At 40.7% G+C, this 57,671-nt stretch carries 54 protein-coding genes (1 of these 54 only partly in view); 21 read left to right on the top strand and 33 right to left on the bottom strand.

All coding sequences use genetic code 11. From position 1 onward, the window contains the following. The 3 genes in view from nirD to WA352_RS13975 are tightly spaced (at most 28 nt apart) and all read right to left on the bottom strand, a layout consistent with a single transcriptional unit that may run on beyond the window. Positions 1-905, bottom strand: the 5' portion of a protein-coding gene (gene nirD / locus WA352_RS13965; protein WP_033133030.1) for a nitrite reductase small subunit NirD. It extends 715 nt beyond the left edge of the window; the window shows 905 of its 1,620 coding nt (coding positions 1-905); it begins with the start codon at positions 903-905; its stop codon lies beyond the left edge, outside the window. A gap of 11 nt (positions 906-916) precedes the next feature. Then, positions 917-3,463, bottom strand: coding sequence for a nitrite reductase large subunit NirB (nirB, locus tag WA352_RS13970; protein ID WP_033133029.1), 2,547 nt, complete (start codon positions 3,461-3,463; stop codon positions 917-919). 28 nt (positions 3,464-3,491) lie between these two features. Further along, entirely contained in the window at positions 3,492-4,844 is a 1,353-nt protein-coding gene (locus WA352_RS13975; RefSeq protein WP_033133109.1) for an MFS transporter, read from the bottom strand. 532 nt (positions 4,845-5,376) lie between these two features. Here WA352_RS13975 and WA352_RS13980 point away from each other — a divergent pair. The 5 genes from WA352_RS13980 to accC all read left to right on the top strand — a co-directional run bounded on the left by WA352_RS13980 (position 5,377) and on the right by accC (position 10,008). Further along, on the top strand, positions 5,377-5,967 hold the full coding sequence (locus WA352_RS13980; protein ID WP_005189070.1) for an ANTAR domain-containing response regulator: 591 nt from the start codon (positions 5,377-5,379) through the stop codon (positions 5,965-5,967). After that, positions 5,968-7,002, top strand: coding sequence for an ABC transporter substrate-binding protein (locus WA352_RS13985; RefSeq protein ID WP_033133028.1), 1,035 nt, complete (start codon positions 5,968-5,970; stop codon positions 7,000-7,002). Between the two features lie 728 nt (positions 7,003-7,730). Next, positions 7,731-8,180, top strand: coding sequence for a type II 3-dehydroquinate dehydratase (gene aroQ, locus WA352_RS13990; RefSeq protein WP_005315896.1), 450 nt, complete (start codon positions 7,731-7,733; stop codon positions 8,178-8,180). Between the two features lie 26 nt (positions 8,181-8,206). Further along, positions 8,207-8,626, top strand: coding sequence for an acetyl-CoA carboxylase biotin carboxyl carrier protein (gene accB, locus WA352_RS13995; RefSeq protein ID WP_004807532.1), 420 nt, complete (start codon positions 8,207-8,209; stop codon positions 8,624-8,626). 17 nt (positions 8,627-8,643) lie between these two features. Continuing rightward, entirely contained in the window at positions 8,644-10,008 is a 1,365-nt protein-coding gene (gene accC / locus WA352_RS14000) for an acetyl-CoA carboxylase biotin carboxylase subunit (RefSeq protein WP_004807534.1), read from the top strand. Positions 10,009-10,062: 54 nt separating this feature from the next. Here accC and WA352_RS14005 read toward each other — a convergent pair whose 3' ends face one another. Continuing rightward, positions 10,063-10,542: a hypothetical protein gene (locus tag WA352_RS14005; RefSeq protein ID WP_336142956.1), complete on the bottom strand. Its 480-nt coding sequence runs from the start codon at positions 10,540-10,542 to the stop codon at positions 10,063-10,065. Positions 10,543-10,746: 204 nt separating this feature from the next. Here WA352_RS14005 and WA352_RS14010 point away from each other — a divergent pair, with 204 nt between their 5' ends. Then, on the top strand, positions 10,747-12,237 hold the full coding sequence (locus WA352_RS14010) for an amidase (protein ID WP_033133027.1): 1,491 nt from the start codon (positions 10,747-10,749) through the stop codon (positions 12,235-12,237). A gap of 1 nt (position 12,238) precedes the next feature. Here WA352_RS14010 and WA352_RS14015 read toward each other — a convergent pair whose 3' ends face one another. After that, positions 12,239-13,411, bottom strand: coding sequence for an MFS transporter (locus WA352_RS14015; RefSeq protein ID WP_081406939.1), 1,173 nt, complete (start codon positions 13,409-13,411; stop codon positions 12,239-12,241). A 180-nt stretch (positions 13,412-13,591) separates the two neighbouring features. Further along, positions 13,592-14,980, bottom strand: a complete 1,389-nt coding sequence (locus tag WA352_RS14020; RefSeq protein WP_033133025.1) for an amino acid permease — start codon at positions 14,978-14,980, stop codon at positions 13,592-13,594. A 356-nt stretch (positions 14,981-15,336) separates the two neighbouring features. Between WA352_RS14020 and fahA the strand changes: the two genes are divergently transcribed. The 4 genes from fahA (at position 15,337) to WA352_RS14040 (ending at position 18,891) form a co-directional block, all read left to right on the top strand. Then, on the top strand, positions 15,337-16,641 hold the full coding sequence (gene fahA, locus WA352_RS14025; protein WP_033133024.1) for a fumarylacetoacetase: 1,305 nt from the start codon (positions 15,337-15,339) through the stop codon (positions 16,639-16,641). After that, positions 16,628-17,260 (top strand): maleylacetoacetate isomerase, encoded by a 633-nt coding sequence (gene maiA, locus WA352_RS14030; protein WP_033133023.1) that lies wholly within the window; start codon positions 16,628-16,630, stop codon positions 17,258-17,260. Before fahA ends, maiA begins: the two co-directional genes overlap by 14 nt. Before the next feature lie 19 nt (positions 17,261-17,279). Beyond that, a complete protein-coding gene (locus WA352_RS14035) occupies positions 17,280-17,828 on the top strand; it encodes a VOC family protein (RefSeq protein WP_033133022.1) in 549 nt (182 codons plus the stop codon). Positions 17,829-18,111: 283 nt separating this feature from the next. Beyond that, positions 18,112-18,891: an IclR family transcriptional regulator gene (locus WA352_RS14040; protein WP_033133021.1), complete on the top strand. Its 780-nt coding sequence runs from the start codon at positions 18,112-18,114 to the stop codon at positions 18,889-18,891. Between the two features lie 68 nt (positions 18,892-18,959). On the opposite strand, the gene hppD is transcribed toward WA352_RS14040, so the two are convergent. Then, positions 18,960-20,015 (bottom strand): 4-hydroxyphenylpyruvate dioxygenase, encoded by a 1,056-nt coding sequence (gene hppD / locus WA352_RS14045; protein WP_336142962.1) that lies wholly within the window; start codon positions 20,013-20,015, stop codon positions 18,960-18,962. A 469-nt stretch (positions 20,016-20,484) separates the two neighbouring features. On the opposite strand from hppD, the gene WA352_RS14050 reads away from it, so the two are divergent. Continuing rightward, positions 20,485-20,718: a hypothetical protein gene (locus WA352_RS14050; RefSeq protein ID WP_004653215.1), complete on the top strand. Its 234-nt coding sequence runs from the start codon at positions 20,485-20,487 to the stop codon at positions 20,716-20,718. Positions 20,719-20,825: 107 nt separating this feature from the next. Beyond that, a complete protein-coding gene (locus WA352_RS14055; RefSeq protein ID WP_033133020.1) occupies positions 20,826-22,496 on the top strand; it encodes an FMN-binding glutamate synthase family protein in 1,671 nt (556 codons plus the stop codon). A gap of 30 nt (positions 22,497-22,526) precedes the next feature. Here WA352_RS14055 and WA352_RS14060 read toward each other — a convergent pair whose 3' ends face one another. The 4 genes from WA352_RS14060 to WA352_RS14075 are packed head-to-tail and all read right to left on the bottom strand — an operon-like array spanning position 22,527 to position 26,257. Continuing rightward, positions 22,527-23,555, bottom strand: a complete 1,029-nt coding sequence (locus tag WA352_RS14060; RefSeq protein WP_033133019.1) for an alpha/beta hydrolase — start codon at positions 23,553-23,555, stop codon at positions 22,527-22,529. After that, complete coding sequence (locus WA352_RS14065) at positions 23,555-24,691, bottom strand: YdcF family protein (RefSeq protein WP_033133018.1); 1,137 nt, start codon at positions 24,689-24,691, stop codon at positions 23,555-23,557. The genes WA352_RS14060 and WA352_RS14065 overlap by 1 nt, the downstream gene beginning before the upstream one ends. 8 nt (positions 24,692-24,699) lie before the next feature. Further along, positions 24,700-25,734: a UDP-N-acetylmuramate dehydrogenase gene (gene murB, locus WA352_RS14070; protein ID WP_005203267.1), complete on the bottom strand. Its 1,035-nt coding sequence runs from the start codon at positions 25,732-25,734 to the stop codon at positions 24,700-24,702. Positions 25,735-25,747: 13 nt separating this feature from the next. Continuing rightward, entirely contained in the window at positions 25,748-26,257 is a 510-nt protein-coding gene (locus WA352_RS14075) for a low molecular weight protein-tyrosine-phosphatase (RefSeq protein ID WP_033133017.1), read from the bottom strand. Between the two features lie 598 nt (positions 26,258-26,855). Here WA352_RS14075 and WA352_RS14080 point away from each other — a divergent pair. Both WA352_RS14080 and WA352_RS14085 read left to right on the top strand, forming a co-directional pair. Beyond that, a complete protein-coding gene (locus WA352_RS14080; RefSeq protein WP_033133108.1) occupies positions 26,856-27,488 on the top strand; it encodes a glutathione S-transferase family protein in 633 nt (210 codons plus the stop codon). A gap of 287 nt (positions 27,489-27,775) precedes the next feature. Beyond that, positions 27,776-27,877, top strand: coding sequence for a hypothetical protein (locus tag WA352_RS14085; RefSeq protein ID WP_241345107.1), 102 nt, complete (start codon positions 27,776-27,778; stop codon positions 27,875-27,877). 490 nt (positions 27,878-28,367) lie between these two features. On the opposite strand, the gene WA352_RS14095 is transcribed toward WA352_RS14085, so the two are convergent. Continuing rightward, a complete protein-coding gene (locus tag WA352_RS14095) occupies positions 28,368-28,835 on the bottom strand; it encodes a BLUF domain-containing protein (protein ID WP_005189133.1) in 468 nt (155 codons plus the stop codon). Between the two features lie 39 nt (positions 28,836-28,874). After that, positions 28,875-29,324 (bottom strand): BLUF domain-containing protein, encoded by a 450-nt coding sequence (locus tag WA352_RS14100; RefSeq protein ID WP_005189145.1) that lies wholly within the window; start codon positions 29,322-29,324, stop codon positions 28,875-28,877. A 545-nt stretch (positions 29,325-29,869) separates the two neighbouring features. On the opposite strand from WA352_RS14100, the gene WA352_RS14105 reads away from it, so the two are divergent. Further along, entirely contained in the window at positions 29,870-30,205 is a 336-nt protein-coding gene (locus tag WA352_RS14105; RefSeq protein ID WP_005203261.1) for a hypothetical protein, read from the top strand. 130 nt (positions 30,206-30,335) lie between these two features. On the opposite strand, the gene WA352_RS14110 is transcribed toward WA352_RS14105, so the two are convergent. Continuing rightward, positions 30,336-31,427, bottom strand: a complete 1,092-nt coding sequence (locus WA352_RS14110) for a DUF6670 family protein (RefSeq protein WP_033133107.1) — start codon at positions 31,425-31,427, stop codon at positions 30,336-30,338. 224 nt (positions 31,428-31,651) lie between these two features. Between WA352_RS14110 and WA352_RS14115 the strand changes: the two genes are divergently transcribed. Together WA352_RS14115 and WA352_RS14120 are read left to right on the top strand one after the other, a co-directional pair. Next, entirely contained in the window at positions 31,652-32,812 is a 1,161-nt protein-coding gene (locus WA352_RS14115) for an iron-containing alcohol dehydrogenase (RefSeq protein WP_033133015.1), read from the top strand. Then, complete coding sequence (locus tag WA352_RS14120; RefSeq protein WP_004807599.1) at positions 32,809-33,243, top strand: acyl-CoA thioesterase; 435 nt, start codon at positions 32,809-32,811, stop codon at positions 33,241-33,243. Before WA352_RS14115 ends, WA352_RS14120 begins: the two co-directional genes overlap by 4 nt. 76 nt (positions 33,244-33,319) lie before the next feature. Here the strand turns inward: WA352_RS14120 and WA352_RS14125 are convergent, their stop codons facing one another. The 19 genes from WA352_RS14125 to dnaX form a co-directional block, all read right to left on the bottom strand. Beyond that, positions 33,320-33,901, bottom strand: coding sequence for a TerD family protein (locus WA352_RS14125; protein WP_004807602.1), 582 nt, complete (start codon positions 33,899-33,901; stop codon positions 33,320-33,322). Between the two features lie 32 nt (positions 33,902-33,933). Next, positions 33,934-34,653, bottom strand: coding sequence for a TIGR00266 family protein (locus tag WA352_RS14130; protein ID WP_033133014.1), 720 nt, complete (start codon positions 34,651-34,653; stop codon positions 33,934-33,936). A 12-nt stretch (positions 34,654-34,665) separates the two neighbouring features. Next, positions 34,666-35,964, bottom strand: coding sequence for a VWA domain-containing protein (locus WA352_RS14135; RefSeq protein ID WP_033133013.1), 1,299 nt, complete (start codon positions 35,962-35,964; stop codon positions 34,666-34,668). 79 nt (positions 35,965-36,043) lie between these two features. Then, positions 36,044-36,619 carry a TerD family protein gene (locus tag WA352_RS14140; protein ID WP_004653185.1) on the bottom strand — a complete coding sequence of 192 codons (576 nt, stop codon included), beginning with the start codon at positions 36,617-36,619 and terminating at the stop codon, positions 36,044-36,046. A gap of 87 nt (positions 36,620-36,706) precedes the next feature. Further along, the gene (locus tag WA352_RS14145; protein ID WP_005203250.1) at positions 36,707-37,777 is read right to left on the bottom strand and encodes a DUF475 domain-containing protein; all 1,071 of its coding nucleotides are present in this window, start codon (positions 37,775-37,777) and stop codon (positions 36,707-36,709) included. Positions 37,778-37,836: 59 nt separating this feature from the next. Then, positions 37,837-38,415 carry a TerD family protein gene (locus WA352_RS14150; RefSeq protein ID WP_033133012.1) on the bottom strand — a complete coding sequence of 193 codons (579 nt, stop codon included), beginning with the start codon at positions 38,413-38,415 and terminating at the stop codon, positions 37,837-37,839. 102 nt (positions 38,416-38,517) lie between these two features. After that, a complete protein-coding gene (locus tag WA352_RS14155; protein WP_033133011.1) occupies positions 38,518-39,717 on the bottom strand; it encodes a TerD family protein in 1,200 nt (399 codons plus the stop codon). Between the two features lie 25 nt (positions 39,718-39,742). Next, on the bottom strand, positions 39,743-40,624 hold the full coding sequence (locus WA352_RS14160) for an HpcH/HpaI aldolase/citrate lyase family protein (RefSeq protein WP_033133010.1): 882 nt from the start codon (positions 40,622-40,624) through the stop codon (positions 39,743-39,745). A 4-nt stretch (positions 40,625-40,628) separates the two neighbouring features. Next, a complete protein-coding gene (gene stiP, locus WA352_RS14165) occupies positions 40,629-41,780 on the bottom strand; it encodes a cysteine protease StiP (protein ID WP_033133009.1) in 1,152 nt (383 codons plus the stop codon). Then, complete coding sequence (locus WA352_RS14170) at positions 41,764-42,585, bottom strand: HAD hydrolase family protein (protein ID WP_005203240.1); 822 nt, start codon at positions 42,583-42,585, stop codon at positions 41,764-41,766. Before WA352_RS14170 ends, stiP begins: the two co-directional genes overlap by 17 nt. Further along, positions 42,578-43,717, bottom strand: a complete 1,140-nt coding sequence (locus tag WA352_RS14175) for a phosphoribosyltransferase domain-containing protein (protein WP_033133008.1) — start codon at positions 43,715-43,717, stop codon at positions 42,578-42,580. Before WA352_RS14175 ends, WA352_RS14170 begins: the two co-directional genes overlap by 8 nt. A gap of 42 nt (positions 43,718-43,759) precedes the next feature. After that, positions 43,760-44,812 (bottom strand): ATP-grasp domain-containing protein, encoded by a 1,053-nt coding sequence (locus WA352_RS14180; RefSeq protein ID WP_033133007.1) that lies wholly within the window; start codon positions 44,810-44,812, stop codon positions 43,760-43,762. Beyond that, positions 44,809-46,338: a helix-hairpin-helix domain-containing protein gene (locus tag WA352_RS14185; RefSeq protein WP_033133006.1), complete on the bottom strand. Its 1,530-nt coding sequence runs from the start codon at positions 46,336-46,338 to the stop codon at positions 44,809-44,811. The genes WA352_RS14180 and WA352_RS14185 overlap by 4 nt, the downstream gene beginning before the upstream one ends. Then, positions 46,331-48,142: a PP2C family serine/threonine-protein phosphatase gene (locus tag WA352_RS14190; protein WP_033133005.1), complete on the bottom strand. Its 1,812-nt coding sequence runs from the start codon at positions 48,140-48,142 to the stop codon at positions 46,331-46,333. Before WA352_RS14190 ends, WA352_RS14185 begins: the two co-directional genes overlap by 8 nt. A gap of 21 nt (positions 48,143-48,163) precedes the next feature. Then, positions 48,164-49,222, bottom strand: coding sequence for a TerY-C metal binding domain-containing protein (locus WA352_RS14195; protein WP_033133004.1), 1,059 nt, complete (start codon positions 49,220-49,222; stop codon positions 48,164-48,166). Positions 49,223-49,256: 34 nt separating this feature from the next. Next, positions 49,257-49,892: a vWA domain-containing protein gene (locus WA352_RS14200; RefSeq protein WP_005203233.1), complete on the bottom strand. Its 636-nt coding sequence runs from the start codon at positions 49,890-49,892 to the stop codon at positions 49,257-49,259. A 37-nt stretch (positions 49,893-49,929) separates the two neighbouring features. Next, positions 49,930-50,571: a TerD family protein gene (locus WA352_RS14205; protein WP_005203232.1), complete on the bottom strand. Its 642-nt coding sequence runs from the start codon at positions 50,569-50,571 to the stop codon at positions 49,930-49,932. Positions 50,572-50,608: 37 nt separating this feature from the next. Further along, complete coding sequence (locus WA352_RS14210) at positions 50,609-51,247, bottom strand: vWA domain-containing protein (protein WP_005203231.1); 639 nt, start codon at positions 51,245-51,247, stop codon at positions 50,609-50,611. 113 nt (positions 51,248-51,360) lie between these two features. Further along, on the bottom strand, positions 51,361-53,361 hold the full coding sequence (dnaX, locus tag WA352_RS14215; protein WP_336142971.1) for a DNA polymerase III subunit gamma/tau: 2,001 nt from the start codon (positions 53,359-53,361) through the stop codon (positions 51,361-51,363). A gap of 202 nt (positions 53,362-53,563) precedes the next feature. Here dnaX and WA352_RS14220 point away from each other — a divergent pair, with 202 nt between their 5' ends. The 4 genes from WA352_RS14220 to WA352_RS14235 all read left to right on the top strand — a co-directional run bounded on the left by WA352_RS14220 (position 53,564) and on the right by WA352_RS14235 (position 57,578). Beyond that, a complete protein-coding gene (locus WA352_RS14220) occupies positions 53,564-54,730 on the top strand; it encodes a JmjC domain-containing protein (RefSeq protein ID WP_033133003.1) in 1,167 nt (388 codons plus the stop codon). A 199-nt stretch (positions 54,731-54,929) separates the two neighbouring features. Continuing rightward, positions 54,930-55,985 (top strand): linear amide C-N hydrolase, encoded by a 1,056-nt coding sequence (locus WA352_RS14225; protein WP_004807638.1) that lies wholly within the window; start codon positions 54,930-54,932, stop codon positions 55,983-55,985. A 37-nt stretch (positions 55,986-56,022) separates the two neighbouring features. Continuing rightward, positions 56,023-56,535 (top strand): hypothetical protein, encoded by a 513-nt coding sequence (locus tag WA352_RS14230; RefSeq protein WP_336142974.1) that lies wholly within the window; start codon positions 56,023-56,025, stop codon positions 56,533-56,535. A 476-nt stretch (positions 56,536-57,011) separates the two neighbouring features. Further along, entirely contained in the window at positions 57,012-57,578 is a 567-nt protein-coding gene (locus WA352_RS14235) for a TetR/AcrR family transcriptional regulator (RefSeq protein WP_004807643.1), read from the top strand. Positions 57,579-57,671 lie beyond the last annotated feature (93 nt).

The raw sequence follows: 57,671 nt of genomic DNA on the forward strand, positions 1-57,671 counted from the left end.
TTCATGCCACGTTGTTTCAGTCCATAGGCCGCTTCCAGACCCAGTAAACCACCACCAATCACCACCGCATTCTTTTTGGTTTCGCAATATTTGATCATGGTATTGACATCATAAATATCACGGAAGCTAATCACGCCTTTTAGATCTACACCTTGCACAGGTGGAACAAATGGTAATGAACCAGTGGCAATAATCAAACGATCATAATCAACACTTTCGCCTTTCTCGGTATGAACAACTTTGCGAGTACGATCAATCTTGATTGCAGGATCATCCGCAATAAATTGAATCCCTTTGTCGCTGTACCACGCATGTGGATGCAACATGATGTCATCAATGGTTTTTTCACCTGAAAGTACTGGCGACAACATAATACGGTTGTAATTGCCCCAAGGCTCCTCACCAATCACGGTTACATCATAACGATCCGGTGCCATATCCAATAAATCTTCTAGGCAACGCATCCCCGCCAAACCATTGCCAATTAACACCAGTTTCAGCTTTTCTTGAGCAGCCCCATTGTTGGTAATATAGGTTTTTTGCGGAACAGACCCGACCCACACCCGACCATTTTCAATTTTGGTTGGAAAAACCAAGAGCTTTTGATCTTTATCTTCCAGACAACGCCCCGTCGCTAAACTAAAATGTTGTTTATAAATCGGCGATGCAATCACGCGTTCACCTTGTAAATCGCCAATGATGCCGCGACACATCACATTGGCTTGGCTAAATGGATCTTTATTGCTAAGCGCATAAATCCGCTTTTCGTGACCAACACGAAACAGTGCAACGGATTGACCTTCGATCAGTGCGCCCACACCCGTATTTGGTGTGATGTCATCCAACGCACACACCTCGACCCATTGATTTTCTGGCAGCATATCGATGTTCTTTAAACTGGTCATTTGAGTTCTCCTTATGCTTCAACCATTGGGATACGATCGACTGAGCGTTCAGCGTCATTCAAAGGGCGAATCTGATCGCGCACTTGGGTAAATTGAATATGTGGGTCAGCTTGCTGTTCTGCACTGGCATTGATATAGGTTTGGAAACGTTTACGAATCTCAGGATCTTCAACCGCAGTACGCCATTCATCTTGATAAGTCCCAATCACATGACTCATACGACTTTCGAGTTCTTCGGCAAGTCCTAGCGAATCATCGACAATCACTGATTTGAGATAATCCAAACCGCCTTCCATATTGTCACGCCATACGCTGGTACGTTGTAAACGATCTGCAGTTTGGATATAGAACATAAAGAAACGGTCGATATAACGAATCAAGGTTTCGGTATCAAGGTCAGAAGCCAATAACTCTGCATGACGTGGTTTCATGCCACCATTACCACAGACATACATGTTCCAACCTTTCTCTGTTGCAATCACCCCGACATCTTTACCTTGCGCTTCGGCGCATTCACGGGTACAACCTGAAACCGCCATTTTCAATTTATGTGGCGAACGTAGGCCCTTATAGCGGTTCTCAAGTTCAATCGCCAAGCCCACAGAATCATCCACCCCGTAACGGCACCATGTACTACCGACACAGGATTTCACGGTACGTAATGATTTACCGTAAGCATGACCTGATTCAAAACCCGCTGCATTGAGTTCTTCCCAGATAAACGGGAGTTGATGAATTTGCGCACCAAATAAGTCGACACGTTGTCCACCGGTAATTTTGGTATACAGATTATATTTTTTGGCAATTTGACCTACGGCGATTAAGCCATCTGGAGTGACTTCACCACCTGCCATACGCGGAACAACCGAGTAAGAACCATCTTTTTGAATATTACCCAAGTAGTAGTCGTTACTGTCTTGTAGGCCCGCATGGCTGGGTTCAAGTACAAAATCATTCCAGCACGATGCCAAAATATTGGCCGCCATTGGCTTACAAATATCACAGCCTAGACCATGACCATGTTGATGAATCAAATCATCAAAGGTCTTGATTTCATTGACACGAACCAAGTGATAAATTTCTTGGCGTGAGTACGGGAAGTGCTCACACACATGGTTATTGACTGTTACGCCTTGCCGTTGTAGCTCAGACTTCAACACTTGCGTGACTAAAGGTGCACAACCACCACAGGCTGTCGCCGCTTTGGTACATTTTTTCAAAGCACCAAGTGAGGTTGAACCGTCACAAATTGCTTGGCAAATATCGGCTTTGGACACGTTATTACAAGAACAAATGGTTGCGCTATCTGGCAATAAATCGACACCACTACCGCCTGCTTTGGCACCTGAATCGGCAAAACCTGGCATGATCAAACTTTCAGGTGTTTCTGGTAGTGCCAGACCATTTAGCATCATTTGTAGTAGGTCATTATATTCTTTGGCATCACCGACCAAGACCGCACCAAGCAACTTGGTTTTATCTGCATCGACCACGATCTTTTTATAAACCAAGCTATCTTCATCAGCATAAAAATAGCTGAGTGAGTTTGGCGTCATGCCATGCGCATCACCGACGGATGCCACATCAACCCCCATCAACTTCAACTTGGTGCTCATATCTGCACCTGCGAAACAATGGGTTTCTTCGGCTAAGATATGTTTTGCGGCAATACGTGCCATGTCATAGCCGGGTGCGACTAAGCCATAAATTTTATTATCCCACAGCGCACATTCACCAATCGCATAGATATGCTCATCTGAGGTTTGACAATAATCATTGATTTTAATCCCGCCACGCTCACCCAACGCTAAACCACTCAAGCGCGCTAATTCATCACGTGGGCGAATTCCCGCTGAGAATAAAATGATATCTGTTTCCAGCTCACTGCCATCCGCAAACTTCATGATGTGCGTTGTGCTATCACCGGCTTCAATACATTGCGTGGCTTTTTGGGTATGGACTTTTACCCCAAGATTTTCAATTTTACGGCGTAATACCTTGCCACCTAGATCATCAATTTGTACCGCCATTAAACGCGGTGCAAACTCCACCACATGCGTTTCCAGATTTAAATCTCGCAATGCTTTGGCAGCTTCCAGACCTAATAAACCACCACCAATCACCACACCTGTTTTGGCATTTAAGCTCGCAGCACGAATGGCATCTAAGTCTTCAATGGTACGATAGACAAAACAGTTTTCACGATCATTGCCTGAAATTGGTGGAACAAAGGCATATGAACCTGTTGCTAAGACCAATTTGTCATAATGAATGACATCGCCTAAATTGGTAGTCACCGTTTGCTCAGCTGCATTAATTTCTACCGCTTTGGTATTGAGTCTTAAATCAATACCGTGCGCGTCTGCAAAATCAAAGCGAGCCAGTGATAAATCTTTGGCTGTTTTACCAGAGAAGTATTCAGTCAAATGTACGCGGTCATAGGCAATACGTGGTTCTTCTGCAAGGATGGTAATTTCTAATTCATCATCAGCTTTCTCCAAGATGGCTTCGATGAATTTATGCCCCACCATACCGTGACCAATCATCACTAATTTCATTGTGTTTCTCCTCAAATCGAATCTTTGATTAAGCTGCGCTGCTTTGTTCTGAGCTACGTTCCAACATGGCTTGTTCAAACAGCTGTTGTTCTTTTTGTTTATGCTCTACCGAGAATCGGATCAGCATCACCGAGCTTGCAGCAATCACTACCAAGCCACCTAAAACCATTAAACAAGTTTGAAAATCGACCATTCCTTTCAGCAAGAATCCTGCTGCGACTGCCCCGACATTGCCACCTGCACCAATAATGCCTGCCACACCACCGAGTGCTTCACGATCAATAAATGGAACCAATGCATAAGTCGCACCACATGCCATATGGGTAAACAGTGCGAAGATGGTCATACTGAGGATTGCAAGAACTGCACTATTCATATGCGCGAATAGCATCAGGAACAGTCCTTCACCCAAGATCAACAGAAACAAGATTTTGGTACGACCATCTAGACCTTTTTTCAGCGCGACTTTGTCTGAAACAATCCCACCAAGGGCACGGGCAAACAGTGCCAGCAAACCAAAAACCCCAGCAGCCAGTCCTGCTTCTTTTAAGCCAAAGTTGAAGTGTTCGACGTAATACATCGCAATGATGTTGTGCATGAAGATTTCAATACCAAAACATGCCGCATAAGAGCAGAATAGAATCCAGACCCGATAGTTGCGTGCTGCATGCATTAGGATTGCCAAGCCCCCTTTTTTATCGCTTCCCACCACAACACCTTGCGCACGAAGTTCTTTAAAATCGCCTTGTGGGCAATCTTGAGTCAGCTTCCAATAAAGCACACCCACGATCAGCATCATCACACCCGGTACAAGCAATGCAATTCTCCAACCCATGGCTTGTTCTACACCGAACATCACCAAGGCAGACAACAGTAAAGGCATCAAGGCTTGTGTCGCACCACCACCTGCATTCCCCCAGCCCGCTGATGCGGCATTTGCAGTGCCTACAACATTTGGTGCAAACATAATGCTGGTATGGTATTGAGTAATGACAAAGCTGGCGCCAATTGCACCAATCAATAAACGGAAGAATAGGAAGGATTCATAACTATTTGCTGCAGCAACACCAAATACAGGAATGCTGCCCAACAATAACAATGCAGTATACGTTTTACGCGGACCATACTTATCACACAGTGGACCAACGATTAATCGAACCACAATCGTGATTGCAACAGCAGCAATATTAATATTGGCGATCTGATCTTTGGTGAGATGGAACTCGCCTGCAATCACTGGCATTAATGGTGCACAAGCAAACCAAGCAAAGAAACAAACGAAGAAAGCAAGCCAACTCATGTGGAATGCCCGCATCGCTGGTGCGGAAAAGTTGAATAACTTAATTGACGTGGCTTTTTTCGCCGATAAATCTAAAGACATTGCCATCTCCCATACTGAACGTATCATGTGTTGCTCATACAGCACGCTGTATCAACAAACCGATCAGATCGGACATCGTTGGCCGTCTTACAATTTTGCAAGTCATCTTTGACTCAAGGAATAGTTAGCAAATGCTGTGCCAAGTTCTAACCACAATCACACCAACATAACATTAGTTATTGTTTTATATTAATTTTATTCATTTACTCTTTATTTTTAATGAATACCAATTCGGTTGAAGAGAACAAGTTCAGTACAACGACCTGTTTTAAAGCACAATTCGCACTGCTTCAAAACAATTCTTTTTACGCACTTAAAAAGTGCAGTTTTATTCTGGAGGATATAAGTCAAATTTTTCATTTCTTCTACTTGGTCACAGCGATACAATAAAGCGCATAAACAATACGCCCCATGGAGCGATTGCACCGAATAAGAAATCAAAATAGCTTCACTGGCACTATTTTTGCTTCAAAAACAATACGCACAGTACTTTAATCTCTGTGCATAACCCCACCGTTTGACCTATATACTTATGCCGAAACTCAAGATCGCACTTATTGATGACGACCAGGCTCGGGCTGAATACATAAAAACCTGTTTGATTGAACATGACTTTGATGTAGTGGCTTGTTTTACCCTCGATCATCTCAATATTTTTAAACTCGAACATCTTCAAGCCGATGTCATTCTGCTTGATATGGATCACCCACATCGCGATGTGATCGAAAGTTGTGTCAGCAACTTTGATCTGCCTACCGTCTTATTTACCAAGAACACCGATAAAGACACTATCAAACAAGCCATTGATGCAGGGATTACCGCCTATATCGTCGATGGTATAGACCCAAGCCGCTTACACACCATTTTAGATATTTCGATTGAGCAGTATAAAAAGCATAAAAAACTGGAATGTGACCTGAAAGATGCCAAGACCAAACTTGCAGATCGTAAAGATGTCGAAAAGGCCAAAGTGTTGCTCATGCAACTGCATGGCTTAACTGAAGACACCGCGTTTCAATTACTCAGAAAAAATGCCATGAGCCACCGCATGACTATTGGAGAAATGGCACGCCGTTTACTCGATGCCCAACAACTTTTAAATAATCAACTAAAGGATGAATAGATGAGCCATTTAGTCGAATTAGCAAAAGTAGAAAAAACCGAATTACAACTGGGCTATATTCCCTTACTTGATTGTGTCGCATTACTCTGGGCAAAGCAGCGTGGTTTTTTTGAAGAAGTCGGTTTAAATGTCAATTTAGTCAAGGAAGCTTCTTGGGCCAGTTTACGTGATCGTTTAGCTTTTGGCTTACTCGATGCTGCACATTGCCTGTCTGCCATGTTGCCAGCAGCAGCGGTCGGAACTGATCAAATTGGGATTCCACTACAAACCTCTCTCGTGCTGAGTGAAAACCGAGCCTTTATCAGCTTAAGCCAGAAGCTCTGTTATGCACTGAATATTCAGAAGCAAGACAACGCAGAGAGCTCCGCACAGAAACTGACGGATTATATCCGCCAAGATCAAAACGTCTCTTTGGCACATGTATTCCAACACTCGATTCATCACTACTGCTTAAGAGAATGGCTCGCTTTGGCTGACCCTCAACTAGCGCAAACCATTCAAATGAAAACCTTACCGCCACCTTATATGGTTGAAGCGATCAGTAATCATTTAATAGATGGGTTTTGTGTCGGTGAACCTTGGAATACTCAAGCTGAGTTACAAGGTCTAAGCCAAATTGTCTGTTCAAGTCAGCACATTATCCCGAATGTTGCCGACAAAGTCTTAGCAGTCACGCAAGAATGGGCGCAACAACATCCACACACTTTGATTGCCTTAACCAGTGCCATTCTCAAAGCGCAACAAGAGTTGCGACAACTAGATGATTTCAGCCCTGTATGGCAACTTCTGATTGAATTTGATGTGATTCAATTCCATTGCTCGCCAGACGTTCATGTTGAAAAGTACTTTACCATCCAGAATATCATTCGTAACTTTGTACAAAACAGTGCTGAGCCAAAAGCCCAAGACTTTGAATGGCTATTTCAACAAATGCATAAGTGGAATGCTGTAGAACTTGAACGAGACACTTATATGACTCAAGCTCAGAATTGCCTACTGCTTGAAACCTATAAAGCTGCTGCGAATCCCACATAAAACCAAGGACAAAAAAAAGCTGTCTTGATATTTAAAGACAGCTTTTGAAAGACCCAAAAGGGATTACACCAATCACAAGTAATCCCTTAAGTAGTCACTATCATATTGAAAGCAGAGATATCTTTTTCGGACATTTTTATGTCATTAACTGCCATCTAGAATGCGAATTTTTATCATTTCTGCCAACTGATTAAGCGACAACAGTGTTCAATCTCTAATCATCTTGCATTGCAGTCATCAAGCGCTTCACAATGTCACGCAATCAACAAGTAGCATCAGAAAAGGTTCAATATTCATATTTTAGCAACTACAGGTTTACTATCCTCATAAATAATAATTTAAACACATAAAAACAATATGTTAGTATAAAACCTTCATCCTATTGGATCACATAAAAATACACTTTACCCAATTCTTTTCTAAGGATTTAAGTCGCACTAAGATACCAAAATATAAATAGCTTGACTGCTGAGTTACACAAATCCCATGAACGAAATGAGGTAATTCAGTTTAGAATGTTTAAAAATAAAATTACGCTAAATTTTGTCATATTTTAACATTGCCAATTCCTTGCAAAGTTTTCATTATATGCACCATGCTTGGCATGCAAATTTCTTCATCGATTAAAACAAATTATAAAAAAATTGCAGAATTTTGTGCCATAATAAGCAAACTTTGCAGACATCTTGCAAAAAACTTTTGCAGATTTAGAAATTGGAGCAGGCTGAATGAGCTCAACCATTTTGGTAATTCATGGACCGAATTTGAACTTGCTAGGAAAACGCGAACCAGAGGTATATGGTTATCTCACGCTAGATGATGTTAACCAGCAACTCATCGCTCAAGCCCAACATGCATCACTCACACTAGATACTTTTCAAAGCAACTGGGAAGGTGCGATTGTCGATCGTATCCATCAAGCACAAAACGAGGGTGTGAAATTTATCATTATCAACCCTGCAGCCTTGACCCATACCTCAGTTGCTTTACGCGATGCCTTACTTGGTGTTGCCATCCCATTTATTGAGGTTCATTTGTCAAATGTTCACGCCCGTGAATCATTCCGTCATCACTCATATTTATCAGATAAAGCCATTGGCGTAATTTGTGGCTTAGGTGCAAAGGGTTATTCCTTTGCTCTCGATTACGCTATCGAAAAAATTCAATCTTCTAACTAATTTAGACTTTTTAGGAATGCTCACTCATGGATATCCGTAAAATCAAGAAGCTCATCGACTTGATGATTGAATCTGACTTACAAGCGATTGAAGTTAAGGAAGGCGACCAATCCATCTCATTAACTCGCCCTACTCCTGTTTATGCCGCGGCTGCTGTAGCTGCAGCTCCAACGGTTGCTGCTCCAGCACCAGCAGCAAAAACACCACGTGGTGCAGTTGAATCATCACCTATGGTTGGTGTGTTCTATGCAGCACCAAGTCCAGGTGAAGCACCATTTGTAAATGTAGGTCAAACAGTATCTGCGGGTGAAACATTAGGGATCATTGAAGCAATGAAAATCATGAACCCAATTGAAGCAACAAAAAGCGGCGTAATTGAAGAAATTCTAGTGAAAAATGGTGAAGTGATCCAATTCGGTCAACCACTTTTCCGCTACCGTGCTTAATCAGTTTGGGGATTCCTATGTTGCAAAAAGTATTAATTGCAAACCGTGGCGAAATCGCTTTACGAATTACTCGGGCTTGTAAAACTCTTGGCATTAAAACAGTTGGTATCTATTCAGATGCCGATAAAGATTTAATGCACTTACGCTTCGTTGATGAAGCAGTGTGTATCGGACCGGGTGCAAGTAGTGAAAGCTATTTAAATATTCCTGCAATTATTACTGCTGCAGAAATCACAGGCGCGGATGCAATCCATCCTGGTTATGGTTTTTTATCCGAGAATGCGGAATTTGCTGAAATCGTTGAAAGTTCTGGCTTTATTTTCATTGGCCCTCGCCCTGAACATATTCGTCTTATGGGGAATAAAGTATCAGCGATTATTGCCATGAAAAAGTCAGGTGTACCAACGGTACCTGGCTGTGATCATGCCGTAACCATTAACAATGCACTCGCGGAAGCAAAAGAAATCGGCTTCCCATTGATCGTGAAAGCGGCTTCTGGTGGCGGCGGTCGTGGTATGCGTATCGTAGAACGTGTCGACACGCTACTTGAATCGGTTCAAGCGGCGCAACGCGATGCAGAGATGTGGTTCGGTGACGATACGGTTTATATGGAACGTTTCTTACAGAAACCTCGCCATGTCGAAGTACAGGTTCTTGGTGATGGTAATGGTCATGCGATTCACCTCTATGATCGCGACTGTTCTTTACAACGTCGTCATCAAAAAGTATTAGAAGAAGCACCGGCACCAAACCTACCTGAACAAGCACGTGCTGATATTTTAGAAGCCTGTGTGAATGCATGTAAGTTGATGCAGTATCGTGGTGCAGGTACATTTGAATTTTTATTTGAAGATGGCGAATTCTTCTTCATCGAAATGAATACTCGCGTGCAAGTTGAACATCCTGTCACTGAAATGGTGACTGGGGTTGATATCATTGAACAGCAACTTCGTATTGCAGCTGGTTTAGGTCTTGAACTTGAACAAGAGCAAATCGAAGTTAAAGGTCATGCGATTGAATGCCGTATCAATGCTGAAGATCCAACTACTTTCTTGCCTTCTCCAGGTAAAATTGAAAGTTTCTATGCGCCAGGTGGTGCTGGTATCCGTTTGGATTCACACATCTATCAGGGCTACAACATCCCGCCTTACTATGACTCAATGATTGCAAAATTGATTTCTCATGGTAAAGACCGTGAAACATCATTAGCTCGCATGCGCCAAGCATTAGATGAAATGATTTTGACAGGAATTAAAACCAATATTCCTTTGCATAAAGATTTGATCTTACAAGACAAAAATTTCTGTGAACAGGCAATGGATATTCATTATCTTGAAAAACATTTGCTAAAACAGCTTGAACCAAAAGCTGAAAAAGCCTAAATAAAAAAGCCTCTTACTCAAGAGGCTTTTTTATTTCTAACTCAATCTTAATTCTTAGGGTAAAACACGACGCAAGGTCGCAAAACACTTATCGCCTTTTTCACTGGCACAAAAATCGATAGTTGAATCATTGGCCCATTTTACAAAGTACTGCGAAACTTCACCCGTTTGATCTTGCTTTTGACCTGAACAGTCCATTTCATTATTGTCATATTTGATTTGCAGAACTAATGCGGGCAAGCGCTCTTTATGATCTTCTGATGGCTGATAATCATATAAGCCATACGACCATTCTTGACCACTTTTAATCACCACATCACTTACACCACGGAAGTTATAGTATTCGACACACTTCTTATTGTTTGGAATTTCCATTCCCCACAGCCCCATAATCTCAGGGCGAGTTGTGACCCGAATCGCATTGGCTTTAGCTATTTGTTGAGGGGTTACTGCTGCTTTGTCATTTACGACCGTCTCTGCCATAGTCCATGTTGAGCAAGCCCATAATAATCCAATAATATAAATATTTTTCATAGATTTAATTAAGTCGTCATCTTAACGGTGCATAGGCTTAAATTAGCATATTTTTTGATAAAAGCATGCATTCATAACCATATAAACACAATATTTTTACCATGTAATTTAATTGCTTGTTTTGACACTTTTTCAGGTATGCTATTTTTCAAATTGTATTTAACTTTTTACTTTATAAAGATTTTCGCTTTAGGGATAAAAGCCATGAAATTTTCAGAATACGTACAGTACGATGGTTTAGGGTTAGCCGAGTTAGTCAAAAACAAAGAAGTTCAGCCGTCAGAGCTGCTCGAAATCGCATTAGAACGAAGCAATCAAGTCAATCCGAAACTGAATGCCATCATTATCCCAATGTATGAACAAGCCAAACAACGCGCTCAACACGCTTTATCAGGTCCATTCTCAGGTGTTCCATTTTTAGTCAAAGATCTATTTCAAGAATACCAAAGTGTGCCAACGTCTTATGGCAGTCAAGCATTAAAAAAAATCAATTACACACCAGACTTTAATGCAGAAATTGTCAATCGCTGGGAACAAACTGGTATTGTCACTTTTGGACGAACGAATACGCCTGAATTTGGTATTAAAGGGATTACTGAGCCTGATGCTTGGGGAGCATGCCATAATCCTTGGAATTTAAAGCATAACAGCGGTGGCTCTTCAGGCGGTTCTGCTTCAGCAGTTGCAGGCGGCTTAGTCCCTATTGCGGGTGCGGGTGATGGCGGTGGATCAATTCGTATCCCTGCTTCGTATTGCGGTCTATTTGGACTTAAACCCAGTCGTGGACGTACGCCATGGGGACCACAATTTAGCGAAGCCATGCACGGCGCTGCCATGCAGCATGTGCTCAGCAAAACCGTTCGAGATAGTGCAGCCATGCTTGATGCAGTGCAAGGTCCTGAACAAACCTCACTATTTCGTATTGAAGCACCGAAACAAAACTACTTAGATATCATTCAACAAAGTCCAAAAAAACTTCGTATCGCATTTAATACCCAATCACCGATTGGTACCAAAATCTCTAAAGATGCAATCCAAGCTGTGCAAAAAACTGCGAAGCTATTGGAATCATTGGGTCATATTGTGGTTGAAGACCGACCTAAAATAGATGGTCTCGAACTGGCAAAAGATTTTGTCACCACATGGTTCAGTCAGTTCTCCTATATGCAGGCACAAATCAAACAAATGGCGGGTGCAAAAAATCGTGATTTCGAACTCGATTCAATTACTTTGGCTGCCTTTGGAGCGAAGACCACGGCGACAGAATATATTCATACGCTTAATAATTGGGGACTGTACAGCACCCAGATGAATATTTTCTTTGAAAAATATGACTTATACCTCACGCCAACCACGGCCTCAGTCGCGCCTAAAAATGGTGAGGTTGCCACACCTGCTTGGCAGAAGCCAATCCTAAAAGGCTTGCTAAAACTAGGAAAAGCCCACTACTTGGCACAAGGTAAGTTGGTAGAGAAAATGGTACAGGACAATTTGAGTTGGGTACCTTTTACCCAGCTCGCCAATGTAACCGGTTTACCTGCCATGTCAGTCCCTTTGTATTGGAATAAACACGGTATGCCACTCGGTAGCCAGTTTATCGCACCTTTTGGATGTGAAGACCGCTTGTTGCAACTTGCCGCTCAACTGGAACAAGCACAACCATGGTTGCCGCAATATAAACACATCCAAATCTAGTCTAAGTTTTGGCTGCTGTTTCCACTTGATTCGGCAGCCATAGCACCAGTAATAAACCAAACAAGACCACCACACTGGCACAGAAGAAAATGGTCGCACCTGAAAATATTTGCCAATAGTGCCCAGCCAATAAACTTCCAGATGCTACCCCTAAGCCCCACATGGTGCTATACAATGCCTGTCCTCGGCCTTGCTGCTCTGGTGTAAAGTTTTGGAAAATCACTTTCATGGCAATCAGATGGAACAGGCCAAAACTAAAGGCATGTAAACACTGAGTAAGTAACTGTCCAATATAATTGTTTTCTAAAACACCGACCAAGAACCAGCGTAAACTGGTTAAAAGCAGGCAAATCACTACCAATGTTCGCCATGAAAAGCGAGTGAAGAAGAGCTTTTGTGCAATAGCAAACATAATGATTTCAGCAATCACCCCCATCGCCCATAAGCTGCCAATTTGTGTGGTGCTAAAGCCAATTTCTTTTAGATAGTTACTATAAAAGCTATAAAACGGCGCCAATGAAAACAGCAAAATAAATTCAATACTAAAAAATGCAGCAACGATGGGCCGTTTTAAAATCGGGAGTAGCGGTTCAAGCGTTTTCTGAGAGCTTGGTGCATGTTCAGGCTCTTTAATACTAAATGACCAAAGAAAAGCCAGAAATGAAACAGAGAGCAATAAAATAGGCAGCATTGAGATTGGAATAACCTCCAATAAAGCCCCAATTACAAATACACCGACAATAAAACCGACTGAACCCCATTTACGCACTTTGCCATAGAGTTCCGCACGTTTTTCACCTAACCAGAATAAAGTCACGCCCTCAAACTGCGCCAAGATGGCATTTTGGAAGAAACTGAAAATCAACATCAGTAACGCCACTGATTGGAAACTATTCGGGATTACGAAGATGGCAAACCAGATACAGGTTTCCATCCAGGTCGCAATACGTACCAAAAGCATTCGCTTTCCTGATTTATCAGCAATCCAGCCCCAAATTAATGGTGCAAAAAAACGGGTAATAATCGCAATTGAAGAAAGAATGCCGATCTCTTGGTAATTGAACCCCTGATCTTGTAGATACAGGTTCCAATACGGCATGAACGTTCCGACTATGGCATAGTAGAACAGGTAGAAACCACCCAATCGTGTTTGGATACTTAATGATTGAAGCAATTCAAATGCCTTTTTTAAAGTGTCAAATAAGAATAAATAGAGAAAATAAACTCGATTGATATAAGCGAATTTTAGCTCATTTCACCAAACAATTCGCCAAATATCCGCATGAATATCAAAGCGGATATGTAAAAAAAGGGCTGAAAATTCAGCCCTTTTTTTACATATCCGCTTTGAAAGTTAAACATCCGTATTTAAAGCCACACTCGGCTGAGCATTTCTTAATTTTCGCTGTTTCAAATAATAGGCTAGCATTAAACACAGAATCCATGCGGGAATCATCATGACTGCGATCCGCATATCCGCAGTCATTGACATCACCACGAGAATACCCAACATAAAGATCATGCACAGATAATTACTAAATGGATAAGCAATACTTGGGAACTTGGTAGTGACACCCTGTGCTTGCATGGCCTTACGGAACTTTAAATGCGTCCATGAAATCACCACCCAGTTAATCACAATCGCTGCAACCACCAGCATCATTAACAAACCAAATGCTTTCGCAGGGAATGCATAGTTCAACAACACACACAGTACCGTAACGAATGCAGATACATAAACCGCATTGGTTGGAATACCACGTTTGTTGATTTTCTGAAGGAACTTAGGTGCATTACCTTGTTGAGCCAAGCCCAATAACATACGGCTACTGCAATAGCTGGTTCCGTTATAAACAGATACAGCCGCAGTTAAGATCACAAAGTTCAACATTGTTGCAACGCCTTGGCTATCCAATGATGCGAAGACCATCACGAATGGGCTACCACCTTGCGCCATTTGGTTCCAAGGGAACAGTGCGAATAAGATGAAAAGCGTTGCAATATAGAAAATCAAAATACGATAGATAATTTGATTCACTGCTTTCGGCAAGGTTTTATCAGGATCACGTGCTTCTGCCGCAGTGATACCAAATAACTCAATTCCACCAAAGGCGAAAATGATCACTGCCATGGCCATGACCAGACCTTCTACACCAAATGGAAAGAATCCACCCAATGCCCAAAGATTACTGATACCAGCTTGTGGCCCTGCTGTTCCTGTTGCAAGTAAATACGAACCAAAACCAATCATGGCCAAGATTGCTAAAATTTTGATGATAGAGAACCAAAACTCCATTTCACCAAAAAACTTGACATGCAAAAGGTTGATACCGTTAATTAAGATAAAAAAGGCCAATGCCGAAACCCATGTCGGGATTTCAGGCCACCAATATTGAATATATAACCCAATCGCCGTGAGCTCAGCCATACAGACCAGCACATTGAGTACCCAATAGTTCCAACCTGACATGAAACCTGCAAATGAGCCCCAGTATTTATAAGCAAAATGGCTAAATGAACCACTGACTGGCTCTTGTACCACCATTTCACCTAACTGTCGCATCATTAAAAATGCAATGAGCCCTGCAATCGCATAACCCAGAATGACCGATGGGCCAGCCAGCTTAATCGATTGTGAGATACCTAGAAACAAACCTGTGCCAATCGCACCACCTAGCGCAATAAGCTGGATATGCCGATTGCTTAAACCTGGGTTCAGGTTTCCTTGCTCCTGTTTTGACATATGATTATTCTCATCCGTGTCGCGTAATTTTTCTGTCTAAAATTACGTATATCATAAGTTAATCACAAATGCCTATATCTAACCCGAAAAATAATTAATTCACTTTTCGAATAACCGCGCATATAAACAGAAAATTCAACAAATAACAAATATTATGAATAATGTAATTAAATTATGTATTGCGTAATTAATTATTTTCAGTATGATAGAAATTAAGACACAGGGATTTTTGCTCTAAGCAAACTAGAATTGACCGATAAAAACCTATACATCATTTTATCTTTCAATCGCTTAATCAAAACACTCCCTAAATAACCAGATTAGACCGACAGAATTAAAGACAAGGAAAGCGAATCATGGCACATCATTTAACTTCTTTTCTTGAGATTGATGCCCAATCAGATTTCACAATACATAATTTGCCATACGGCATTTTCAGCGAGACAGCACAAGGTGAAAAACGCGTTGGCGTTGCAATTGGTGAATGGGTGCTTGACCTTGCCGCATTAGAGCAAAAAGGCTTATTACAGCTCACAACAGTAAACTGCTTTAATCAGCCAACATTGAATAAATTTATTGAAACAGGCAAACACAATTGGCATACGGTTCGCAGCACTGTGCAAAGCTTATTGTCTGCGGAAAATCCGACCTTACGTGATGATGCAGATTTACGTCAGCAAGTCTTGTTTAAACAAGAAGATGTGGTTTTACATTTACCGATTCATGTACCTGGCTATACCGACTTCTATTCATCGAAAGAACATGCCACCAATGTCGGTACCATGTTTAGAGACCCTAAAAATGCGCTATTGCCGAACTGGAGCGAATTGCCTGTCGGCTATAACGGTCGTGCCAGTTCTGTGATTGTCAGCGGTAAAGACATTGTGCGCCCTTCAGGACAAATCAAATTACCGAATGAAGAACGTCCTATGTTCTCGGCAACCCGTAAACTCGACTTTGAATTAGAAACTGCTTTTGTCGTGGGTAAAGCAACTGAATTGGGCGAGCCGATTGCCATTGAAAATGCATGGGAACATATCTTCGGTATGGTGTTGCTGAATGATTGGTCAGCACGTGATATTCAACAATGGGAATATGTCCCTTTAGGTCCTTTCAATGCCAAAACCTTTGCCAGTGCCATCTCACCGTGGGTGGTGACCATGGAAGCGCTTGAACCATTTAAAGTCAAAGGTCCGGAGCAACAACCAAAACCATTAGGCTATCTACAAGAAAACACCGCAAACAGCTATGATATTCAGCTTAGTGTTGAAGTTCAAACCCCTCAATCTTCACAGTCTAATGTGATTTGCCAAACCAACTTCAAATATATGTATTGGTCAATGGCACAGCAACTGACCCATCACACTATTGCAGGCTGTAATGTCCAAGTCGGCGATTTAATGGGTTCAGGCACAATTTCAGGCCCAACTGAAGATTCTTATGGCAGCTTACTGGAACTGACGTGGAATACCACCAAACCGCTCAACCTTTGCAACGGCGAAAAGCGTGGCTTCTTGGAAGATGGTGACCGTGTTGTGATGAAAGGCTACTGTGAAAAAGATGGAATCCGCGTGGGCTTTGGCGAAGTTGCCAATACCATTTTACCAGCACGTCACTTTCGTTTTAATCAACAAAAGGACGAGCGTTATGAAACTGTATAGTTACTTTCGTAGCTCTGCGGCTTATCGGGTACGTATCGCGCTTAACCTAAAAGCATTGCCCTATGAAACTGAAGCAGTGCATCTCGTTAAAAATGAGCAGCAACTGGCAAGTTATCGTGCCCTCAATCCAAGTCAGTTGGTGCCGACACTACTTGACCAAGATCAGGTCTTTACCCAGTCGCTCAGCATTTTGGAATATCTGGAAGAACGTTATCCAGCCAAAGCGCTGTTACCCAAAGATCTGATTGAACGTGCCAAAGTTCGTGCCTTTGCACAAAGCATTGCCTGTGATATTCATCCGATCAATAACCTGAGAGTGTTGAAGTATCTACAAAACGATCTTGCGATCAGTAATGAGCAAAAAACGCTGTGGTACAGACATTGGATTTTAGAAGGCTTTCACAGCTTAGAAATGCAATTACAGCATTCCAATGGGCAATTCTGCTTTGGCTCACAGCCAACTTTTGCAGACTGCTGCTTGATTCCTCAAGTCTACAACGCCAAGCGCTTTAAAATTGATTTAAGTGCTTTTCCCAAGATTGAGTCGATCTACCAACATTGTTTAACCCTTCCCGCATTCTTGAATGCGACCCCAGAACAACAACCAGATTGGGAATAGAGATAAAAGGAGTTTTATCATGAGCTTTGCAATTAAAAAAATTCATCATGTGGCTTATCGCTGTAAAGATGCGAAAGAAACCGTCGAATGGTACAAAAAAATGCTGCATATGGATTTCATTCTGGCCTTTGCAGAAGACCATGTGCCATCCACCAAAGCCTTTGATCCGTACATGCATTTGTTTTTAGATGCGGGCCAAGGCAATGTATTGGCCTTCTTTGAACTGCCGACGCAACCAGATATGGGCCGTGATGAAAACACACCACAATGGGTACAGCATATTGCTTTTGAAGTGGAAGATTTAGATGCGCTGATGGCAGCAAAAGCACATCTCGAAGCCAATGACGTGAAGGTATTAGGGGTGACCAACCATGGTATCTTCCACTCGATTTACTTCTTCGATCCAAATGGTCATCGTCTGGAACTGACCTATAATGATGTCAATGCCGATGCCAAGATTGCACGAATTACCGAAGAAATGAAATTAGAAATGCTGGATGAGTGGAGTCGCACCAAACGTGCACCACACCATACTCATTTCTTACACGAAGATGAACTCGGTGCATAAATTCAGTTCCATGAATTTGGCATTAGCATTGTAAAATGTTAATGCCTTTTTTTATGGTCTAAATTTAAAGCATTTTGTATATTTTTAAGGCATAGTAGGCTCAGCAAAATAGCGTGCAATCTCTCTAAAAACAATTGTATGCTTATGCAATTCACCAATTTGATTCATTTAAAAAGATGATTTCTATTTTGCCAACTGCTCAGGCATTATGTGCTGGATGTAAATTGTCCATGATTGACAGCAACAAACACGGCGTGAAAGCACGCAGCTTAAGGGTTATTGAATGATTGAAGAAAAGTTATCTGGTGGGGTTCAATCACTTGAGGTCGGTTTAGCGGTACTCAATGCCCTTTTAGAGCATAACAAGCCCATTATATTAAAAGACCTATCCAGCAAACTGGATATGCACCCTGCCAAGGTACACCGTTATCTGGTCAGTCTGATTCGCATGAATTACGCCAAGCAGCTCACCGATGGTCAGTACGCCTTAGGCGATCAAGCATGGCGTTTAGGCTTGAACTGTATCCAGCATACCGATGTATTACAGCTGGTTCAGCACCTGATTTATGAATTACAAAACAAGATTGGCTGTGGTATTCAAATCAGTAAATGGTCGCCCAAAGGGCCTTTAGTGGTTCAATCGATTGAATCCAACCATCCAATTTCAATCGTGACCAAGGTTGGTTCGATCATGCCATTGGTCAATTCCGCAGCGGGTCGTGTGTTTGCCTCTTATATGCCTGAAGCCGTGATTAAGCCGTTGATGCAAGCGGAATGGGAAAAAGCGGCTCATAACCATTACCCGATTAGACCGACTGATTGGGATGAGTTTCTATTACTCAAAGAGAATGTCCTGCAACATGGCATGTCGATTGCTCAGGGTGATCTTTTGGTCGGGATTAATGCAGTGGGTCTACCGATCTTTAATGCGCATCATTCAATGGAGTTTTGTATTGTCGCGTTGGACAGTGAAATGTTTTTCTCAGTTCATGAGGGCAGCGAGAACTTAGAACTGTTTAAACGTGAAGTTGCAGCAATCAATCAATATATTCAAACCCGTTAATAATTCATCCATATAAAAAAGCCAAGAAGCAAACTTCTTGGCTTTTTTGTTTCAAGCTTTGAGCTGAATTATTTTGCTTCTAGTACACCACGGCGGATCTGGTCACGTTCGATGGATTCAAACAATGCCTTGAAGTTGCCTTCACCAAAGCCATCATCATCTTTACGTTGAATAAATTCAAAGAACACAGGCCCAAGCATGTTTTGCGAGAAAATCTGCAACAACAGTTTTTTCTGACCATCTTTGGTATTGCCATCCAACAAGATACCGCGTTTTTGCAGTTCTTCCGTTGGCTCACCATGATTAGGTAAACGCTCTTTCAACATTTCATAGTAGGTTTCAGGTGGTGCAGTCATAAACTGCATACCAATCCCTTTTAACTTGTCCCATGTTGAAAGCAGGTCATCGGTAATAAACGCGATATGCTGAATGCCTTCACCATTAAAATCTGCCAAGAACTCTGTAATTTGACCGTTGCCCTTGTCTGAATCTTCATTCAGTGGAATACGAATCATGCCATCTGGCGCAGTCAAGGCTTTAGAGGTTAAACCTGTATATTCGCCTTTGATGTCAAAGTAGCGGATTTCTTGGAAGTTAAAGATTTTTTCGTAGAAGTTCGCCCAATACTCCATACGTCCTTTATAGACATTATGAGTTAAATGGTCGATTTCGTTCAGGCCCGCACCTTTTGGATTTCTGTCTGCATCATCAAAGAAAATAAAGTCATTTTCATAGATATCACGATCAACAAGGAAAATTGGCATGCCACCAATCCCTTTGATCGCAGGGATATTTAATTCCATTGGCCCAGCTTGTGAATACATTGGTTCTGCACCAAGCTCCACGGCTTTGCTAAATGCTTTGGCTGCATCACGAGTTCTAAAACCCATTGCACAGGCTGAAGGGCCATGTTCTTTAAAGAAGAATGAAGCATAAGATTCAGGCTGGTAGTTCAAGATAATGTTGATATTACCCTGACGCCATAAATAAACTTTTTTAGACTTATGCTTTGCGACTTTAGAAAAACCGATGGTCTCAAAGATCTGATCTAATCCGTTTTCCGTCGAAACAAATTCAATAAAAGCAAAACCACATAATTCTAATGGGTTATCTAAAATGTCCATCTAGTTTCCCTTATTTAGATAAATTCATCCGTTTAATGCTCTGTATAGGTCTTATTCTTCAATTGCTTAATCGCTATCTAAAAGCATCAACCTATACATGCGTTATCAGAAAAGGCGACCGGTGTTTTTATAAGTATGTAAAAGCATCCGTATTAAAGCCCTTTCCGTCCATAAGTCAGCCAAATGAAGAAATCATGATTCTTGATCTTGGCTCTCAGCTATAAATTCATGCTACAAGAAAGTCTAAATTTATGCAATACATAATTCAATTATGTTATGTGTAATTTTATTACTGTTTGGCTCTGCCAATTAAAGGTCGCTATTAAAGAATAATTGGCGATATCTCTAAATCAGACTATGGTCTCAAGCTGATACGAATAAAAGTATTGTGAGTAGACGGCCTGTCTTATTTCCTTAACAAAGTTCGATTAGCTTAAGCCTATGAGCTACGCAGGCGAATGAGATAGACATGACACAAACTTCGATTTTAGAACAGTTAACTCAACTCATTGAAAGCTATAGTCATGAGCATAGTGGTAGACCGCAAAAGATTTTGATTGGTTATAAGGCCTATTATGACTTGATGGGAAATTCGAGTTTTGCCACCGAAGTTACTGACTCCGCTTTAAACCCCAATAAAAGAAAGTATAAAAAGATTAAAATTAAAGTCACCAAAGATGACTATCAGCTTGAGCTAGAATAACGCCCCTGGAAAGAGAATAATTCTCATATCTAACAATTCATTACTTGAGCTTGTGTGAGCTTCTTGGCATCGTTTGTCAGTTGCTTCATTATGGGAATCTCCTGCCGATGGCTAGTCCAGCGCAAGCTATAAGACATAAATTACTTAACACTTTCTTTTCAAGACATTCTGTTTGGTTTCTTTGTATTTTTACTGCTTTAACCATTACTTGGTTTAAATTTACCTATACCCCACATACCATTTATTATTTTATATCTGATACCCTTTTAAACGGTCTTTGGTTAGTCACTGGGGTGCTCAGCATTGTTGGTTTACGCGACTTACTGCAAAAGAAACATGCAATTTTGAGAAACTATCCAATTTTGGGACATTTCCGCTTTCTGTTTGAAGATGTTCGCCCTGAAATTCGTCAATATTTCATTGAATCGGATCAAGATGCCCTGCCTTTTTCACGTATGCAACGCAGCCTTGTTTATCAACGTGCAAAAAATGAAAATGCGGATAAGCCCTTTGGTTCAATCATTGATGTCTATGATCCAAACTATCGCTTCATTGTACATTCCATTGCCCCGTGTCCTCCTGCGAATCCAGAATCTTTCCGGGTACTGATTGGTAATGCGCAATGTAGCCAGCCGTATAGCGCATCGATCATGAATATCTCAGCAATGAGCTTTGGTAGTCTGAGTGCTAACGCAATCCGTGCATTGAACAAAGGTGCACATTTAGGCAACTTCTACCACGATACCGGTGAAGGTAGTCTCAGCCCCTACCATTTAGAGCATGGTGGCGATATTGTCTGGCAAATTGCCAGTGGCTATTTTGGTTGCCGTACCGCTGAAGGCTTATTTGATCCAGACAAGTTTGCACAGCAAGCCAAAAATCCGAATATTAAAATGATTGAGGTCAAGCTCTCACAAGGTGCGAAACCAGGTCACGGCGGTATTTTACCCAAGCATAAAATCACTGAAGAAATTGCCCGTATTCGTGGTATTTCCAGAGACCATGACTGTGTTTCCCCTTCTAAACACCCAAGTTTTAACACCCCGATTGAAATGATGCATTTCATTCAAAAACTCAGAGAGCTTTCAGGTGGTAAACCAGTTGGCTTTAAACTCTGTATTGGTCAACCTTGGCAATTTATGAGCATTGTCAAAGCCATGCTCGAAACCAAAATTGTGCCTGACTTTGTGGTGGTTGATGGTTCTGAAGGCGGAACTGGCGCAGCACCAATCGAGTTTAGTGACTATATTGGTACGCCACTCAGAGAAGGTTTGCGCTTTGTGCATAATACACTAGTGGGTACAGGATTGCGTGATCAAATCAAAATTGGTGCCAGCGGTAAAATGATCAGCGCCTTTGATATTGCCAGCACCTTTGCCTTAGGTGCGGATTGGGTCAATTCCGCACGTGGCTTTATGTTTGCGGTAGGTTGTATCCAAGCACAAAGCTGCCATACCAACCAATGTCCTGTTGGTATTGCAACACAGGATAAAGATCGTCAGAAAGCGATTGATGTTCCAAGTAAAGCTGAACGTGTGTTTAACTTCCATAAAAACACGCTGCACGCCTTATCTGAAATGATTGCAGCTGCGGGTTTACATCACCCATCCGACATTAAAGCGCATCATTTGGCACAGCGTATGAATGATCGCGAAATCAAAAACTATGCACAGATCCACTTCTTCTTAAAAGAAAATGAATTGCTGCATAGCGATTTAAATGATGACGAGAATTTCTACTATCGTATGTGGAAAATGGCGGATGCCAATCAATTTTAATATAAACGTTTAAGCCAATAAAAATCACCACTAGTAATAGTGGTGATTTGGTTTTGCATGTAAGAAAGCAGGAATTAAGCCTGTCAGCGCAGCACGAATATCAGCACGTTCATTAATTAATTGGTGTGAGCCTTCTTCCAGCATCAATAAAGTCTGCAATCTAAACTTACGGCGAATATATTCAATGTTATAACGCCAATCTACGGTTTGATCTAAAGCACCCTGTGCGAGCCACACAGGAATACGACATGCTGGTCGCTGTTCCATTTCCAGCATCCATTTTGACATCGCCAAAATCCAGTCCATGCCCATCATTCGAGGTTGCAAAGGATCCTTTAAACGAACAAAGCGTAAAAATTCAGGATTATGATTATTACGACGGAAATGTCGTGGTACTTGACTTTTGATCCTACGGATAATGCCCAGACCAACCGAGTTATGCCACCATGCCGTTTTCGCAGGCCGAATCAATGGCGACAACAATAATACCCGATCGACAATAGGATCTTCTCGGCGTTCTGCATATTCAAGTAAGTGATGCATCCAAATTGCACCACCCGTACTTTGCCCAATCCCTAACCACGGCTTCGGTAATTGCTTCGCACCACGAACCGCATCGTAAACCGCGTGTAAAACTTGCTGATAGTGATCAAAATTCTGAATACTGGCAGGTGAACCATTGCTTAAGCCATGTCCAGGCAAATCGTAAGTAACAACACTAAAGCCCTGCTCAAGAATTTCTTTGATAATCGGTTGATAAATACCGCTATGTTCCAAATAACCGTGCAGCAAACACACCGTACCCTGTAATTTCTGTTGTTTAGGCTGAAACACTTGGACATGCACACGGAACAGTGGCATTTCTACATAGCCCTGCCAATGTTCGCCATCCAATAAATGTAAACCATATAACTTACGATACGCCTGTAATGGCTTTGAGATCTCTGTGACACGCGATAAATCCAAAGGTTCAAGCACCTGAGGTGTGGTCTCACGATTTGGTACAGGTAAATCCAGTTGTTTTAAAATTGTCGGATTTAAAAATGGAATATCGGACATTAGGGTATCTCTCGACAATCACTTGAGCCAAATAACATATCACGAATCGTAGCCAGCATTTCATAGTTGGCACGGCGGCTATGATCATAGTTTTGTTCACTTGGACGCCATTGCGTTAAGGTCGTTGGCATTGGGGCCATGACAGGCACAGTCTCAATACCATTTAAAGCAAATAAACGTCGTGTCCGTGGCATGTGGTACTCATCGGTAATCAAAATGACGGTTGGCGCACCACCTTTCTTTTGTAGTAATAGAGAACTGAATCGAGAGTTTTCACAAGTATTCATACTGCGGTTTTCTAACAATTTAGCATCCACACCACGCTCTTTTAACCATGCCTGCATATAAGGTGCTTCGACACCACTCAGTACGATTGGTAAAGCATATTTCTTCTCGACTTGTAAGGTTTTTTCCAAGCGTAAGCGTGTGTAATTATTCACCACAATATCTTTACCATTGGCACCAAGAGTGAGGCCACCGCCCAATACGACAATTGCATTCGGCTGTGAAGCACTTTGTGGCTCAACCAAGTTCTCTTTATTATTTTTCAATTCAATCAGGTCTTTATTGGTCTGATCTTTATCTTCTTCCTTCACAGGTAAAGCAATTGGATAGGTTTCTAAAAAGGCAATATATTTACCCATCAATGCCTGATTATCAGGTGTATTCCACTGTAAAAAATCTAAGGGTGTATTAATCACAACAGCTGAGCTTGCTTGATCCTGCTCAGCTTGTTGTTCACTCATCAATGGAATACTGGGTTGCTTTTTTTCATCTTGGCTTTCTTTTTCCTGCTCTTCAGCAATCAGCTCTTGCAACAACTTATAACGTGCTTGTATTAATCTTAAATCTTCTGATTGCTCAGATTGAAAGCTTCTTTCCATGAGTTTCAAATAAGCCTGTCGAGCAATCCATAGGTTCGAACCAGGCTCTAAGGTTTCGTGCTCACTCAACGCTGCAGGGCGCTGACTCTGCGCTGCAACCTCATTGACATCGACAGGAACAAAGCGGTTCAGACCTTTCACCACCAACTGTGAATAAAAAGGCGAATATAAAAAAAGCACAAACCAGCCCAGTAGCACGAATAATATGGTAATTACTCGTACTAAACTGACCATCCAATGTACTTTCGCCATAGATTTCTTCACCCACTATGCGCTTGAATCAAACCTTGTTCACTGTATAACACAGGTTCAGGTTCCAATAGAATACTAAACTTTTGTTTTACATCACTTTGTACAGCCTGATAAGTGCTTTGTACATCCGCTAGAGTCGCCTCAGCATAATTCACCAAAACCAAAGCTTGTTTATGAAACATCCCAACTGAGCCTAATTGCTTACCCTTCCAACCTGCTTGATCAATTAACCAGCCTGCAGCCACTTTAACACTGCTATTTGCCTGCGGATAATGCGGAATGTTTGGAAATTGTTGAGTAATTTTATCAAATTCAACTTGTGCCAAAATTGGATTCTTAAAAAAGCTTCCAACATTTGGAAATTCTTTCGGGTCTGGCAATTTACTTTGGCGAATGTGTATCACCTGATTCTGTAAGTTTTCTGCGGTCAGTTCATCGCCTACTGCTTGCTTCAGATCACCATAATTCAGTTTAAGTTCAGCTTGTTTCAATAGTTTAAAAGTCACACTGACAATGATGTAACGATTGGGGTGATCTTTGAAAATACTATGGCGATAAGCAAAATGGCAATCTTGCGCAGAGATCGAATCAAACTGTTTTAGTTCACGATCATAAACTTGTACCGATTCAATAAACTCACCCGCTTCAACGCCATAGGCACCAATATTCTGGACAGGTGAAGCACCGACTAACCCCGGTATCAAAGCAAGATTTTGCAATCCAAACCATTGCTGTTGCGTGCTATATAAAACAAAGTCATGCCAGACTTGCCCAGCACCCACCTTAACCGTAATAGTATTTTCATCTTCAGAAAGAACTTCAATTCCCTGAATATTTAAATGCATCACCAAGGCTTGTACTTGCTGTGGCAATAAAACATTACTGCCACCCGAAAGTACCAAAACGTTTAAATGCTGCTGCTCCGCAAATTCTAATGCCGCAAGGACGTCATCTGGATGATTGATTTGTACATAATGTGAAGCAATCGCATTCAAATTTAATGTATTTAAGTTTTTAAGCTGAACCTGCGCTTGTAGCTGCATATTAAATTAAATCCTATTGCCCTGCTTTCATTTGATTTTTAAAAATATCGACCCACGCTTGGCTGCTGGATTCACACTGATCAAGTACTCGATCAAATCCATCTGCACCACCATAGTATGGATCAGGCACCGCTTGTTGACTAAATTGAGGATCATGTTCACTCATCAATGCTAACTTGGCGCGAATCTGATGTGTACCGAACTGTTGCACAGCCTGAGACATGAGTGTTTGAATATCATCAAAGTTTTCATGGTCCATTGCTAAAATCAAGTCGAATTCAACAAAGTCTGCTAAAACAATCTGTCTAGCACGTAAGGTAGATAAATCATAACCACGTTTTGCAGCATGTTTTTGACTACGTAGGTCTGGTGCTTTGTTCGGATGGTAATTACTGGTCCCAGCAGAGTCGACCGTGACATTTAGGCCATGCACATCACAATAATGTCTGAGAATCGCTTCCGCAGTTGGAGATCGACAAATATTCCCTAAACAGACACATAACACATTATATTTTGTAGCCATTAGAAAAACATTCCAATATTTTGTTTTATAAGGAGATTAAAATATTGCATGCAAAATTCCAGCAAAATAAACGCAAAACGATTAAATGTCATTATGCCTGAATTGACCTTTCTGACATCAGCTATTTTGTCAAAAATTGCTTTGATTTGAAAGGAAATAGTGTTTGTCTCTTTTGAATATTCTGTATGAATATGTACTTTTTTGGAATTAACAATGTGTACCACTCACAACCGTTGCATGAAACCACACTGAACAACCAAGCTCATAAAGAAACTGAATGTTTAAAGGTCAATTATATAAAGCTAAAATGCAAAAAACGCTCAAAGAATACGGTTTTTGCGGACGGGCATTCGACTCACGCCACCTCTATCAAAGACTAAGAATGATTGTTGAAAAAGTTAAGATACATTTTGATTAAGGAATCACTTAATCCTGCTCTGCAACTTTAAACATTGAAAACATTTGCTTTTTCATATTTGCTATAGCAGTTCGACTATTATTTAAGTAGCTAAACAGCACTATCTGTAAACTTAAGCGTATATTGGAAACCGTAAAATTTGGGGAAATGACCCATAAGATTTTTAAAGCAGGCATTATCATGATTACATTACATCACTTAGACCAATCACGTTCTTTCCGAATTTTGTGGTTACTCGAAGAAATCAAACAACCATATCAATTGCAACGCTATTACCGTGACTTAACGACTCATTTGGCACCTGAGTCACTAAAAACCATTCATCCTTTAGGAAAATCTCCTGTAATTGAATGGCAAGGTAAAGTCATTGCGGAATCAGGTGCTATAGTAGAGTTGTTGATTCAAAGACTTGCTCCACATCTTGCACCAGATATAAATGACGCTATTTATGCAGATTATCTACAATGGATTCACTTCGCTGAAAGCTCTGCTATGGTGCCATTTTTATTAAAAACGTTTAATCAGATAGAAGCTAGGCATGGTACGAAATTGGTGTTTCTAGAAAACTATACTCAAGTTGAATTTGATAAAGTTTTTGGTTTTTTAAATGATTATTTAAAAGATAAAAATTTTTTAGTGGATGATCGTTTAACAGGGGCAGACTTTATGATGGGATTTGGGCTTCACGGCTTAATTCATCATATGGAACAAGGTGAAAATTATCCATATATTAAAAGTTATGTAGAACGTTTAAGCTCACTACCAAGTTGGAAGGCAGCAGAAAAAATTGAACAAGACGGCATGCTGATCTAAAGATAAAAATATATGGGTGAATCACTTAACAAATATGAATCGTAAAGTCACACTTTGAACAGATTAACTGATGAAACAAGTCCTCTTATGAGAACTTTTACACAAATTTCAGTGTGATTACGAAGACGAATAGAGAAATAGAATGTTTTAGCCATGTTTATGCTGGGCTATTTAACTAAAGATGAACCATATAACGGCGGCTATGACATCTGTCCAGTATATTTCTTGGAGGCTGATCCAGTAAAGCAGAAGATCATGACTTTCGCGCTTAAGTAAATGCACCATTACTGAACCAAGCCCGTGAAAACTTTAAACAGTATAGCGCAATGGAAGAACGATTTATTAGGGAGGTGGGAAAGCCAACGAGGCCTGAGATTCCTAAAAATTAAGATCTCTCAAATTATAGGCCTACTGTACAACGTTTACTTAAATAAGAAGCCAGTATAGACCGTTACATCTCCTAATTTTTCTTAAAAATTATTTTACATTCTGAAATGTGACTCTATCCTCGAATTGTATAAAATTACATCTACCTATATTTTTTAAGAGGCATTTTTTTGAAGATTAATGCAGTGGTTCTTCAGGATGAAGACTTAAAGTTACATAAGCTCCAAAAAGTGCAAGACTCCGTGTACGACTCAGCCCACAACAATAGAGTTTCAAATTGGCTATGGATTTATGCTGAAACAGCCGAGTTTTTTAACTTTGATATATGGGATGAGCTAGACAATGCGTATGTCAATAAAGTAATTCATTATAAGAACAAGCTTTACAAGGTCATTGAAATTAACTCTATGGGTAAAATTAGATATTCCTGAACCACTGATACAATACACATTTACCTAAAAACCTATCCCCCATAAGCTTCAATCAATTTTTTCAAAGATATGGGTGAATACCTCTTTGATTTAAACCCACTCTTTTACGAACGCGAGTTTGATTTTCATTCAATAATGCTTCAAGCAATCCATTCAAATTTTGATCATTTAAAACAGATGGGATAAATTCTTCACAGCCTAACCGATTAAAGAAAATATCTACTTTCGAGCTTTTTTGAACATACTTCATAGACCAGTTTTTAAAACTATATTTCTGAATTTTTTTAACTTCAAATTCAATAATACTGTTATGTCTAGCGTCTTTTTTGATACTTTCGAATAAAGGTAAAACAATAAAGTCTTCCCCTTCTAAACATTGGAAGAATGCATTATTTGCATAGTACAAAACTCCAAATACAGCATTCTTGGAATTAAAGTCTCTTGCTACAGTCAGGATATTGCTTAGATCATCAATCAGATCGTCAGCAAGACCTTGTCGTGAACTTGCATAGCACAATTGAATCTTCATTTTCTTCTCTCATGTACGATGCATGGTTAAAATTTGGTACTAGTCATTTACTTCAAAAACATATGGCTCTGTTGCATACTCTGAAGCTAGAAGCTCAATGAATGATGGGATTGAATTTGTAGTAAGTAAGAAAGGATTAAAATCATCTCTATGGTTTTCTAAAAAGAAGTCCCCTAATCTTTTATTAATTGGTGCAAACTTCATGTTCCAATGTTTAAAAAGTCCAAAATCACATTTTTCATAAAATAAAATTTCGCAGTTTTTATGACGATCATCTTTTAAAATTTTTTCATAGAAAAGCTCATCAATTTTACTCTTACGCCCTTCTAAACACTGAACAAAGTATCCATGCCCATAGTAAAGAACGCCTGTAATTTCATTTCGAGAATTGAAATCTACAGCTGTATCCAAGATTTTTATCAAATCCTGTTTAAGATCTGGATAGATATTGGTGGCCTTGCTTGCGTATAAAACTCTCACGAACTCCATTTTTATCACTTCCAGCTATAAAATTACATAATAGGTAAAAGCTAAATCTACCGACTAAAGTGAAAAGTCTATAGGATCAGCGACTACAATAAAACCGTCTAATACAATACATACATTTGTTTTTTAATACTATTTTAATTTTTTACTTCATTACGTATGCCTTCTGCCATACTTCTGTTAAAAAATATTAATGGATTTTTGAGAATTCCAGAGATATTAAAATTAAGAATTTGATATAAATAAATATTAAATTTTTATTCCAACTATTTATTGATCAAATAACAATCAAATGTACGAGATTTCTTATGATCATGTAAGCCAAAGATTATACCGTTAGATTTTTGAATAACTATAATTTTCTCATACACCAGTATTTCGATAATCCATTATTTTTATTGAGTTTAAAATTCTAGCCATGATTATTTTAGACGACAAAACCAATAGATAGGCTTACTTTAAAAATGGTGTACACACAAATCCCCACCTTTGAGATGAGGCCCTTAAAGGTGGGGATTTTCTTTTCAACTTGAATTAGAGGAAAAACAATGAATATCATCAAGAATTTTTTTATTTTTGCTCTTTCTGTAATAATTATTTCTCTAGTTATAATCGTGTTTGACAAGATGGGAATGAACCAAAACTTTAATTTATTCTTTTCCTCACTCTTATACTCTGTATTTATCACACTGTATTTTAAAAATTTTTTGGTCAGTCTTCTATGCTTTTCTGTGTTTTACACGATACTATTCCTATTAAGTCATTCTCTAGAAGTTTTGTTGATGCTTTTGACTTCACTATCTACACTAATTTTAATTGAAACGCTTATGCCAAAACTAAAAAAGAATGTAGTAATCCCACTTTATAAAACTGATGCTTTTTAATTTCTTAGTCGGTATTCGAATACAAGGCTGATAGACGCATTGAAAATTTAAGGTCGAATCACTTTAATTAAAAAAGCCCTCATCAGAGGACTTTTTTAAAATTATTCAGTTCATTCTTAAGTTAATTTTTTTAACGTCTATCGATATACTCTAAATACCCTCTGCCAATAAGATCTTTCCCTTGGAACATTCCTTGCCACTTATACGAAGAAACATAACCAGCCGCTAAACCATAGCAATATGCGGTATCTACTTCTGCTCTGATTTCTAAAATCTTCAAATTATCGTGATATGCAATCCATTCAAATGTTTCTGGTACATACATGCTATAACCATCAGGTGTTATCTGAGGTTCAACCTTATTCTTAGTAACTTCAAACCTTATATCACCATTAAATTGAATTGAAGTACCATCGATATGACGGTAATAGACTGATGTTAAAATAGGTTGATCTTCATAACAAATAAAAGCCAGCACCAATTGCTGTTCATCATCTAAGTTAATTACTTGATAACTGAAAATCTTTACAGGAATTTGGATAGCATTTACTAATGTTTGATTTTTTAGCATTGATGTTGCTATAGCTTTCCATGATTCAAGAGTGCAAAGCCCATTTACTTCCATACTTTCATCATTTTGAATCATTCGTCCTTCATATTTCATCAATACACTGAAATGCTTGTATAAAGAACCATATGCAAACCATGTGATTGCTCCGGTAGGTACCAAATGTATTTCAATTTGCAAATCTTTTCTTTTTGTAGTTAGAAGAAACCCATTGTCAATTTCTGTGAGAGAAGTTTCATTGTTAAAAATGACAGAAAATGGCTTTTCACTAAACTGTATATCATCAACTATCGAATATGTTTTAAATGCTTCTTCAGTAGAAGATAAAGCTGTCCCATGGACCAATGAAGCGGTATCACCTTTTCCTCTAATGGACATTTGATATTCTGAGTCTGTTATCGGAAAGCCAACATAACCTATCACTGAAGCCCAAGAGAGATAACGATATGGTTCAGGCAAGTCTGGTACCATGATCCCGTAATGTGTACTTCCATATCGCTTATAGTCAATATGTGGGCTTAATTCAAAAGCTTTAGGAAGTGTACTCTGTTTCTTTGGGGTTACAGCACCTAATAAATATCCTGAAAACTTAGCTAATTTGCTATTAACTATATCTTTAATGCCCTTTGGCCCTAAATGACTTGAAGCTAACATAAACATTTTTAAATGGGTTACTTAAAATTAAAATTAGTTCTATATTAGAACTTACAACCAGTTTTATTAATGTTAAATGAGGACAGAACAAATACCTTTTTCTTCTTTTCTTGCTCAGAGCTACACTTTTTAGGAACGCCTTATGTTAATTTATTTAGACAGTGAAACTTATAGTCACATGATATAAAAATGTTGTATTTATTATGAAAAATAAGGATGTATGTATGAACTCGTTTCAATTTCAAACTGTTCCGAACATCATTGCGGGGCTTGGTTCAATACAAGAACTTAAAAGTGTTTTAACACAACAAAATTATCATAAGGCATTGATTGTAACCGATGCAGGAATGATACAACATCAATTGCATCAACCCATTTTAAAAATTCTGAATCAGATTAGTCTTGAATACATTATTTATTCCGATATCCAAGCAGATCCACCAGAACATATTGTGCTGGAAGCTGTTGATTTTGCGAAACAAGAAAAGATAGATGTGATCATCGGTTTTGGTGGCGGTAGTTCAATGGATGTGGCCAAAATCATTGCCTTGCTGGCACATCCTGAACAACAACAAAACCTCAGTGAAATCTACGGCGTAAACCAAGCCAAAGCCCCGCGTTTACCACTGATTCTCATCCCGACCACAGCGGGCACAGGTTCAGAAGTCACTCCCATTTCAATTGTGACTACAGGTGCAACCACCAAAATGGGCGTGGTTTCACCCATTTTATATGCCGATGTTGCCATTTTAGATGCGACTTTCACTCAAGGTTTACCTGCGCATCTTACTGCGGCGACAGGCATCGATGCCATGGTGCATGCCATTGAGGCTTATACCTCAAATATTAAAAAGAATTTTTATGCCGATATGCTGGCTAAAAATGCATTGAAATTACTTAATCATAATTTAGCCAAAGTCTTGAAAAATGGGGCTGATTTAGAGGCACGCCAAAACATGTTGGTGGGCTCTATGTTAGCTGGTCAAGCCTTTGCTAATGCCCCCGTTGGTGCGGTACATGCCCTCGCATACCCATTGGGTGGGCATTTTCACCTTTCGCATGGACATACCAATGCATTGGTACTGGTTGAAGTTTTAAAATTTAATGCACCCAAAGCCAAACAACACTATGCAGAATTGATGCAATTACTAGACCCTCGAAGTACGGGTTGTACCGATGGCCTTTGCGACCTGTTTATAGACCATATGCAGAATCATCTGGACCAAAGTGGCTTAACCTTGAAGTTAAAAGAACTCGATATTGCTGAAGCGAAATTACCACAACTTGCCAAAGATGCCATGCTGCAAACTCGACTGTTGCAGAACAATCCAAGAGAAATGACCGAACAAGACGCATTACAGATCTATCAGGCGATTTATGCATGAGCAAACCGACTTTAAAACGACGCGAACAATTTAAGTTCTTTTTTCCAATCCAGACCCGTTGGGCCGATAATGATATATACGGCCACGTCAACAACGTGACTTATTATAGTTATTTTGATACTGCAGCCAATTCATTACTGATTCAGAAAACAGGTTTCGATATTCATCACAGTGAAATTATTGGTCTAGTGGTTGATTCGGCTTGTAGCTTTCAACAGGAACTGTCGTTTCCAGAAATCATTGAAGTAGGTGTAGCGATTGGCAAAGTAGGAAACTCATCACTTAGATACGAGTTGGCGATCTTTAAACAAGGTCAGCACGAGGCTGCTGCTCAAGGACATTTTGTCCATGTCTTTGTGGATCGGGTAAGCCGAAAAAGCACCACCATTCCAGAAGCGATGCGGGACGTTCTAAACCACTATTTATTGTAATTTCAGATCGTAGAAATAAACATGCCGCAACATTGTATTGAACGATGTTACGGCAGGCCATGATCAATCTAAATCATTAGATATGTGGTAAAGCATAAGGCACAATATCTTGGAAGGTACGACCATGCACATTTTCACCAATCGCATGCATTTTCCATGCATCATTGTGGCGATAAATTTTTGCAATAATCAAACCAGTATGTGCGCCTTGTGAAGACAGCTTATAGCTTGCAATTTCCTGATTGCTGGATTGATCCACCAAACGACAGAATGCATTTTCAACTTTCTCAAATGTCTGTCCACGGAAACTGCTCACAGTAAATACCAACGATTTTACTTGTGCTGGAATCTGGTTCAAATTAACACGAATGACTTCATCATCACCATCGCCCTCGCCGGTTAAGTTATCGCCAGAATGGTGGATACTGCCATCCTTACTTTGCAATTGACCAAAGTAAACCACATCCAATACTTGTTTGTTATCATCAAATAAAATGACAGAGGCATCAAGGTCAATATTCCCACCGCCCCCACCAAAGCCGAAAAAGCCTTTGCTTTTCGCAACGTCCCAGCCCACACCTAAAAAGATTTGTTGTAAGCTGCTGCCATCTGCTTTTTGCAAACTAATTTTTTGGCCCTTTTCTAAATTAATTCCCATGTGTTTTTCTCCTCTAGATAAAAATGATTGTTTTAATTGGATTGATTACGGTTTAAATTTAACTTCGAGCTTAACCATTGCAGGAAATTGTTACGGTTTCGAGAACAAATCACCACCTTACCTTGGCCGGAAAAACGTAATACCATCCCTTCGCCACTGGTCACACTATTGACCAAATTGCCAAGAAAACCACTACTCTGTGAAGTAGAAACGGATAAATTATAATTTAAGCGTGAATCCCAACAGACCACATGTCCATTATCAATAATCACTTCTTTGTTTGGTTCAACCTCAAGCTCAAACAAGGTGCCACAACCAGACACCACCACTTGGCCTTGCCCGCTGGTTTCCATGACCAAAAAACCACCTGTATTACCAAAAAATGCACCACCCAGACTGCTGTTTAAACGAGCTTTGACTTCAACTGAGTCATGTGCCGCCACGAAAGCCCCGTCACTCAGCAAATACTGCGTCGCACCGACATCTAAAATCTGCATATCCCCATCCAACGCTGCGGATAACAGACAGTCACCATCACCGCGTACAGCTTCAATATGCTGCTGAAACAACGATTCATCATTGGCAAAACGACGTAATAGGGATTGCATTAAACCACCTTGCAAACGCCCTTTTAACTCCAAAGGCGCTTCCATCATCACCATGGCATTACTTTCGCAATAGATTTTGTCGCCACGGCGCATGGATACATGCAGGAACGGTTCTGGTGAACCAACTAAGCTAAACTGTGCCATTATTTATTCCTTTTAATTTCTAACAATCTGATGTTGCTTTGCAGCGATTAACCAATCAGGGAATTCTTGTAATAACAATTCATATAAACGTTCATCTGAAACACTATCAATGCGGTCTAAACTAAAGAAATTACAGTTATCGACAATTCGACCTGACATTTCATCCAGCTTTTCTAGTGCACCATAATCTCGCCCGCCAATCCCGACAAATTGCCAGAAAATAGGCAGTTTGGCTGCTTGGGATAATATTTTCTGCATTTGTCGACGGCTGCCCACGCCACCATCCGAAATAAATAAAACATAAGTCGGGATTTGATCTTTGAATTTTTGGAAATAATTAATCACAGCTTCAATTGCTGGAATTTCCTCATTATAACGTGCCCCCACTTGCCAGTTTTTCCAGCCACGTTGGGTGGTATTAATGAAATCATTGACATTGTCGAGCGTCACATCATCTAGTTGTGTCGTTTTAGCAGCAAAAGCCCAACACTCAAAACTGCCATCATCATCAAAATGAATGGCCAGTGGCATTAAGCGATTCACCACCTTTTGCACATCACCGCGGCGATATTGCCCATCCATTGAGCCAGATGCATCCAAGACCAGTGCCACGCGTGCGGTTACACCCAGTAAGTTTTTCTTTTCCAGTTGGACCAGTGATTTTTTGGTCAGATCGATAATGGATGCATTGCCCGTTTTTCCGGCCTTTTGCAAAGATAATTTTTTCTTTAAATCGATATTCGATTGTGGTGTTACTGGTGTCGACTGTTGTGCTGTTGGCTCTTCGGCAACCTCTCCACCAAAATGTTGAATTAAGGCAGCAAGACCTGCATTAAAGCCTTGTCCAATAGCGGCTAAACGCCAAATCCCGTCTTTTCGATAAATCTCAATCAGCATGGTGGCACGTTCTTGATCAAAGATGCTGCCATCTAACTTCAGTTCAGCAATCGGCTGTAACTGCAAGTTAAGAATTTGAATCGTCGCTTGCTGTAATTGCGACATGACATTCTGTCCATCAATTGCAGCGGTCAAAACCAGATGTTGAATATTTGCAGGTAGTTTTGCAGAATCAACTAAAAAACGGCTGCATTTATTGTGATTTTCAATCAGACGAACCGCTTGGCATGGCGTTTCAGGCTGATTATAAAAGGTCATGTATCGCTCATCACTCAAACGATACTGCGGATCAAGCCCAAAACTGGCGATATCTAAATCAAAAGCGGCTTGATATTGAATCTGGATATAAAAAGAGGATTGCCCCTGTAAAACATCATTTAATTTTATTTTTTGTCCGCGAACTAAATTCAACATATTCAGGAATAACCTATTTTTATCATTTATAAATATCGAAAAAGAAGATAGTGCCTAAACACTATCTTCCACAGGCATCTTAAACAGAAACACCATAAGAAGCGGCTAATGGCCCTAAGCCACCAGCAAAACCTTGACCGATTGCGCGGAATTTCCACTCGCTACCGTGTTTATAAAGTTCACCAAAGATCATTGCAGTTTCAGTGCTGCTGTCTTCAGACAAGTCATAACGTGCAATTTCAGTCCCCCCCGCATCGTTAATTACACGAATGTAGGCATTCGCAACTTGACCAAAGTTTTGGTTACGGGTTTGACCATCATAAATCGTAACCGCAAAGATCACTTTTGCAACGTCAGCTGGAACTTTGCTTAAATCGATACTTAGGGTTTCGTCATCACCATCGCCTTCGCCTGTACGGTTATCACCATTGTGAACCACAGAACCATCAGATGACTTTAAATTATTAAAGAAAATAAAGTCATTATCAGCACGAACCTTACCACCTTCATTGACTAAAAATGCAATTGCATCTAGGTCAAATGCAGCACCATCAGTTACGCGAGGATTCCAACCTAAACCAACAGTTGTTTTTGTAATGCCAGGCGCTTCTTTGGTTAAGCTAACGTTGCCGCCTTTGGTTAAACTAATTGCCATTCGAGTTTCTCCTTATTAAATTTCAACTCATTGTTTATTTCATTTGAATCATGGACATCATATAAATGATGTATCCATACATTTTTATCAAGCTTGTGTTTGTTGTTTACTGTAAGCAATTGAAGATAATACAGCCCAAATAATGAATGCAATACCAATCAAGCCTGTTACAACTTCAGGCACATGACCACCTGTTCCGGTATAAAGCATAATTGCAGCTAAAGCACCAATCGCATAATGTGCGCCATGCTCCAGATAGATAAATGCTTCTAGTGTGCCTTTCTCAACTAAATAAATCGTCATCGAACGGACAAACATTGCACCAATGGCCAGACCGAGCATAATCACAACCACATCACTTGTGATCGCAAATGCACCAATCACACCATCAAAACTAAACGAAGCATCTAATACCTCGAGGTAAAGGAAACCACCAATGCCTGCTTTGACGATATTACTTGAAGTACCAGTAACTGGTTTTTCATCGGCTTCATCATCTTCGCTGCTGCCTTCAAGCAAATGACCCAATACCTGTACACCGATATAAACCACGATGCCCCAGATCCCCGCGACAATCACAATCAGTTTTTGTTGCTCAGGTACAAAAGCAGCCATAGTCAGTAAAGCAATCAGTGACACGAATACTGACATCGCAGGAATATTTGCTAGATTCGATAAATGGGTTTCCAGCCAATGGAACCAGTGCGTATCTTTACCATCATCAAACAAGAAGTTTAAGAACACCAACAGTAGGAACATCCCACCAAAGGCTGCAATTTCAGCATGATGTGCAAGTAACTTTTCTGAATAAGTTTTTGGATCATTCAGTGCCAGTTTCGCAACCTCAATCATTCCCATGTCAGCGGTTACACCAACAATTAAGAGTGGGAAGATTAAACGCATACCAAATACAGCAACTAAAATACCAACGGTAAGAAATAGTTTTTTCCAGAACTCGTCCCAGTTTCTGAGTACTGATGCATTGACAACAGCATTATCAAAAGACAGGGATACTTCCATGACCGCTAGTACTGTCGTAATCAATAAAACTTTAAGCATCATCGAGAAACCAGCATTTGGGCCATGCGTAAAGCCCCACCATGCTGATAACCCTAGACAGATTACTGTAAAAATAATTGAGAAACGAAAATGTTTCATTTTTTTCCTTTTCTAAACAGCTTTAAGCTATTCATCATTTATGTGTTGAAATGAGAACCTTAGCCGACCTGAATACCATATTGTTGGCACATTGCAGCAAGCCCACCAGCATAGCCTTGACCAACGGCTTTAAATTTCCATTCGCCATTGTGGCGATAAACCTCGCCAAACACCATGGCAGTTTCAGTCGAATAATCTTCTGCCAAATCAAAACGAACCACTTCTACATTGGTGTCTTGGTTCACAACACGAATAAAGGCATTGGCAATCTGACCAAAATTCTGACCACGTGTTTGTGCATCATGAATGGTCACGGTAATCGCAATTTTTTCAATTTCAGGTGAGACTTTTGACAGATCAACCAATAAGGTTTCATCATCACCATCGCCTTGACCTGAACGGTTGTCACCCGTATGTTCGACTGAACCATCTTGAGATTTAAGTTGGTTGTAGAAAATAAAGTCGTGATCACCACGTACTTTACCTGTTGCAGTTAATAAGAATGCACTCGCATCCAAGTCAAATGCTGCGCCATCAGTCGCACGCTCATCCCAGCCCAATCCAATTAAAATACGAACTAAATTTGGATCTGTTTTACTTAGGGATAAATTTCCACCTTTATTTAAACTAATTGCCATTTTGTTTTTTCTCCTCGTTTGAACACTTAAAATTCAATGGTCTTAATAATGTCTACATAGATACGAAATTGTTGTTATCTAATACATGATTAAATATCAACTTTATTTACTGCCTGCAACCCAGCGCAGACCAAAACCAAAGGCTTGGTCCAACTCCTGATGTCCAGGTACATAGCGCACGTGACGTTGTACTTGAATACTACCGCCTTGATTCACCAATTCAACAATTCCACACATCCCCAAAGGCTGCCCTTCAGTTAAACGGATTTCAATCGGTGGTTGATCTGGAACATAAATGGTGACCACAGCATCTGTTTCAGCCCAGTTCGGGACACCTTCATAAATAAAGGCAAACAACACTACACGGCGAATCTGCGACCAGTGCTGTCCATTAATTCTGAGCCACTCACCCTCTGTTAATGCACCAGTACGGTCATCCGCAGAAAGTTGGATAAAGGGGAAGCCGTTAAAATCACCAAATCGATTACCTAAAGCCTGAATCACCGATTTGCTACCATCTTGCATCTCGAATAGGCAACCCAAATCCAGATCAATACCTTGATTTTGGTTGAGCAGCTTTTTAAAGAAACCAGCTGACTGAGCTTGTTGAGTCCGTTGGTTCCAATTCAGATTAATTTTAATCTCACCAAAACCGTGAGCCTGTTTCTGTAAATTAATCTGGCTATTGCGTTTATCTAAGGTAATTTTGCTTAAATTAATTCTAGGCTGTGGTACTGGCGTAGGTACAGGTTGAGGCACTGGCTCAGGCGTTGCAGCTTGATCACTAATTTCTACGCCAAAATGTTCAGCTAGCGGTTTTAAACCACCATTGAACCCCTGATTGACAAAGCGGAATTTCCACTGCTCTTTATGACGATAAACTTCGGCCAAAATCAGTGCTTTTTCAGTCTTTTCAGCACTTTTTACCGTTGCTGTTGCCGTGAGCTGTCCGTTTTCCCATAATTCAATCTGAATATCTTGAATCGCATTGATTGCACCTTGCCCATCAATCGTTGCACACATCGCAAGCTTGCTGATATCCGCATCGAATAATTGAGTGTTCAGATTAAATTGCGCAATATACGGGGCTTTTGTGGTTGCCTCGACCAATTCCACACTACGGTTCGGTGTCTGCTTTTGCCCATAAAAGATCATGTCCGCATCACCACGAACCTTCGCCTGAGCATTCAAGACATAGGCGGTGACATCTAAACCGATATGCGCCGCTAATGTGGTTTTAATTTTCACTTGGCACTGTGACTGGCTCAATGCCAAATTGGCTCCTGTAATCAGTTGTTGCATCGATTATTCCTATATTTTTTGATTTTTATACTTTTAGCCCAAACACTTTTGCCCGTTCTAAAATCCGTTCCGCCCAACGACGATGGGTTGCAGGTTCAAGCATACTGCCATGACAGGCAAATACAGCCTTGCTGCCATCCTGTAAAATACCCTGCGCTTGTTTCAACTCGATTTCATTGACCTGATAAGCCTGATGTACAATCGAGATCTGTGCAGGATGAATCACAGTTTTACCCGACAAGCCATGCTGTAAATCCAGATATAATTCATCCTGCAATAATTTCACCTGACTAAAATGCTCACAGACAGGTGCACTCAGTGCAAAACCATAAGGTAAAAACTGACCTGCTAGATTTGCAATGAGTGTGCCGATGGGCGTTTGGTATAAGGTCATATCACTCGGCCGACGTAAGGCCAAACAATTGAGTAAGTCATTGCCCCCAACCCGAAGTACCAATACTTTATGAAATTCTGGCAAGGCTTGTCTCAGCTCTTTCATTTGCCCCATGTCAAAACTATCAGCTGTTTCAAGCGTAGGCATATAATGAAGATCTGGTGGAAGAACGCTAAGCCATTGCTTAAAGCTGGCTAAACCAAATTTCGGCAATACCATGCCATCTAAAGCGGTGATTTCTTGCCATTCTGCTAACTCAGCGGCCATTGCAAGGTGACGAGGGCGAATAAATACTTTTGGATGTTGTTCAAGGCGCTGTTGCTGTTGAATTTGCTGCAACAAGTGTTTGAGATTTTGTTTAGCAAACTCAATTTCCTGTTCAGTGATCGCATCTTCCAGACAGATCACCAAAGAGCGCAACTCTGGATATTTTTCACCCTTCACCACAGCCCATAAATCTGGACGCGTGGCAGGCATGTATAATGTTGCCCCTAAAGATAATGCAGATAACATAAAATTATCCTTTCCCCAATTTTTGAATCAATGTAATCGCTCTATACGGCGCAATTTGATCACCAACCACTTGTACCGGTGTCTCAGTGACTTGCGTTAAATAACGCAATAAACGGGTATCGGCATCATCGGCGTCGCGAAGTAAGACCAGATCAGGCACTCGTCTTAAAATCGCTCGGGTTGCTTCAGCAATACTCGGTTTTATCCGATTTATATTTTGAATGTCGTATTCTTGAGCCAGTTTCTGTACCACTTGCTGGCTTTGATTTTGTTGTTCCTGTTGTTGTATTTCTGCCCAAACTGCATTGGGCTGTGGATTAAGCTGGGTGCGAATCTGGTTGATGCGCTGAATAAATTGCTGCGAAGTATCAAATTCTTTTAAATGGCTATATTCGATACAGCGATGCCATTGATCGATATTCTCGGCATTGATTTCCTCGGCACTCAAGGTTTCACCTTCACAAATACTGCGGGAAATAAGGCCCGAAATAGTCGACCCCAAAATACCTGACGGAATCAACCAATCTTCACCACTGGCCGCCAACCATGCACAACCGGCAATATCCGACAAGACCACCAACGGTAAAGGCCGCCCAGCAAAACGCGCATCATTGCCTAAACTACGCTGCAATTCTTGACGAATCGCGCCTTTACCCGTCCAACCATCCACAAATACAATCGATTGGTGTCCATGTTTGGCAATAATGGTTTCCAAGGCAGCAAAATCGATACCACGGTCTCGAATAATACTGATGCCATAATGTACACAATCACGACCTAAATCCTGTACCGCATGATAAAGCAGTACACCTAAGGGTACGCCCGCACGTACAAAACTCACCAATACAATTGGTTCCTTGAATTGTGCAACCAAAGCTTGTGCCAACTGCTGAACTTCTCGAGCCAAACGCTGTTGCCCTTGCTGCATGGCCTGTTCAAACAACTGTAAATGGCGTTCGGTCGGTGCACTCTCCAAACTGATCATTTGCGAATAATGCTTTTCGCCCGATTGAATCAGGCGTTCTTTTTCGATGGTATCGGTTGGTTCAATATGCGTCCGTTTAAGTAAAAAAGTCACTTGTTCTGATTGATAACTACCGCTAAACCCTTGTTTTAAAATTAATTCATTTGCTTTATCTTTATTGATAATCGCCATAATATCCTTCTTGTTTATATTGCTGCGTCAAATTATGTTTTACCCAACGATTCAATTGACTGTGATTCGGCATGCCCCACCAATGACATAGATTCAAAAACTCCACATCGGATAAACTATCGCCAAAACCGAGAATCGGACGTTGTTGAGACGCAAACTGTTGCAATAAAAAACGGGCTGCATTGGCTTTGCTTACAGGTTCGGGAATCAAAGCCAAATTATTGCCATTTAAATGAAAATAGAACCCATCTAATACATCTGGACTTAAGCTATTTAATAGTTCTGGTAAGAAATTCGGTGCATAAGGATTATCATTTTCGGTATTTTGCTTGGCCACCACGTATAAACCTAAACCTTGCTCTTCGACCACCCAAGTACGGATAGAACCAAAATGGGTTGCCTGTTGCTGTACCACCTCAATTAAAGCCTGTTGCCGTGCTTGATAAGGGGCCAATGCATGTTGCATCTGTGCATGCCAATCCAGATTTACACTGAAATCTGCATTCAGTACCGTACCGCCATGAGAACAAACTGCTCCATACTGAAAAGGTAAATGTACCCGAGACAATGCCTCTGCACTTCGTGCTGTGACGGGAATCAAATGTGTACTATGCAACAACCACTGCACAAAGTGCTGCTGAATCGGGTTCATATACGCCAATGCTTGTCCCTGTTTGTCCGTGGTGACCATTTTAAAGTCAGCTTGGGGAACAATACGGCGATGGGTCTGGAATAAAGTATCATCCAGATCAACCAACATGAGCGGCGTTGCAATATTTGGCGCGTCAAATAAGAAATTAGTCATTCGCACTACACAGATTAAAGGTTTGATGTGGGAATTCTACTGCGCTGATAACTTCAGCATTTGGAATCGCGTCTAATAGGCTATCGGCGACTGACTCAGCACAGGTTTCCACTGTAATAAAGATTCGGTCATACTCTAATGGATTGATATTGTAGACAAAGTTCTGAATACCTAAGCCATAGTTATCTGAAAAAGCTAAAGCAGATTGAATTGCATGCCCTACTGCAATCGGTGAGCGGGTGATCGCACTAAATTTCACCTCTGCGCCCTGACGCTGCAAATCTTCAGCCAATAAGAATGAAGACCAGACATATTCACCGCTTCCTAATACTAAAATCCGTTGCTGAGGTTCGACCTGCAAACGAATATAGGCAGAAGTATCCTGAATCGGTAAACGTCCCCAAGTCGGTTCAGACAAGGTCGCGTACTCACCAAATGCCACGGTATCGACTTTGGGCATGTTGATCTGTGGTGGATTTTCGGCATCCTGCCACTGCCATTTACCCGTCATCAACGCCACGGACTGACAATCTAATCCAGCAATATGAATACCTGATGACCAATCTGCCAAAGTAGCCGTCACAATATGGGAAATTTGATCAAAGCCAGCCGCTTGTAGTGCAGACACTAAATTGATAAAGGTTTTCCCTGTAGAAGCTTCATCATCAACCAATACGATACTTTTGCTGGCTAAAATTTTCTTTTGGATATCAGCATCAGGAGATCCATACAGCAATTGATCTTGGGCATGGCTATGTTCTTCTAAAAAGCGAGCCAATAACGGTGCGCCTTCAACAGGATGACGAGTCGTGGTGACATACAGTGCATCTGGATAGCGTTCTTGCAGGACTTGATGTACACCTGCGCCTAAACCTACCGCGGTTTCTGCCATCCCAATCACCAAGATTGGCTCAGGTAAATCACTCGGAATCAGTTGGGCTAAATCAGTAAACGCATGGCGCATCACCTGAGGACTGACTGGAATATGTCTCCCCAAGACTTTTGAGACAAATAAAAAAGCTCTCTTCGGATTTATTCGTTCAGCAAAACCGAGTAAATCCTGCCATTTCCAATGGCTATTTTCATCGGGCTTTAAATCCAATTTGCCACGTTGTAATTCAATCTCAATCATATAATTCTTAAATCTAAGTTAAAATAATATACATAATGGTCTTTATATTACACAAATACTCTGACTTATGCTGCGTACAGTGACCGAACTTTTCATCTTTTCAGGTTGATAATTGAGCTGTAGTGCTTGGGCAATCGCCAAATGCACCAAATTCACGCCGCTCATGAAGGTATGTGCAATGCCACCTGATGGCCGAGAATTCACTTCCAAAATATATAACTGCTGTTGATCATTATATCGAGCCTGCATATTCACCAGCCCATCACAACCAAATAATGCAGCCACCTGTTTGGCCAACTCAATCGCTGGATCTTCAAATGTCAAACTCTGGCAGCCATTCTTTTGCTTATAACGTGCGATCGCACCATGCACCTGACCATGTACGCACAACATATCCACTGAGCACTCCAGTCCAGCAAGAAATGGCATGACCAAATACACAGGAGGCTGTTCTAACTGGCGATAACTCTCAATAAAACTTTCAGGATGCGCCTTGAATTTCATACTATTGGCAAACACATCAAAAGCATCCGCTTTAGGATCTAAATGCCAAAACCCTGAAGCAAAAACCCCTTTGGCAGGCTTGACGCACACATCGCCTTGTTGCAACCAGTCATGATATGCATCTTCTAATTGCTCGGCATTTTCAACAATGGTTGCAGGCGCGACCGCCAAGCCGTGTGTTACACAGATCTGAGTGAACAGAGCTTTGTCATTCAGTTGCTCAATCTGCTCAACCGTATCACAGCCCGCCATGAGACGGATGCCCAATTGTTCGAAGCGCTGTTTTTTCGCCAGATAAAGTTCAGCATGATGCCCAGCAATAATCAATTTGACATTGAAGCGTTGTGCCTGCTGTAAAACCCACTCGACTCGCTCTAACAAAGGCGGTTCTTGTAAAGCGATATCGGCAACAGATGTAATTTCAGGACGATCGTCTGCATGTGATGCCACCACATGAATTCGGGTATCAAACGGCGCCGTTTTTGCGGCCAAAATTAAATCACGTTGACAAGAATGCGCTTGGGTAAACCAAATCCCGATCGAATCTTCAGTAATTCCAATCTGAGCAAGATCATTCACTATTTGTGTCATACACATTCCACCATTTGCACCACCACTAAGCGGCCTCCATCCTGACGTGAAAGTAAAATTTGTTTTCCATCCAGCAATTCAACTTTTTCGCCAATTGGAATCGTTGTTTTGCTTGCCACATCCATGAGGTCAGGCAGATTTTCATTGACCAGCCACCACTGATTTTGGTGAAAAACAAAATAGCCGACACGTTTGCTTTGCTCTGCTGTTAGACGCTCGTTCGGTGCAATCAAATTATTGACATGCCACGGGTAAAGTGACTGCCCTGTCCAGACCATTAAACGATGATTATCAGGTCTAAAACTACCTTCTCGGCGTGCCGAATAGAGGTTCAGTACAGGTAACTTGCCTTTAAAGGCTGTACCACAAAATGGACATACTGGTTTTGTTGTATTATCAAATACATACCATTTTTGACTGCAATCGCTATTTAAACAAGGCTGGATCAAATCCACCGTTTTAACCAAAGCGGTTTCCCAATCATTGGCTGAAGGCCGCTGCTGCGGTTGCTGTAAACCTGTCACAAAATTTTGTAAAAACAGTTCTTTTAAATAAGGGCCTGTCACAGTGAATGGAATTTTTTCAGGATCGGCCCACGGTAAAGCACTTGGACGGACTTGACTAACTTTTACCCGATTGCTTGAATCGGTTGGATGTTCAATAAATAAGGCATTATCACCCATTGCCAGATTTTCATCGCGCTGAGGATCATTCACATCATGGACTTTGCCACCACGTAATGGATGCCGATACAGCAAATACATGTAGATCAAGACCGCCAAGGCATGGCGATCGGTCATGATATTTGGGAGATTTCGCTGTGGGTCATCTTTTTTTAAATGATTGGTTTTCACCACTTCAGGTGCAATAAAATCAGGCGTTCCGACCACATCAGGTGGATATTTACCCGGCACAACCAAACCATCAACATCAATTACACAGGCACGGCCAGTTACAGGATCAATCAAAATATTTTTGTAGGATAAATCTGAATGCGCCAAACCTGCTGCATGCATACGGCGTACAGCACGGGCAATTAAAATACAAATACGCAGATAATTCGACCAATTGCCTTTTTCTTTTTCATCTAAAAACCGATTTTGGTTATTGGCACTGGCAAACCATTTCCCTTCTTTTTCCTTACCTTTAATGCCTAAAAAATCATTATTTTTAGACCCATGTTCAAAGAAAAACTGTTTTTGGTAGGTCGGTGCTGTAATCCCCAACAAACCATTATATTCAATCAAACCATCGGGCCAGCAAAACACATTTTTCCAGTAATCCCCGCCTGCACTGTTGAAAATACCTTGCCATTTATTGCCAACAATTTCCTTTAAGCGGTCCTTCTGTCTTTCCAGCTCAGCATGTGACTGATAGAAATGGTTTTTTTCTTTGCTAAAAAAACACACCACATAAGATTTATCAGGAGAAAAATAGACATCTTTCATTGCTCCTGAGCCAATGACTTCATCAACGAATGCAACTGGCCGACCATCTAAGGTTTGACACTGGATAATCTTAGTCATGGGCAAGACCCTCCACATCCACACTCACAGGCTTATTCCATAAAATCGCCAAAGTACGATCATCATGATGCCCTGCACTAAAGAACTTTGACCATTCCAATAAAGCCTGATCTGGGTGTGGCTGCTGTAACTGTGGTTCAATTTCTTGCCATAAGGCCTGCCATTTTTCGTGGTTCGCAAGTCCAGCATCCGTTTCAAAGCGTGGATCGGAAATACCATCTGTCATCAGAATTACAGCTTCACAATCATCGTAATAGCCAATATTGACGCGACTAGCAAACTGCTGTGCAAAACTGCGATCCAAGAAACGAGTTTGCCCAGCAAACTCGCCACCATCTGGTTTGCCCATTAAACGTACTTTATCTTTGGCATATACAGCAATCGCGCCATCGCCCATCCAAAAGGTACTAATAAAGGTTTTTTGCTCGCATTGTTTAACCACAGCCACCAATAAAGTCGTGGCATAGGCCTTGGCTGCAACCTGCTTTAACTCGGCTTCCTGCTCAATGGCCTCAATGGCCACTTGAGCTGTTTTATAGAAAGTATCATGAAAATCTTTATAGATTTTCTGTGCAACAGACTTGGTCATTTCATCGTCACTGCCAACTTGCCATTGCTGCAATAAGCGATCAAGATGCGGATGATGCTGTTCGAGATAATCCGTCAGCGTTTTGGCTGCACTTTGCACTGCAAGCAAAGAACCTTGTCGAGAATAACTGGCACTGCCAGCACCGTCTGCAACGATCAATACTGACCAATCGGTCTCTGCAACTTGAGTAATCAGAAAGTCATCATCACGGAATGTACCTGCGTGTTCATGTGAGCGCCCGCGCTGGCTACAGGCAGCAAGGTTAAAGTGCTCAGTCTGGATCAATTGGTGATCACTATGTGCTTTCTGATAAGGCGCATGGATATCAGGCTCATTGACCTGCCATAAACTACGCGGATCGGCAGTAATAATAAAGGTCACCTCACCCGAAGACCATGCTTGTGTGGCTTCGTTATTTTTATACTGAAATGCCAGTTTAAATTCACCAGCTTGTAGCGGTATGCCCTGTAATTGTTGCGTTTCATCATCAAATACGATGCCTAAGTCGTCTGGAATTTTGATCGATTCTGAGCAAATCAGCACGTCCTCTTTGACTGGATATTGCATTTGGATACGGGCTTGATAGTCTTGCCCAACACGCGCATTGGGTATCTGAAAATGAGGCATTTTTTTCACCATTTTCACCTCATGATTTGATTTTCCTGAGGCATTATTCTGATTGTGGTCTGTATTATTTGCGTCGATATCTGTGATCGACTTAACTGACAGCAGCGAGGTTGTCTGGTGTGGCGTAGCGACAAAGCAATCATTTATAAAAGAAGGATCAGCTTCTGCTTCAATAGACGGGGACAAATAAAGTTCATCTAGAAAATCAAGCTGATCAACTGACTCCAATACATCCGTCTCATCAATTGAATTCTGCATCATTTGGATATGATCGAATAGCGGTTGGCTTGATTCAGCGCTATTGATATTTTCAGCTTTAGAGATGTAAACCGGCAAGCGCCCCTGCTCCAGGATGCGCTGTAATAAAGAATGCTGAAACGCTGCTGACTGTTCTAATTGAAAGCCCATCAGCTCATAAATCTGTTCAGCCAAATCATGATAGGCATTATAAATCTTCTTATTGCTTAGTAATTGATCAATAGAATTATCATCCAGTAACAGAGGATTCTGTTGAGTTTGATCTTGTAACAGCTGCTTTAATGTATTTAAAAAAACTGTCTGAACGTCAGGAGTCAAAGTTTGCGACATGGCTTTTCCTAGATCCAATTGTTAACCACGCCCTCGTTGCACATCGAAGCCGTCCATTCCACCATAGCCAAAACTGACTTGGCGACGACACCATGGACAAGTCACGTCTTCGCTAAAACCGTCATAACACATCAATTGGCCACAACCACACATGGCAAAAGCCGTTTCGGCCAAACAATGTGGACATTCTGGAGTACCTTGTAATAGCGTGGTATTGACCTGCTGCTGATGTTGGGTTTGATCAGACCAAGTAAAATAATCCTCATCAATTTTGCAGCATTCGGTTAATTGAAAATGATATAAATTCAGGTTGATATTTAAATCTTGAGGTGCTTGATACTGAATTTCACGTTCAAATTTCATTAAATAGGGTCGATTCAGCTTGCCACAGCGTCCCACAAAAGTGACACAGTTTTCATCCACCAAGGTTTTCTTGGCTGGCAAATCCTTGACCAGACGCATATAACGCTCATCGATTGGCGGTAAATGATCTTGCTGCTGTCCATCGCCAATACTTTTACTTTGTGCAACCACAGAAGCACTAATCCACTGGAAAAACTTTTTAAAGTCTTGTTCTTTCAACTCATCAAAAGCAATACAGTGTTCTGTTAATTGCTTGAGCGTTGCATAATCGACGTTTTTACCCATTCCTAAGGCAATCAGCGTACAGCGTCGTGCATATTTCTTTTGCCAACGGTAAATCGCATCTTTACATTCATCGGTCGGACGACCATCTGTAAACAAATATACGATTGGCTTCCAATCCCCTTTAATTTCTTCCGTTGTTTTAATCAAATGACGATCAAATTCATTCATCAAATGTTCTAAGGCTTTGCCTAAATGTGTCCCGCCGCCCAAAGGTAATTTCGCAGGATAATAAGCAAACACTTCCACTAACGGAACTAAAGTTCGGACAATCCCTGCAAAGGCAATAACAGAAACATATACAGTTTCCAAGGCATATGGATCTTGACGTAATTGCTGCATAATCAACTGGATGCCTTGTTGCATCTGTTGAATATTTTGCCCCGCCATCGACTCAGAACAATCCAATACGAAAAAAACAGGTAAACGGCGCATCTTCTGATTATCCTTAATGTATTCTTTATTTTATTTACAGCACCAACTGCACTTCTGGCGGCGGTGGTGGCAATGAAACAGAGCCTGAAATCCCAGCACTACTGCTTCCCACCACAACACTGGCAGACACCCACTTAAAGAATCCTGCAAAAGAGGCCGCATCCATGGTATCCAATACCACGACTTTATCAGTAAGTTGTAGCAGATGTTCCTGCTTGGCTTTTGGCCCAGCGGCACAGGCAACGATACTGGCAAAGTTTAACTGTTTTATGACAGGAATCGCTTGCTGGTAAGCATAGACATCAGACGGTGAGCCGTCTGTCATCACAAACAATAGTGGACGCCAGTCCCCTTTGACCTCATCGGTACTTTTCTGTAATTGCTGAGTGACTTGCTCAGCAAGCAACTCAAGTGCAGCGCCCATAAAAGTTGCGCCCGCACTCGGCACATCGATATCAGCCAGTTGCACTTGATCTAAGGGCGTTAAAGGCAAATAAACCTTCGCCTCCAAATCAAAGGTAATAATACTTAAATGCACACTCTCCAATGCATAAGGGTCTTGACGCAATGCACTCAACATAGACTGCAAGCCGACGTTCACCGAATGAATTGGCTCACCTCGCATCGATCCAGAGGTATCTAATAAAATATAAACGGGTAAACGGCGCATGTTGTTCTAAACCTTTCTTTAGCCGAAAATCAAATTTTTAAGCGTATTGTTTTAACCATTCTACAAATGAATCGGATTGGGAGGCCTGTCCGACTGCATTAAATTTCCATCCAGCTGATTCACGGACAAGTTCAGCAAAGAGTAATGAGCGCTGTTGATCATATTGGCCTGTGCCCGACAAATCGAAACGGACCATTTCCTTGCCTGTGGTATCCACTGCACGGATAAATGCATTTTTAACTTGACCAAAATGTTGGTTATTTTCTGCGGCTTTATAGATTTGCACCACAAAAACCACTTTTTGGTATTGTTGATTCAGGTCATTGAGCTTCACGATAATTTGTTCATCATCGCCATCCCCCGCACCTGTACGGTTATCACCGGTTAACCAGATATGTCCCGAAGAATGCTTTTGATTATTAAAAAAGATAACATCACTATTTTCTAAGGTGACATTCCCCTGCGCATCTCGCCCCAGATTATTAACCTTGCCATTACTCCCCACAAGGAAGGCAATCACATCCAGATCATATTCAGCGCTATTGCCACCAAATAATCCGCCAAGAAAGCCTTTTTTCTGTTCCTGAATATCCCAACCTAAACCAATCGTTACTTGAGACAAATTATTTTCAGTTTTACTTAAACTTATGCCTTGACCTTTATTTAAACTTACAGCCATGGTTTTACCCTCTTATTTAATCTTTATTTTGCTTTTTTTATAGTACGATGTTGACTTCAGGCGGTGGAGGTGGCAAATCGCCCAAGCCTGTGACTTCTTTTTGCCCTGCATCCACTTTCTGGCTGCCAGTTGAAATACTGGCAGAAACCCATTTAAAGAATGCTTTAATCGTATTTGAATCTGCCGTTGCCAATTCAACAACAACTTCTGTGATTTGTTTTAAAATTGAAGTATCAGCACCATGTCCCGCTGCGCAGGCCACGATCACCCCTGTTTTGACTTGTTGTAAACGTTGCAAACCTTTACGCCAATCATCTGTTGGCACACCATCAGTCATAATGAAAATCAATGGTTTCCAGTCACCTTTGACATCTGCTGTGGTTTTTGCCACTTCTTGTTCTATTTTATCGGCTAATAGCGCTAAAGCATCGCCCAAGGCTGTGGTTCCTGTGACCTGCAAATCTGGTGCTTGGAAAACAGCCAATTCAGTTAAAGGCACTAACTGTTTGGCTTGGCTGTCGAAACTGATTAAAGATAAATAGGCCGTTTCCAGCGCATAAGGATCTTGACGTAAAGTCGAAAGTAAAATTTGTACCCCATTTTTTACGGCTTCTATAGGCTCACCATGCATAGAACCTGAGGTATCAAGTAATAAATAAACTGGTAAACGACGCATTATTTTTTACCCTTATTTCGTTATGATTTAAATTTTAAGCCTAGATTACACTTTTAGCTTATCTAAATCATTACAAAGTAAAAAATAAATACTCTTCTGTCTACCTATTTCAGCTAAGGATTAAGCTTAATATTGACTAGTTCGGCATCAAAAGTATCGACCAAACTCTTAATTGTCGGCTCTTGGTGTAATAACTCGACTGCACGATGATATGCTCTTTCTTTACGCTCATTTTGCATCATTAAAGGCGTATTGGAATCCACTGCAGCATATTGCACACTAAACAGGGTTTGTGGCCATTGCGCTTTTAAAGCCTCCTCCAAACCATGCTGCAATTGCGACAACATGCCTTCATATTCTTGAGGAATCTGAAAAACAGAAGTGCCATTGATCTGTCCTTGCATCACACCATGTTGAGCTAACTCTTGAACCGCAGGTGAAAGCTGGCTGGTTCTAAACCAATATTCCCACTTCTCCAAATCCCACTCACCGTCTAAGACCTGCTCACGCAGTTTTAAAATATCTTGAGGCATCAGATCAGTTTGTTCATGAACTTGCTGTTGTATTTTAGGTGCAACGGGCTTGTCTGCAACAACACTCGGCTCCAAAACAACGACTTCAGCTACTGACTCTGATACGAGATCAAGTACTTGCTCAACTTTGGGCTGCTCCAGCTGTTCTTGAAGATTTTGCTCAACAGGAAAAACCAGCACCTCATCTGCTTCAACGATATTCGACTGAATCGTGTGTTGTTGTACTGATACATCCAATCCAATTAACTGACCGTCCTCGACATCAAACACCATGAGATGAGGATCTTGATTGCGCTGTTCAGGTTCAGGTTCAGGTTCAGGTTCAGGTTCAGGTTCAGGTTCAGGTTCAGGTTCAGGTTCAGGTTCAGGTTCAACGCTAACCGTTTCTTGCTGAACTGCAAACTGATTTTCTATCCTTAAATCCGGTACTGGCTGAAGCACTTCAGGTGCTGTAATTTGCGTAACAGGCATTGCCGTAACCGTGACTTCATTCAACGTTAACGGTCTAAATGCCAGTAAACGCAACACCGTCATTTCAAATCCTTGCTCTTGTGTCACCGCAAGTTGCAACTCAGCTCGACCTTTACAGGCAATTTGATAATACAACTGCAAATCTTGAGCAGAAATAAGTTTCGACAGCTGCAGAATTTTCTGGTTAATTTCTTCACTATATTTCAATGCAAGATCAGGCAAGTATTGCAACAATGCCAGTTCATGCAAGGTAGAAACCAATTGATCCAAAACCAAAGACACGTCTAAAGCTTGCTGTCTAAATTGTAGAAGTAGCTGACTTACTCGTGCTTGCTGATTTTGATGAATTGCCAAAATCAAATCATAAATAATGGTTCGGTCAATCAAACCAAGCATATCTTTAACATCTTGATGATGGACTGCACCTTGACCATAGGCGATTGCCTGATCTGTCAAAGACAATGCATCACGCAATGAACCTTGCGCAGATTCTGCAATTTGCCAAATCGCATCTTGATCGGCTTCGATATGCTCTTTATTTAAAATTGCTGTCAAATGTTCTGTAATTTCATCAACAGCCAAAGGACGTAAGGTAAATTGCAAACAGCGCGAGATGACGGTAATCGGCAGTTTTTGTGGATCTGTCGTTGCAAAGAGGAACTTCACATGCTCAGGTGGTTCTTCCAGTGTCTTGAGCAAGGCATTGAATGAATGCGTTGAAAGCATATGCACTTCATCGATCAGATAAACTTTGAAGCGACCCTGTGTCGGCGCATAAGGCACATTGTCGAGTAACTCGCGGGTATCCTCAACTTTGGTCCGTGACGCCGCATCGATTTCAATTAAATCAATAAAACGACCTTCATTTACCGCCTTACAAGTTGCACAAACTTCACAGGGCGTTGACGTCACGCCTGTCTCGCAGTTCAAACATTTGGCTAAAATACGGGCAATCGTGGTTTTACCGACACCACGCGTTCCAGTAAACAAGTAGGCATGATGCAAACGCCCACGTTCTAATGCGCTGGTTAAAGCACGAGAAACATGGTTTTGCCCCACTAACTCATTGAAATTACGTGGACGGTATTTTCTTGCCAGTACTTGATACATGAATGCTCCTTTTTGCGTCTTAAGCATACTGTTTTTTTGAAAGTCTGTGAATGAATCCGCTTCTAATTGATCAAGATTAAATACATTGCTGCACTTTTGATGACTATTTCCGATCTTTTCATCACATTCAGACAAGACTTGCGCCAATATTCAACTCAAGGGAGAATACGCACTAATTTATGTGTTGTTGGTTTTATTTCCCATGTCTCAATCTTTAACGGTACTCGGCGGCATTAGCGCAGAACAATTTCTTAATGAATATTGGCAGAAAAAGCCGTTGTTGGTCCGTAATGCAATGCCTGAAATTATCGGCTTATTAGAACCAGCAGATGTTCAAGAACTGGCATTGGAAGAAGATGTCACCGCTCGCTTAATCCGTCAGAAAAATAAAAATCCAAATGAGTGGCATGTGAAATCCTCTCCTTTAACCAAAGGTGATTTCCAAAAGCTGCCAAATCTTTGGACACTTCTAGTTCAAGCAGTAGATCATTATTCATTTGATATTTCAGAGCTTTGGAAGAAGTTTCCATTTATCCCTCAATGGCGCCGCGACGATATCATGGTGTCTTATGCACCTAAAGGTGGCTCTGTTGGTAAGCACTTCGATTTTTATGATGTGTTCTTGGTACAAGGCCATGGTCATCGCCGTTGGCAATTAGGTCAAATGTGTGATGAATCAACTGAGTTTTTGCCAGATCAACCGCTGAAACTTCTAGCAGACTTAGACATTCATTTTGATGAAATTCTTGCCCCAGGCGACCTTCTTTATGTCCCACCAGGTCTCGCGCATTATGGTGTGGCTGAAGATGATTGCTTAACCTACTCTTTTGGCTTCCGCATGCCAAACCTCTCAGAAATGATTGATCAAGTGAGTGATAAATTTGCAGAGAATACCTTACTCAAAAATCCATTGATCGATATTGCACGCCAGCAAACAGCACATTTAGGGGAAATTAACAGTACTGAGTTTTCATATTTAAAGACTCAATTACTTGATTATCTCACTCAGGCACCTGAATTTGATGCAGCGATCATGGCCTATATGAGTGAAGCAAGCTATCCAAACAACATTCCAGAACCTGAAGAGGTTGATGCTCATGATGTTGCCGAGATTATTGGTGCGGATTATCAAATTATTCTAGAACCCGCCTCTCGTTTGCTTTACAGAAAACAAGGTGAATCTTTAGAGTTTTGGGCAAATGGCGATACCGTTTGTGTATCAGAAGCTTTTATTCCTTTTTTGAAGCAAATTGCAGATGGTGAAAGCCTCTTGCTAGATGACCGATTTAATGAAGTTGAGATTCTAGAAGATATCACAACGTTGCTGAATACCGCCGTCGTGATGTTATTACCACCAAACGAAAACTAGAACATCCATTTTCTTGTGGATAGAGATTAATCTCTATCCACATTTATCTAAATTCCAGATCAAAAAAATAAAACCCTACTTTTTATAATGATTACATTTTAATGCTTGAATAAGAATTTTTTTTTAATAGACTAAAGCCAAGTCATTATAAAAATATTTGATATAAATCACTTTGATACTACAGCAAGGAGTCTGACTTGTGTTTAAAAAAATATTATGTTTTTCCTTTCTCGCATCCTCATTCATTCTACAAACCAGCCATGCCTGCACCCGAGCAGTTTATTTAGGCAACAATGACCATATCATCACCGCCCGCTCCATGGACTGGAAGGTTGATGTAGGCACTAATCTTTGGATTTTACCCAGTGGTGTACTTAGAGACAGCAATGCAGGGCCAAAATCTCTAAAATGGAAAGCTAAATACGGCAGTGTGATTGCCACAGGTTATGATATTTCAACGACTGACGGCATGAATGAAGCTGGATTGGTTGCCAATGTATTATGGTTGGTTGAATCTCAATATCCAGACACCAAACAATCTAAAAAACCGCAACTCAGCATTTCGGCTTGGGCGCAATATGTACTTGATAACTATGCAAGCGTTGCAGAAGCTGTCAGTGCTTTAGAAAAAGAACCCTTCGATCTGATTACTGACAGCGTGCCAGGCGAACAACGCCTCGCGACATTGCATTTATCTATTTCAGACAAAACCGGTGATAGTGCCATTATCGAATATATTGGGGGCAAGCAAGTTATTCACCACAATAAAAAATATCAAGTTATGACCAACTCACCAATATTTGATCAACAACTGGCACTCAACACTTACTGGCAACAAATTGGTGGTACAGTCATGTTACCAGGGACCAATCGTGCTGCTGACCGCTTTGCACGTGCCTCTTTTTATATCAATGCGATTCCAAAAAATGACAATCCTAAAGATGCCTTAGCTTCTGTTTTTAGTGTGATTCGTAATGCATCTGTTCCTTATGGCCTCAATACAGCAGAAGAACCGAATATTTCATCGACACGCTGGCGAACCGTTGCAGACCACAAACAACAACTTTATTTCTTTGAATCTGCAGTCTCCCCCAATGTATTTTGGGTGGATTTAAAGAAAATTAACTTTAAAGATGGTTTAACGCGTAAACTTGATCTTGGCAAAGATCAACAGAATACTTTTGCTGGTGATGCAACCAATCAATTTAAAATATCAAAACCATTTGAATTTCTTGGTCCACAACTACATCATTAACACTGAAATATTGAGTACATCCTAGAGAGTTAAAAAGATGAAAAAAACTTTAAGTTTACTGAGCCTTTGTATTGTGATGAGTGGCTGCGCGACCTTACCTGACTCTTCTGCAAACTCAACAGACAATCTCGCAACCGCAGGCTCTTTGAACTGCAAAGCCAACGAACTTTGCCCGAATGTTTTTGTTGAATGGGATAAACAACACAAAGAGCAATTAAGAGTCGAGACCGTACTCAACAGTAGCTATGATTATTATGATATCAAAAGCCTTACTTTCTTAATTGATGATAAGACTTTTACTTATCAGCCCGTTGGTCCAACGCAGCAAAAAGACATCAATCTACTGATTCCAAGACGCTCATCGAATAGCTTCATTCTGCCGAGTACATTCCTGTACGAGCTGAAAAAAGCAAAAAATGTCGAACTTTCGATCGAAACAGATAAAGGCAACATCAAACGTTCTGTCTATACCCCAAGCCAACAATCGATGCTTTACCATAATTTTATAAAGCTCATTGCAACACTACCATTGCAACAAAACAAATCTTAAAATAGAAAATTATACGATGAAAGTCAGTTATTTATTTTAACTATAACTAACTGGCTTTTATATTATGTATTTATTCAAAATAGATTCCAGAGTAAGCATTAAAAGTAGAAGCGTTGCTTAAATATACACAAACCTACAAACAAGAATAAATCTCAACATAACCATCATAATTAAATCTAAACACCCCATAAAACTAGTTATCCTTTGAAAACAATTAGATGAATAATCACGGATCAAATAAATTTAAGTTATTCTAATCTTTTATCGTATTTTAAGATTTTATTAATAGTTATTTTCTATAGATATAAACATTCATTTCAAACTCTGTACTTGAAAATACGGACAAAAGAATCATTTAAATGAATAATGTTATTTTTTCCTATGATATTTTCAAAATACCATGTAAAATCCCTGCCAAAATTGCATGATGAAATGCAACATGATGCTCTTGGCGATGGGCGAACTAGAGGCGTTGTATGTCAAAAAAAGAAGATATTATTACCACTGCATTAAGACTTTTTAATTCGCATAGCTATAACTCGATCGGTGTAGATCGAATCATTAGTGAATCGGGCGTTGCAAAAATGACTTTCTACAAATACTTCCCTTCAAAGGAAAAGTTAATTGAAGAATGCTTAGTGCAACGTAACATTAATCTCCAAACTTCTTTAAATGCAACTTTGGCAGAATGTGATCCAGAGGATCATCTTGACCAACTTAAAGCAATCTTTGGATGGTATGCAGCCTGGTTTAACAGCGAAGATTTTAATGGCTGTATGTTTCAGAAAGCGTTAGAAGAAGTGATTAAAATCTATCCTTCTACGTTGCAACCTGCTACCCAATATAAAATTTGGTTAACAGCTTTAATTGAAAACTTATTGAAAAGTTTGGATATTCGTAACCCGACTCATCTTGCAACATTGATTGTCAGCATTTTAGATGGTATGACGATTCAAGCCCATGTCAATAAGCACTCAGTTGAAATGGATGAATACTGGAAACGCGTTGAGCACTTAATCAGTTTTGAAAAAGCTTTGGCATAAATACAAAATATCCCTTTATAAATAAAGGGATATTTTTTTATTAAAAGTGTTTGAAAAATCAGGTATCATTGCATAAAAAAATAAAGCGTGATT

Origin of the sequence: Acinetobacter sp. 102 (assembly GCF_037028485.1) — a bacterium.
GTDB lineage: Bacteria > Pseudomonadota > Gammaproteobacteria > Pseudomonadales > Moraxellaceae > Acinetobacter > Acinetobacter higginsii.

What these genes read in the sequence shown, in the direction of transcription:
- nirB (WP_033133029.1), bottom strand. Translation starts at nt 3,463, where the DNA reads ATGAAATTAGTGATGATTGGTCACGGTATGGTGGGGCATAAATTCATC.
- WA352_RS13975 (WP_033133109.1), bottom strand. Translation starts at nt 4,844, where the DNA reads ATGTCTTTAGATTTATCGGCGAAAAAAGCCACGTCAATTAAGTTATTC.
- WA352_RS13980 (WP_005189070.1), top strand. Translation starts at nt 5,377, where the DNA reads ATGCCGAAACTCAAGATCGCACTTATTGATGACGACCAGGCTCGGGCT.
- WA352_RS13985 (WP_033133028.1), top strand. Translation starts at nt 5,968, where the DNA reads ATGAGCCATTTAGTCGAATTAGCAAAAGTAGAAAAAACCGAATTACAA.
- aroQ (WP_005315896.1), top strand. Translation starts at nt 7,731, where the DNA reads ATGAGCTCAACCATTTTGGTAATTCATGGACCGAATTTGAACTTGCTA.
- accB (WP_004807532.1), top strand. Translation starts at nt 8,207, where the DNA reads ATGGATATCCGTAAAATCAAGAAGCTCATCGACTTGATGATTGAATCT.
- accC (WP_004807534.1), top strand. Translation starts at nt 8,644, where the DNA reads ATGTTGCAAAAAGTATTAATTGCAAACCGTGGCGAAATCGCTTTACGA.
- WA352_RS14005 (WP_336142956.1), bottom strand. Translation starts at nt 10,542, where the DNA reads ATGAAAAATATTTATATTATTGGATTATTATGGGCTTGCTCAACATGG.
- WA352_RS14010 (WP_033133027.1), top strand. Translation starts at nt 10,747, where the DNA reads ATGAAATTTTCAGAATACGTACAGTACGATGGTTTAGGGTTAGCCGAG.
- WA352_RS14020 (WP_033133025.1), bottom strand. Translation starts at nt 14,980, where the DNA reads ATGTCAAAACAGGAGCAAGGAAACCTGAACCCAGGTTTAAGCAATCGG.
- fahA (WP_033133024.1), top strand. Translation starts at nt 15,337, where the DNA reads ATGGCACATCATTTAACTTCTTTTCTTGAGATTGATGCCCAATCAGAT.
- maiA (WP_033133023.1), top strand. Translation starts at nt 16,628, where the DNA reads ATGAAACTGTATAGTTACTTTCGTAGCTCTGCGGCTTATCGGGTACGT.
- WA352_RS14035 (WP_033133022.1), top strand. Translation starts at nt 17,280, where the DNA reads ATGAGCTTTGCAATTAAAAAAATTCATCATGTGGCTTATCGCTGTAAA.
- WA352_RS14040 (WP_033133021.1), top strand. Translation starts at nt 18,112, where the DNA reads ATGATTGAAGAAAAGTTATCTGGTGGGGTTCAATCACTTGAGGTCGGT.
- hppD (WP_336142962.1), bottom strand. Translation starts at nt 20,015, where the DNA reads ATGGACATTTTAGATAACCCATTAGAATTATGTGGTTTTGCTTTTATT.
- WA352_RS14050 (WP_004653215.1), top strand. Translation starts at nt 20,485, where the DNA reads ATGACACAAACTTCGATTTTAGAACAGTTAACTCAACTCATTGAAAGC.
- WA352_RS14055 (WP_033133020.1), top strand. Translation starts at nt 20,826, where the DNA reads ATGGCTAGTCCAGCGCAAGCTATAAGACATAAATTACTTAACACTTTC.
- WA352_RS14060 (WP_033133019.1), bottom strand. Translation starts at nt 23,555, where the DNA reads ATGTCCGATATTCCATTTTTAAATCCGACAATTTTAAAACAACTGGAT.
- WA352_RS14065 (WP_033133018.1), bottom strand. Translation starts at nt 24,691, where the DNA reads ATGGCGAAAGTACATTGGATGGTCAGTTTAGTACGAGTAATTACCATA.
- murB (WP_005203267.1), bottom strand. Translation starts at nt 25,734, where the DNA reads ATGCAGCTACAAGCGCAGGTTCAGCTTAAAAACTTAAATACATTAAAT.
- WA352_RS14075 (WP_033133017.1), bottom strand. Translation starts at nt 26,257, where the DNA reads ATGGCTACAAAATATAATGTGTTATGTGTCTGTTTAGGGAATATTTGT.
- WA352_RS14080 (WP_033133108.1), top strand. Translation starts at nt 26,856, where the DNA reads ATGATTACATTACATCACTTAGACCAATCACGTTCTTTCCGAATTTTG.
- WA352_RS14095 (WP_005189133.1), bottom strand. Translation starts at nt 28,835, where the DNA reads ATGAAGATTCAATTGTGCTATGCAAGTTCACGACAAGGTCTTGCTGAC.
- WA352_RS14100 (WP_005189145.1), bottom strand. Translation starts at nt 29,324, where the DNA reads ATGGAGTTCGTGAGAGTTTTATACGCAAGCAAGGCCACCAATATCTAT.
- WA352_RS14105 (WP_005203261.1), top strand. Translation starts at nt 29,870, where the DNA reads ATGAATATCATCAAGAATTTTTTTATTTTTGCTCTTTCTGTAATAATT.
- WA352_RS14110 (WP_033133107.1), bottom strand. Translation starts at nt 31,427, where the DNA reads ATGTTAGCTTCAAGTCATTTAGGGCCAAAGGGCATTAAAGATATAGTT.
- WA352_RS14115 (WP_033133015.1), top strand. Translation starts at nt 31,652, where the DNA reads ATGAACTCGTTTCAATTTCAAACTGTTCCGAACATCATTGCGGGGCTT.
- WA352_RS14120 (WP_004807599.1), top strand. Translation starts at nt 32,809, where the DNA reads ATGAGCAAACCGACTTTAAAACGACGCGAACAATTTAAGTTCTTTTTT.
- WA352_RS14125 (WP_004807602.1), bottom strand. Translation starts at nt 33,901, where the DNA reads ATGGGAATTAATTTAGAAAAGGGCCAAAAAATTAGTTTGCAAAAAGCA.
- WA352_RS14130 (WP_033133014.1), bottom strand. Translation starts at nt 34,653, where the DNA reads ATGGCACAGTTTAGCTTAGTTGGTTCACCAGAACCGTTCCTGCATGTA.
- WA352_RS14135 (WP_033133013.1), bottom strand. Translation starts at nt 35,964, where the DNA reads ATGTTGAATTTAGTTCGCGGACAAAAAATAAAATTAAATGATGTTTTA.
- WA352_RS14140 (WP_004653185.1), bottom strand. Translation starts at nt 36,619, where the DNA reads ATGGCAATTAGTTTAACCAAAGGCGGCAACGTTAGCTTAACCAAAGAA.
- WA352_RS14145 (WP_005203250.1), bottom strand. Translation starts at nt 37,777, where the DNA reads ATGAAACATTTTCGTTTCTCAATTATTTTTACAGTAATCTGTCTAGGG.
- WA352_RS14150 (WP_033133012.1), bottom strand. Translation starts at nt 38,415, where the DNA reads ATGGCAATTAGTTTAAATAAAGGTGGAAATTTATCCCTAAGTAAAACA.
- WA352_RS14155 (WP_033133011.1), bottom strand. Translation starts at nt 39,717, where the DNA reads ATGCAACAACTGATTACAGGAGCCAATTTGGCATTGAGCCAGTCACAG.
- WA352_RS14160 (WP_033133010.1), bottom strand. Translation starts at nt 40,624, where the DNA reads ATGTTATCTGCATTATCTTTAGGGGCAACATTATACATGCCTGCCACG.
- stiP (WP_033133009.1), bottom strand. Translation starts at nt 41,780, where the DNA reads ATGGCGATTATCAATAAAGATAAAGCAAATGAATTAATTTTAAAACAA.
- WA352_RS14170 (WP_005203240.1), bottom strand. Translation starts at nt 42,585, where the DNA reads ATGACTAATTTCTTATTTGACGCGCCAAATATTGCAACGCCGCTCATG.
- WA352_RS14175 (WP_033133008.1), bottom strand. Translation starts at nt 43,717, where the DNA reads ATGATTGAGATTGAATTACAACGTGGCAAATTGGATTTAAAGCCCGAT.
- WA352_RS14180 (WP_033133007.1), bottom strand. Translation starts at nt 44,812, where the DNA reads ATGACACAAATAGTGAATGATCTTGCTCAGATTGGAATTACTGAAGAT.
- WA352_RS14185 (WP_033133006.1), bottom strand. Translation starts at nt 46,338, where the DNA reads ATGACTAAGATTATCCAGTGTCAAACCTTAGATGGTCGGCCAGTTGCA.
- WA352_RS14190 (WP_033133005.1), bottom strand. Translation starts at nt 48,142, where the DNA reads ATGTCGCAAACTTTGACTCCTGACGTTCAGACAGTTTTTTTAAATACA.
- WA352_RS14195 (WP_033133004.1), bottom strand. Translation starts at nt 49,222, where the DNA reads ATGCGCCGTTTACCTGTTTTTTTCGTATTGGATTGTTCTGAGTCGATG.
- WA352_RS14200 (WP_005203233.1), bottom strand. Translation starts at nt 49,892, where the DNA reads ATGCGCCGTTTACCCGTTTATATTTTATTAGATACCTCTGGATCGATG.
- WA352_RS14205 (WP_005203232.1), bottom strand. Translation starts at nt 50,571, where the DNA reads ATGGCTGTAAGTTTAAATAAAGGTCAAGGCATAAGTTTAAGTAAAACT.
- WA352_RS14210 (WP_005203231.1), bottom strand. Translation starts at nt 51,247, where the DNA reads ATGCGTCGTTTACCAGTTTATTTATTACTTGATACCTCAGGTTCTATG.
- dnaX (WP_336142971.1), bottom strand. Translation starts at nt 53,361, where the DNA reads ATGTATCAAGTACTGGCAAGAAAATACCGTCCACGTAATTTCAATGAG.
- WA352_RS14220 (WP_033133003.1), top strand. Translation starts at nt 53,564, where the DNA reads ATGTCTCAATCTTTAACGGTACTCGGCGGCATTAGCGCAGAACAATTT.
- WA352_RS14230 (WP_336142974.1), top strand. Translation starts at nt 56,023, where the DNA reads ATGAAAAAAACTTTAAGTTTACTGAGCCTTTGTATTGTGATGAGTGGC.
- WA352_RS14235 (WP_004807643.1), top strand. Translation starts at nt 57,012, where the DNA reads ATGTCAAAAAAAGAAGATATTATTACCACTGCATTAAGACTTTTTAAT.